Here is a 43610-nt window from a genome sequence, read left to right on the forward strand (position 1 = left end):
AGTATACTCCTAAACAGAGCAAAAAGCTCTTAGAAATGCAATTCCAAGAGCTTTGTCTTCAGTCTGAAAGGCCGTTTAACGGCCTTTTTTATTTTAAGAAGCGCTGCAGAAATTCTTTAGTTCGTGCTTCCTTTGGGCTTTCAAAGAGTTGTCGAGGGCTGCCTTGTTCGGCGATTACCCCTTGATCCATAAAGATGACACGGTCAGAAACATCACGAGCAAATTCCATTTCGTGGGTTACGATAAGCATGGTCAGTCCTGATTTGGCAAGATTTTGCATGGTACGAAGGACCTCGCCTACCATTTCAGGGTCCAGTGCTGATGTCGGTTCGTCGAAAAGAATGGCTTCGGGATTGACCGAGAGAGCACGCGCAATGGCTACTCTTTGTTTTTGTCCGCCTGAGAGTTGATTGGGCTTGGCTTTCCAGTATTGCTCCCCCATACCAACTTTTTCAAGATTGGCTTTGGCAATTTTAGCGGCTTCTTCTTTGGATCGTTTAAGGACAGTTGTCTGAGGGACGATCGCATTATCCAAGACATTGAGATTTTCAAAGAGGTTAAAGGATTGGAAGACCATTCCCAATTTTTCGCGATAGGTTGCTAGGTCATAACCCTTTTGCAGGACATCTTGACCGTGGTAGAGAATTGCGCCTTCAGTCGGCATTTCCAGAAGATTGATAGAGCGCAGAAGCGTCGATTTCCCAGAGCCTGAACTACCGATGATAGAGATGACTTCACCTTTTTGAACACTCAGTGAGATATCTTTAAGGACTTCGTTTTGTCCATAAGATTTTTTTAAATGCTTAATTTCTAAGATGGTATCCGCCATTAGTGAGCACCTCCTTGGGTGTAATTATCCTGATCAAAGCGACGCTCAACGTAGCGGAGAATACGAGTCACAGTGAAGGTCAAGATGAAGTAAATAACTGCGATAATGAGAAAAGTTTGGAAATACTTGTAAGTCTGTGTCGCAACGGTGTTACCTGAGAAATAAAGTTCGACAACGGAAATGACATTCAATACGGAAGTATCCTTGATATTGATAACAAATTCATTACCAGTGGCTGGCAGGATGTTGCGTATAACCTGAGGAAGTACAATCTTGCGCATGGTTTGACCGTGATTGAAGCCTAGAGCTGTAGCTGCTTCAAACTGTCCCTTGTCAACAGCGAAAATCCCCCCGCGGACAATCTCACTCATATATGCCCCAGTGTTTATTGATACAATGAAGATAGCGGCTAGGGTGCGATCCAATGACACACCAAATGCTTGGGCCGTTCCGTAGTAGATAACCATGGCCTGAACAATCATTGGAGTTCCACGGAAAACCTCAATATAAACATTGAGAATCCAACCAAAAGTCTTTTGTAAAAGAGCCAGAACCTTATTATCAGCAACCGGCGCTGTGCGGTAAACTCCGATTAAAAGACCAATGATGGTACCAACCAATGTACCAATGACTGAGATGAGCAGGGTAATACCTGTTCCGCGCAGGAATTGTGACCAGTTTTCTTTGAAAATGGTCCAGGCTTGACCGATGAAGCCGGTTGATTTTTGGCTACCAGGTTGTTGCTTGATCATCTTGTCCATGAGTTCAAGACGATCTTTTTTAGGAATAGTTGCTAAAATTTCATTGACCTTAGTGAGTGTTGCCGTATCATCTTTGCGTAGGCCGACTGCTAGGGCCGTGTCAGATGGATTAGTGGTGAAGCCCTTATCTAGTTCAATCATTTTGAAATCACTACTGGTATTTTCGGCCGTTAAAGCCTCGGGCCTCTCAGAAACGTAGGCATCAATAACGCCGGCTGAAAGCGCCTGACGCATTTGAGCGAAGTCTCCCATAGCAGTTTGCTTGGAAGCATCAGGGATTTGATCGATTAAATCGTAGAGGTAGACCCCTTGTTGGGCAGTGACCTTGGCCTTGCTAAAATCAGAGAGATTCTTGGCGTCAGCGTATTTACCATCAGACTTAACAACGAGTACCGGTTCGCTGGTGTAATAGCTGTTTGAGAAATTGATTTCTTTTTTACGCTCCTCAGTCGGGCTCATACCGGCGACAATCAGGTCAATCTTTTTTGAGGTCAAAGCTGGCAGGAGACCGTCCCATTTTGTCTTAACGACCAAGAGTTTTTTATTCATCCCCTTGGCAATTTTCTTGGCAATTTGAACATCGTAACCATTGGCATACTGCTTGCTCCCCTCAATAGGAACAGCACCATTAGAGTCGTTGTTTTGTGTCCAGTTAAAGGGAGCATAAGCGGCTTCCATGCCGACACGTAAGTATTCATCTGCTTTAACACTTGTCGAATTTCCGAAAAGCCAGAGAAAGGCAAGCAAGCAGGGAAGTAGTAATTTCTTCATTTAGCTTTAGGAACTCCTATAAAATTGTTTTTGTCTTCTTATTTTACAGGAAAAGTCAGGCTATTTCAATATGCTTGCCTATAAAAGCGGGTCATAAGCTAGTGTGTATTTAAGGGGAAGATTAAATCTGGCGAAATAAGTTTCATGCGGCCGCGATATGAGAAGAAAATTGTATAACTAAAACAAAGCTGAGACAAAAGCGCTCAACTTTGTTTTTATATATTTTCGCAAATGATATGTCAAATTTGCATCTGTTATCATTTTAAATTAGTCCAAGCAGTTTGGATGGCAGTGATATCATTTTTGATTTTTCTTTTGTTATTTTTTAGATAGGCGAGGTAAAAATCAATCTGGGCTGTTTCGTCAGTAATCGGCATCTCTAAACGGCGATTGCGGACTTGTTTTTCGCGTAGGGACTGTGTAATGTTGGTTGTGAAATGGGGCAAACTAGAGTAGCGCCTAATTCATCAAAATTATCAGCCTCATCTTGCTAAATGAATTTGGCTTTTGGAATATTGTCTTTGATAATTTGTTGCCAAATACCGATATCACGAAGTGAAAAGGCAACACTTTTCTGTACAAAATTGATAAAGTGTATTTGGTTAAGTAATTAATCGCCGAGCCATAGGCGTCTGGTAGTTAAGACTAGTATGGATACGGTGATGATTCCACCAGTGAATGTAGTCCTTGGTTTTAAGAACGAGTTCTTCTAGTGAGTGGAAGGTTTCTTGGTTGATAAACTCAAGTTTGAAAGCACGGTAGGTACTCTCAGCTACCGCATTGTCATAAGGACAACCAGCCTGACTCAGCGAACGAGTAATATCAAATGCTTCCAACATCTCATCAATCAAAGTATTGTCAAACTCCTTGCCCCTATCTGAGTGAAAGAGCTTGACTTTGGTCAGAGCATAAGGAATGTTTTGAATAGCTTGCTTGACGAGGTCTGCAGTTTTGTGCCAACCAACAGGATAGGCCAATGGCTTCACGGTTGAAGAGGTCAATGATCAAGCAAACATAAGCCCAGCGCTTACCTACACGGACATAGGTCAAGTCCGTTACAAGAGCTTCAAGTGGCTTTTCTTGGTTAAACTGTCTATCTAAGAGATTTGGAACGGGTGCTTCATTCTTCCCTTTAGCATGCGGTTTGAAGGCAGCCTTCTGGTAAACGGATACAAGATTCAATCGCTTCATGATACGACGAATCCGACGACGAGATAGGGTAATGCCTTCACATTCCAGACATTTCTTAATCTTCCTAGCGCCGTACCTGGACTTACTGTCAAGGAAAATACGCTTCACCATTTCTTCAAGCTCCATTTCAGATACCGGCTCTACAGCCTTGTAGTAATAGCTGGAACGAGGAATGTTCAAGTAGCGACACATAGCTGAAATACTGTATTTATCCTTATTAGCAGTGATTATTTTTCTTTTCGTGCCATAATCACTGCCGCTTGCTTTAGGATATCTAGTTGCATTTCCAGCTCTTTATTGCGTTTTCTGAGGGCAATCAGTTCACGCTGTTCATCGGTCAGATGATCAACAGACTTGAAGGAGCCAGTCGTTTTTGCCTGTTTAACCCACTTATCAAAACTTGAGGGTGTTAAATTATATTCCTTGATCAGTTCACTACGCTTTCTTCCTGCATTGTGAAGGTCAACGATTTGTTGTTTAAATTCATCTGTGAATTGGCGACGTACTTTTCTAGACATACTTTTCTCCTGTTTTCTTTAGTGTAGAACACTTTATAAGACTGTCTAGTTTAGTGTAACCTATTCAGAGTTTCCAGTGGTATTTAAGAGCCCTATAATCTCCCGAGTGGGATTACCCACTACAGAAATTATAGAGCCTTTTTATTACCTTGAGTCCTATTATTAGTCTGGGGATAAATGTGATATTACAAAATAATAACAGAAAATTACAATTATATGTTGAAAGCGTTTTCTTTTATTGTTATAATAGCCCTAGATATTAATCAATAATACTAATGAAAAGATATCTTAGTCAGAAAGGAGATTACTCCATGAAAAGAGATTTCACTTGGAATGAAAGACAGCGTTTTTCCATTCGTAAATATTCCTTTGGGGCAGCCTCGGTCCTAATCGGTGCCAGCCTATTCTTCGGCGGCCAAGTGCTGGCTGATGAACAGGCAGTGCCAGTAGGTCAGCCTCAAGATCAAACGGTTCAGACGCTTGTTGCTGATCAGTCAGTTCAAGACGGAAATAGCTTGGCGGCACAGACAGAAGCCAGCAGCCCTGAAGTCCTTGCCAATAAGACGGCTGCCTCTCAACCAGCTAATCTGGATTCAGCTCAGGCTGCGGCAGAAACTTCTGATGTGGCTTCTACAGATGCTGGGACAGAGAGTGCAGCACCGGCTATGGTTGACACTGCCAGCCAGACAGATATTGTACCCGCTCAGCCTGAGGCACCATCAGCACCTCAGGCTGTTAGTGCTACCTCTAAGCAGAGTGAAAGTCCAGCACCGGTTCAAGCCAATCCAGCTGTGACAAGAGCCTCTGTGGCGACAACGGTTCAAGCGGTTGGCAAAGCTATTCCAAGTTCGGGTTATTATACCTATCCAGAGCGTACAGAAGTCAAGAACAGTCCCTCTGCCGATGCGCCTATGGCCTTTTACGCCAATGCAGGTGACCGTGTTTACTACGACCAAGTGCTCACTCAGGATGGTTATCAATGGCTGAGTTACAGGTCTTACAGCGGCATTCGCCGTTATGCCAATATTGCTAAGCTGGATGTTAAGGAAGTTCCGGCACCTAAGACAGGCGGTCAGTCAGCAGGAGACAGCGAAACCACTTTTCCAACCCTGCAGCGCTATACCTTTGATCGGGAAGTCGCGGTTAAAAATGAAGCTAGGGCAGCTGCTAAGACAGAGTTCACCTTTAACAAAGGGGAAGGAGTCAACTATGATAAGGAAGTTAAGGCCGATGGTTACCAATGGATTTCTTATGTCTCCTACAGCGGTATCCGCCGCTATGTCATGTTGGATAAGCTGCCAATTTCACAGCCTTCAGAATCCAAACGGACCGGACAAATCAGTGTTGAAAACCAAACCAACCAAGGCTTTGATGTCAGAATTTCCAATGTTTCAGACAGTAATGGGATCCTAGCCGTTAAGGTTCCTATCTGAACAGCTAGGAACGACCAAGATGATATCATCTGGTATGACGGCCTTAAACAGGGAGATGGCACTTATAAGGTAGCGGTCAAACTGTCTGATCATAAGAATGAAACCGGCCTTTACAATATTCATCTCTATTACCTAGAGAATGATGGCCAGCTGGTTGGTATAGCAGGTCAGCAGTATCAGTCAGCAGCTAAGGAGATGGATAAACAAGTGACTGGCACTCTTGCCATTCAAAATCAGACTTCCAATGGTTTTGATGTCAGAATTTCCAATGTTTCAGACAGTAATGGGATTCTAGCTGTTAAGGTTCCCGTCTGGACAGCTAGGAACGACCAAGATGATATCATCTGGTATACAGCAGATAGACAGGCTAATGGTGATTACAAGGTAACTGTTAAATTGTCTGACCATAAGAATGAGACGGGCACTTACATAATTCATCTATACTATGTCGATAAGAATAATCAGTTGGTTGGTGTCACTGGAACAACTTATGAGGTGCCGGCTAATGAGAATAAGGAGCAGGTAACGGTAATCAGTACCTATAAAGGAACTGGAAACTATCTGATTACGGCTCACAATGTTCCTGGTGATGGCGATATTTTAGTGGCTGTTTGGTCGGATACCCATGATCAGGATGATATCATTTGGTATGAGATGAACCGTTCCAACTTAGAGGCTTCCCTGCAAGTCAATACTCAAAACCACAATGGTACCGGAACTTATCATGCTCATGTTTATCAACGGCTTGGAGATAAGATGACTGCCTTGACCGGTTATGATTTCCAAGTTAATAAGTCCAGCTATGATACACCTTATTACAACCAAAGAGATGGCTGCTGGTCTGGCCTGAAATATGGGCGCGGTTATCTTGGGCCAACAGGATGCGTGCCAACTGACTTAGCGATGGTTATCAGCTCACTCAAGGGCCAAGAGATTACCCCGAACCAAGTGGCTGACTACCTTTACAACAATACCAATGAATTCAACAAGAATTTTGACGGAACCAGTGGCCAAGGGATTCTACAAGCTGCTAGTCATTGGGGTCTGGTTGCGACACCTCTGGGAAGCTTGGGTCAGGTTCAAACAGCCTTATCGCAAGGCTATCATGTTTTGGCGGCTGTGCAGAATAGTGTTTTTGTCCGCAATGGCAGCCATGAATTAGTTCTCAAGGGCTACAACAATGGCAGCACCCATGTATCTGATCCTTATACTTCTGGACTCTCTGGCTGGTATTCAGTAAGTCAGCTTTGGAATGAACAAAGTCATGACCCGATTGATACAAGTGGTATCGGTGCTCCGTTTATCAAGATTACAGATGCCTAGATTGTCAGGCTAAACGAGACTCATTCACAGCAAACGGCCCTGTTGCCCAGTGTTTTAGGAGGCATTAAGAACAGGGTCTTTTGATTATTGTGGAATAAGAAATGCTGGCCTTGTGAATAATGGCTCTTTGTCAACTGAAGTGAAAACAGTGATGAAAACGGTTGAGTCACAATTGACAACTTATGCCAAAGACACTAGCGATACTTCCTTTGAAAATAGCAGAACTCATAGAGCGTTTGGTGGCTATTTAATGGGAGGGATTACTACATGGGATGTTTTAGTCTCGCAAAGTCAATTTTTCCATGACTATATGCCAATGGCTGGTGATAGTTGGATAGGACAAATCACAGGAGATTCTAGTGATGAGGTAGTCGCTGATACCTTGGTTTCTGGCTTAGAAGAAAATCAGTATCAAGCAGATGATTTTAAAATAATTGCTATGGTAGATGAGAATGATGGTACCAAATATAGTATGCAGCCTCAGCTTGATGCTCTTTCGACGAATCATGGTGATCTCATCACTGATGATAATCTGATTTATTGGGAGAATGCTAATGGTGAGCATAATCAAGAATCATTAGAATTAGAAGTTCAGCATGGGGTTAGTTACCTTTTTCAATAAAAATGATAGGTGTTTCTATGAAACAGGTTTAATCCTAGTTTTCACCGTTATTAGACTTTGCTTATCAAGCATTTAAAAATCAAGTTCTGGCATTAGCTAGCACAGACCCAAAACAATTTAGGTGGGAAGCTAATCTTATTTTTAGAGAACGAAAAGGCGCTAAACATGATTACACTGCCGTCTGTGATTATACTTATAATACTTTTTAAGTAGCTTTTGGAAAGGCCAAGTGTCATCAGAATGAATTTAGCATACATTAAACGCATATTAGGTTAGCACATAAGTAATATACTTTTGAAAAATTTAGATATACAATAAAGTCATAAAAAGAAATGAGGTAAACAAAATGACACAAACAATTACATTAAACGACGGAAACAAAATCCCTGTAATTGGCTTTGGTGTTTTCCAAATTCCAGCGGACGGCTCGACCTATACAGCGGTGAAAGAAGCTTTGGAAGTTGGCTACCGTCATATTGACACGGCGCAAGCTTATTTTAACGAAAAAGAAGTTGGACAAGCCATCAAAGATTCAGGCATTCCACGTGATGAAATCTTCGTTACCAGCAAACTTTGGATTCAAGATTTTGCTTACGAAACAGCCAAAGCAACCATTGATGCAACTCTAGAAAAAATGGGGCTTGATTACCTTGACCTTTACCTGCTTCACCAACCTTACGGCAAAGTCGAAGAAGCTTGGAAGGCTCTGGAGGAAGCCAAAGCAGCTGGTAAAATCAAATCAATCGGTGTGTCAAACTTTACATCAAACTTCTGGAAGCAATTTGTTCCAAATTTTACTACCATTCCAGCTGTTAATCAAGTTGAGTTCAACCCTTACTTCCAACAAAAATCCCTACGTGACTTGCTTGCAAAAGATAATGTTACCATTGAAGCTTGGGCACCGCTGGGACAAGGAAATAAAGACTTATTTGCTGAACCAATCATCACAAACTTGGCTAATAAATATGGCAAAGATGTTGGTCAAATCATCCTACGTTTTGAAAATCAAGAAGGGATCGTCGCTTTGCCAAAATCAATCAAGAAAAGCCGCATGGCCTCTAACAAAGACATTTTTGATTTTGAATTGACAGCAGACGACTTGGCTGAGCTTCGTGCCCTTGACCCAGACGCACCAGGTGTGGGTGAGCATCTCTTGTCAGCTTATGACATTCATGCTAATGATTAATCAAAAAGTGAGGTCTTGTAAATGAAGAAAATCTTGATTTTGGGAGCAGCTGGTCAGATTGCACGAATGGTCACAAATTATTTGCTTGACCAAACTAACTACGGATTGGTCCTCTATGCTAGACAAACCAATACACGGCTTGCTAATCTAGCATCAGAACGCGTTACCCTTGTTGATGGTGATTTCAATGATAAGGCACAGTTGTTGTTTGCATTAGAAGGTGTGGACTCGGTTTATCTTAACTATGTGTCTGGTCCAGATGTGCTTGGAACCCCTTTAGAAGCAATCAAATAATCAGGTGTAGAGCGTCTGATTGTGGCAAGGTAGGTCCCTGATATTTACCAAGAAATCACAGGTCTTTTCCAGAAATGGTATCGAGATAATACTGGTATCGTGTGGACTTCTCCTGTTCGAGAGTTTGCGGATATGGTAGAAGCTAGTGGTTTGGACTATGTCTTACTCCGCATTACTTGGCTCTATAACAAGGGATTGGTTCCGCTAGAAGTAACAAGAAAAGGTGAACCGTTCACCTCTGCCCAAATGTCTCGTCAATCAGTAGCACAATTTATTGTTGATTTACTAACTGGTAAAGAAGATTATCACCGTGAAAGTCTTGGACTAGGTGAAGTTGGAACTGATTTTACAAAGCCAAGTTTTTATTAGCCTTTTGTAAAAAATTGTTTTGCTGATGAATACATGTCAGACTAATACTGATGTACATATAAAAACTAAAATCGTCACAAGAAATTTATTAATTAGACAACATGTAAAAACCTTGATTTGTACTGACCCCAAAAGTTAGACAAAAAATATTAGTGAAAGGATTTGGTTCTGTATGCTACAGGACTAAGTCCTTTTAGTTTTATCTTTTCCTTCTTTTGGTATAATAAGACAAGAAAAAATAGAAAGGAATTACATGTCTAAAAAATCTATTCGCGCAAAGCGCGTGTCCAACTACGAACTCTTTTTTGACTTGTCCTTGGTCCTTGCCATCGGGCAACTGACGGGTGCTATGCACTTAGAGGAGATTACTGTAAGCTCCATTTTGGCCTTTGTCATCTCTAATATGACCCTTCTTATGGTTTGGGTTAACGAGGTCTTTTATTATGAGAAGTACGGTGATTCTAGAAGGATTGACATTTTCACGGTGATTGCCCTCATGTTTTTCCTTGGTAATATGGCCCTCAATTTCAGGATGGACTTTACCTCTTTATACGCGGGAAGTCCAATAGTCGTCTCTTTTAATTTGCTTTTAATAGCTTCTTATGGAGTGATTGCATTGCAATATTTCCTAAAAGGGCGAGTTCTTGGCTTTAACAGAGATATGAAGGTCAATATGGGTCTCATGGGTATCTATATCCTGTCTTTACTGCCAGCAGTGCTGGGATGGCTCGATATTGGCCTCTTAAGCCTAGCTATCTACCTTCTACCAATCATCTTACCTCGCTTTGCCAATCATTTTTTTTACAAAGGTGTTGAGACCAAGACTAATTTTCCACATGCGGTTGAACGGAGTCAGCTGGTGACTATTCTGACATTTGGCGAGACAGTCATCGCCATTATCAGCAACTACCCCATCACGGAAAACCTCTATCAGGGTGCGCTTTTATTTTTGGGGATGGCCTTGATGTTCATGTTTTATATGAACCAGACTTTTCTTGCTATCGACCATCATCGCCCTGTCAATGTGTCGCTGCTGTTTTATTCACATATTTTGATTTTTGTGGGAATTAACTTCTTCACGGTTGGCGTCGAATTTCTAGCTGACCACCATCATGCAGAGACAGGATTTTATATGTTTTTGATAGGAGTTCCTCTCTTTTACATCGGAACGCTCTTTACAACAATCTATAATCATGAACTTTACCGGATGCGACCAGAGTACTTTGTTGTCTTTGCTCTGGGGCTGGCGCTCTTCATCGGTGCCTCATTGCTGATTGGGGCTCACGTACTCTACCTATCGCTCTTGCTCATCGCCTTTTTCTGGACGATGAGTCGTTATTACATGAAACTGCGGCGAAAGATTCGTGAAAATCAAAATATTCCCCACCCAGATCCTACCCAGAATCACCGTGATTTTGCCTAGATTTCAAAAAACAGTCTTTATGGCTGTTTTTTTGTGAAAGCGGCATACAAAAAACGTATGCTTAGTATACTCTAAAAGTCATTTTCAAAGTTTGTGGAAAAAGTTATACTGTAATTAACGATAGCAAAGCAAGTCTTGCTTTGCTATTGTTAAGTCAGTTGACTGATGACTGATCCAAATTCAAGAAATGAGGAAAGAATAATGACGATTCAAAACGTAATATTTAAAAATAAAGCTTTAGACCTTCGTTTGGCTGGTCATCTTTATTACCGGCAGAATTTGATGGAACTAAAGATTATGCTGCTATTGTTGTCACAGGACCAATGCTTTCTGTTCAAGAACAAGCGCAAGTAACCTATGCTAATCTTTTAGCGGAAGCTGGTTATATTGCGCTAACTTCTGACGGTGCTTATTTTGGTGAAAGTGAAGGTTTCCCGCGTCAACAAGAACTTCCTGACGTAAAAGAAACAGATATTGTGGGAGCCGTTGATTTCCTTGAAAGTCTTCCTTACGTTGACAACAATCGTATCGGTGGTCTTGGTATTTGTGGTTCTGGTTCTTACAGGTCAGTTGCAGGTGTCAAAGAGCCTAGTCTAAAGGCTATTACAGCAGTAGTACCACCTATTTCTGATATTTCAACCTCTCCAATGACTAATTTCTTCATGCCGGAAGATGACGTGAGAGCAGCTAAAGAAGCTTATGAAAATGGTACTGGTGAATTGCTGCACCTCAACTTCCAACCACGTGATTTTGAAGAAGGTGCTCAATATTGTTACAGCGCTCGCGGAAATCGTCCACGTTGGAGTAATCAGGTTGTTGCTTGGAGCCAATTAGAACTCGTTAAATATAATGTCACAGAAATTATGAAAGATATGACGAAGCCTTATTTGGTCATCTTATCAGAAAATGCGTGGAGTCAGCCAGCTTCTCGTGAAATTTTCGATGCAGCTCAAAGTAAAGTAAAAGAATGGGTTGTTATACCAGAAGCAAGTCACTTCGATATGTACGATTTATACCCATTTGTTGATGAGGCAGCAAAAGCTATTTTACCATTCTTCAATGATAATTAATCGGCAATGGCATTAAAGTCAATTTCATCAACTTATTTTTTACACAGCATATAATTTTTGTCCCACTTATTCAACTACATCAATAAAGAGACTGAGCGCTGCCCCCAAAAGTAAAGCTAACTTTTTGGGGCAGTATATTTTGTCTCAGTTTGATAAGACTTATCCCCTATCATCCACTACTTTTTCTGTACAAAATTTATAAGGTATGCTTTAATTTAACTAATGAATTGCAAAGTCATTAGTTTTTAGTCATTGTTAGAGTATGGATTCGTTTATCATTCCATCAATGGACGTGGTCTTTTGGTTTGATGGCAATTTTCAGGCGGAAGGTATCCTCGTTAGCAATGTAAAAACTGTGCTTAGAGTATTTTTGAAATCACATCAGCGATTTGGGTATAAACGAACCTACAGTGACCATTCCAAATACCATACTTTGACTTTGTCAGTAGTGAATCGTCTAACGAGTAAGATAAGGAAAAATTGAGTTATGAAGGTGTTAAAAAAAATAGTTATCTTAGTCGCTTTATTTTTAGGTATCCTATCGAGTAGCGCGATGAATGTTTATGCAGATGATGTGGAGTATAGTATTCCTTCTTATATAGGTGATTTGGCAATCCATCAAGATAATTCTGCTATCTATCGTCAAAGGGTGACTTATCATTTTGATTCTAGTTACAAGGGGCAATATGTTAGTCTGGGCACGGCTGGCAAAATGCCAAAGGGATTTACCCTTTCGGGGCCCCCGACTGTCAGGGCCTATAAGAATGGTAAAGAGATTTATGTCTCATCCAATCTTGAAAACTTAGGAGACGGCTATCGTCTCAAAGTCTATAATTCTGGTCAGGAAGGTGACACGGTTGAGCTAGATGTAGAATGGCAGCTTTCTAACATGCTTTTCAAATATCAAGATATTGCAGAGTTGAATTGGTCACCCATTTCAAACTGGGATGTAAGGCTAGACAAGGTCGAAATGAATGTGTCTATTGACGGAACTTCTAAACAGAGCCAACTGGTTCCGCATAGAGGCTATCTGCAAGATACTCCCCGAGTCACAAAAGAGAACAATACTTATCATATCGCTGCTCAAAATGTTCATAATCGTTTAGAATTACATGCCTATTGGGATACCGATATTATCGAAGGGGCAAGTCTGCCCGGCCGCCATCTAGATGATTTCCGAAAGTTGGAAAATAAGATTGGCCGAGCAAATCGCAGGCGTCTGTTCTTGGTGAATGCTGCCATACCACTTATTTTAATGGTCAGTCTGGTCCTGCTCTGTGTCTGTTATTATCGCTTGAAAAAAGCATTGACTAGATACTACTTCAAACCAGTTCGTCTTTATGAAATGCCTGCTGATCTGTCCCCTCTGGCAGTGATGCAGATGGTTTACAATCAATCTGTCTTTGATTTGAGTGCTTTTGGTAAGGCCATGGGAAGAAAACCTGTTACTTTTGATAATTTACTGCAGGCCGAGTTACTGGATTTAATTGATCGTAAGGCCTTGGTTATGGAAGAAGTAGAAGGAAAATACTGGTTAACCATTGGTGATACATCACAGTTGAGCGACTATGAAGATGATTTTATCAGCTGGGCCTTTGGAGAAAATCTGAATCTGCCAGTATCTAGCTTATTTTCAGACTATCATTTTGATGAGGATGCCAAGAGGCGTCTAAAAAAGGCTTACAGCGGCTCCGAATTAGAAGGTCAGATGCGCAGTGCGGGAAATAAAATCACCAATGCCTTTAAAGTGCAGGCAAAACGCATCTCTCAAGAGGTTAAGGCTCAGGTTGACAGTTTTGCTCCAGCCAGCTACCGCAAATTAAGTAAAAAAGAACGAGGACAACTGAATGCCATCGGGGTAAGTCTAACGATTATGATTATTATTCCGATAGTTGTGACAGTTTATCTTCTCATTCATTATTATTTCCATCTGATCACTCTATTTTATATCTTGCTGAGTTTTTCTTTGATTGTCATTCTTTTTCTTTTTTTATGGAGGACAGCTTTCTATCGCTATTCTGGCGTTTTAACGCCAGAAGGTGGTCGAGTTCGTCTGCTCTGGGATAGTTTCGATAAAATGATGGCCGATATTGGTACTTTTGAAAAGGCAGAGCTGGAAAGTCTTATCATCTGGAATCGAATGCTGGTTTATGCAACCCTCTTTGGTCACGCTGATAAAGTAGAGCGCTATATGGAACTGCACAGTGTTCAGCTGTCTGATTACCCAATAACGACAATCTACCCTTATCTTGCACCCCAGTTGTATTTAGCGACCAGTCAATTCAACAATTCCATTACTGCGGCCAATAGTGCCTCTCATTTCAGTGTCTCATCTGGAAGCTCTGGCTTCGGTGGTTTCTCTGGCGGCGGAGGCGGTGGCGGCGGAGGTGCCTTCTAAATTCCATAAAATTCTGCTATAATAAGAACTAAATTTAGTCTAGGAGTTATTATGCTAATCATTGAACTGCTCAAGGCGATTTTCTTAGGAATCGTCGAAGGAATTACGGAGTGGCTCCCCATTTCCAGTACAGGTCATTTAATCCTTGTCGAGGAATTTATTAGTCTTAAGCAAGGTGCCGCTTTTTGGGAGCTCTTTAAAATTGTTATCCAGCTGGGAGCTATCTTAGCGGTTATGGTCATTTATTTTGATCGTCTCAACCCTTTTCAAAAGGGAAAGACAGCGCGTGAAGTGCGCTTGACCTGGCAGCTTTGGCTCAAGGTTGTCATCGCCTGTATTCCGTCAGCGATAGTTGGTTTGCTGTTTGATGATTGGATGGATGCACATTTTGGCAATGTTACCAGTGTTGCTACCATGTTGATTGTCTACGGGATTGCCTTCATCTGGATTGAAAGACGCAATCGAGATGTTGAACCTGAGGTGACAGATTTGACTAGGATGCACTATAAGACAGCCCTCTATATCGGTCTATTTCAGGTCTTGAGTATCATTCCAGGGACCAGTCGCTCAGGTGCCACTATTTTAGGGGCTATCCTAGTTGGAACTAGCCGTAGTGTGGCGGCTGATTTTACCTTTTTCCTAGGGATACCTACTATGTTTGGCTACAGTGGTCTTAAATTCGTCAAGTTTTTCCTTGATGGCAATAGCTTAAATATTGACCAGTGGTTAATTCTCTTAGTAGCCTCGGCTGTGGCTTTCGCTGTCAGCATGGCTGTTATCAAATTTTTAACTAATTTTGTTAAAGAGCATGATTTTACAATATTTGGCTGGTACCGTATCGCTCTAGGAATTGTTCTGCTCCTCTATGCAGTAGTTAAAGTTTTGGTGTAAATATCTAAAAAGATCGAGGCAAACCCTCGGTCTTTTTAGGTTGCTGTAAAATTGAACTTTTGCGACTTTTCTTGTATAATGTAGTAACTACTTGGTGAGGTTAAAATATTATGGAAATGAAACAGATCAATGAGTCAACACTTAAGATTACGGTTAGTCTTGAGGATTTAGACTCTTACGGTATGGAGTTGAAAGATTTTCTCATGCCTCAGGAAAAAACAGAAGAATTTTTCTACGCTATTTTGGATGAATTGGATATTCCGGATAATTTTAAGGCGACAGGAATGCTTAGTTTTCGAGTAACACCACGTCAAGATCGAGTAGATGTTTTTGTTACCAAGTCTGAGCTAAATGAAGATTTAGATTTTGAACAGTTGGCAGAGGATGTGGGAGATTTTGCTGACATGAATCCCGAAGAATTCTTCAAAAATTTGGAAAAAAATATGATAGCTCATGGGGATACAGAGGCTCATGAAAAGTTGAAGAATCTTGAGGAGATGTTGGATGATGCAATCAATAGTCTACCCGATATGGAAGAGTCAGCGACAGCTAGCTCTGAAGACGGAGAAGGTCCTAAGAGGATAAAATTTAGAGATGAGGATTTGATTCCTGTCACTAACTTCGTTCACTATGTTGCTGATTTCCCAAGTTTAAAGGCTGCTATTGTAGCAGCAAAAGCTCTTGACGTCCCAGTTGAAGCATCTGAGCTTTTCAAATTAGATGATAAGTATCATATTACAGCTCTTTTTAGTGTTGATGGCGAAGAACCTATCCGCGGTAGGCAGCTGCAGGCTCGTCTCTTAGAATACGGTCAACCAGCAACCCATACACGCGCTTATTTGTTGGAACACGGCGTTAGGTTACTGGGTCATTCTGCTGTTGAGCGCTTAAAAAGGGTTGAGTTGGTGTAAGTATAGATGATAAATCGCTTTCTTCTCTATTATATTCTGGTGCTGATAGGGACCTTTCTCATTTCCTTAATCATCACTCCTTTGGTGCGCTTTTTAGCCTTTCATATCGGAGCTGTTGATAATCCCAATGCTCGTCGTATCAATAAGGTTCCTATGCCTAGCAGTGGTGGCTTGAGCATTTTAATCGCTTTTTTGATTGGTTCCATGATTTTGATGCCGATTATCACGCAAAAGCATCACTATTTAGCCCCTTATTTTGATTATATTATGCCGGTCGCTTTTGGGGGGCTAATCATTGCAATAACCGGTTTTATCGATGACATCCATGAGCTTAAGCCTAAAGCAAAACTCTTAGGTATCATTCTGGGAGCAGTTGTTGTCTGGACTTTCACTGACTATCGTTTTGACAGTTTTAAGATTCCCTTTGGGGGTCCCATGCTGTATTTTGGTCCGGTTCTCAGTTTCTTTTTCACAGTTCTTTGGATTGTCGCGATTACCAATGCCATAAACCTGATTGATGGCCTGGATGGTCTGGTCTGCGGGGTTTCAATCATCAGCCTGACCACTATGGGGTTGATTTCTTATTTCTTTCTTTTTGATAGTAACCTTTATACGACTTTAACCATCTTCCTCTTGATTGCAGCCATTGCAGGATTTTTTCCTTACAACTACAATCCCGCCCTTATCTACCTAGGAGATACCGGTGCCCTCTTTATCGGTTTTATGATTGGGGTTCTGTCCCTGCAAGGTTTGAAAAATTCAACGGCAGTGGCAGTCATTACGCCAGTTATCATTCTAGGTGTTCCGATTTTAGATACCTTTGTGGCGATTATTCGGCGGAAGTTGTCTGGCCGTCCGGCTATGGAGGCTGACAAAATGCACCTGCATCACCGCTTGCTAGCCATGGGATTCACCCATCGAGGCGCCGTTCTAGTGGTCTATGGTATTACCATGGTTTTCTCACTAACTTCCTTGTTACTAAATGTTTCAAGCCGTTGGGGTGGGATCCTGCTGATGGTCGGCCTCCTTTTTACAGCTGAGGTTCTGATTGAAGGGCTGGAAATCTGGGGAGTCGGTCGTACCCCCTTGTTTAGTTGCCTGAAATTTATTGGGAACAGCAGCTATCGCCAATCTGTCATTGATAAATGGAAGCAGCGGTTTAAGTAGGATTTTTATAAACAAAGACAAAGCCAAGCTTGTCTTTTTTTGTTATAATGAGATAGTATAAGAGGGCTTTTAGCCTTGAAATTATTGATAAAAGGAGTCTCTAATGTCTGTACTTGAAATAAAAAATCTTCATGTTTCTATCGAAGATAAAGAAATATTAAAGGGCTTGAACCTGACACTCAGGACAGGTGAAATTGCTGCTATTATGGGACCAAATGGTACAGGGAAATCAACTCTTTCTGCTGCCATCATGGGGAATCCCAATTATGAAGTGACTGAGGGTGAGATTTTCTTTGATGGTGTTAATATTCTTGAACTTGAGGTAGACGAACGTGCGCGTTTGGGCCTTTTTCTGGCCATGCAGTACCCTTCAGAAATCCCGGGAATTACTAATGCCGAGTTTATCCGTGCTGCTATGAATGCTGGTAAGGAAGATGACGAAAAGATTTCGGTGCGTGATTTCATCGTAAAGCTCGACGAAAAAATGGAGCTGCTTGGTATGAAGGAAGAAATGGCAGAGCGCTACCTCAATGAGGGTTTTTCAGGTGGTGAGAAAAAGCGCAATGAAATTCTTCAGCTTTTGATGTTAGAACCCAAGTTTGCTCTTCTTGATGAAATTGACTCAGGTCTCGATATCGATGCCCTCAAGGTTGTTTCAAAAGGGGTTAATGCTATGCGTGGTGAGAGTTTTGGTGCTATGATCATCACCCACTATCAGCGTCTGCTCAACTATATCACTCCTGATGTAGTCCATGTTATGATGGATGGTCGAATTGTCCTGACAGGGGATGCTGAATTGGCTGCCCGCCTTGAAAAAGAAGGTTATGCTCAAGTGGCAGAGGATCTGGGACTTGAATATCACGAAGAAGTCTAAAAATGATGTCGCCTATCCCTTTGGCCTAGGCCCTATTCAACTTAGAAACTACTAGAAAAGAAGGAGTAAACATCATATTATGTCAAAAAAATCTATTATAAATTTTTCGCAGCTGCAGGCTGAACCTATCTGGCTGCAAGAGCGGCGTCTAGCTGCTTTTGATAATATTGACACGCTCAAGTTTCCCAATATCGAACGGGTGAAATTTCACCGTTGGAATCTGGGAGATGGAACCATTTCTGAAAATGAAGCAGTCGCAAATGTTCCTGATTTCACGGCTCTTGGGAACAATCCTAAATTAGTTCAGGTGGGGACGCAGACCTTACTTCAACAACTACCGGCTGATTTACTAGAGCAAGGTGTGGTTTTTACGGACCTGACCACTGCACTGGAAGAAATTCCAGATGTGATTGAGACTAATTTGGGCACGGCTCTGGCTTTTGATGAAGATAAATTAGCGGCCTACCATTATGCCTATTTCAATAGTGCAGCTGTCCTCTATGTTCCCGATAATGTTGAAGTAGACCTACCTATAGAGGGTATTTTTCTGCAAGATAGTGATAGTGCTGTGCCTTTTAACAAGCATGTACTCATCATCGTAGGTCGCAATGCTAAGGTGAGCTATTTGGAGCGGTTTGAATCTATCGGTAATGCCAGTGTCAAGACCACTGCCAATATCAGCGTTGAAGTCATTGCTAAGGCTGGCAGTCAGATTAAATTTTCTGCTATCGATCGTCTGGGTACAAACTTGACTACCTACATGAGTCGTCGTGGCCGTCTGGATAGAGATGCTTCAATCGACTGGGCTCTCGGGGTCATGAATGAAGGAAATGTCATTGCGGATTTCGACAGCGATTTGATTGGTGATGGCAGCGACGCCAACCTTAAAGTGGTAGCAGCATCGAGCGGCCGTCAAATCCAAGGAATTGATACTCGAGTGACCAATTATGGTCGTAATTCGGTCGGCCATATTTTGCAGCACGGTGTTATTCTTGAACGTGGAACATTGACCTTTAATGGTATCGGTCATATTGTCAAAGGGGCTAAGGGGGCGGATGCTCAGCAGGAAAGTCGTGTTTTAATGCTGTCGGACAAGGCACGTTCGGATGCCAATCCAATTTTGCTCATTGATGAAAATGATGTTACTGCAGGACACGCAGCTTCTATCGGTCAAATTGATCCAGAAGATATGCATTATCTGATGAGCCGTGGTTTAAAGTTTGAAGAGGCTGAGCGTCTTGTTATCCGTGGCTTCTTAGGAGCAGTCATTACAGAAATTCCAATTAAAGAAGTTCGTGAGGAAATGATTTCTGTGCTTGATACAAAATTGGATAAACGTTAAAGAGATATTGGTTTTTTTCTGTTTTTGGAAGGAGTTTTCATTGCTAGACGTCAAAAAAATACAAAAGGATTTCGCCATTTTACAACAGCTTGTTAATGATGAGCCCTTGGTCTATTTAGATAATGCGGCGACTACTCAAAAGCCGCAAGCAGTTCTTGATGTTTTAATGGACTACTATCACACAGATAACGCTAATGTACATCGTGGAGTGCATACATTGGCAGAGCGTGCGACGAAAAATTATGAGATTAGTCGTGAAAAGTTATGCCAATTTCTCAATGCGCGCAGCACCAAAGAGATTCTCTTTACACGCGGGACAACGACGGGTCTCAATTGGGTTGCCCAGTTTGCTAGGGAGATTTTAAAACCTGGCGATCAGGTTCTGGTGTCCATTATGGAACACCATTCTAATCTAATTCCCTGGCAGGAGGTCTGCCGGACGACGGGCGCTGAGTTGGTTTATGCCTATCTTAAAGACGGTCAGCTCGATATGGATGATTTCAAATCTAAATTAACTGCAAAAACAAAATTTGTCAGTCTCGCTCAAATTTCTAACGTGTTAGGTTGTATTAATCCCATTAAAGAGATTGCTCGGTTGTCCCACCAAGTAGGCGCTTATCTGGTTGTTGATGGTGCTCAATCAGCCCCTCACATGAAGGTTGATGTCCAAGATTTGGACTGTGATTTCTTTACTCTGTCCGGTCATAAAATGTTGAGTCCAACTGGTATCGGTGTCCTCTATGGTAAGGAAGAAATCCTCAATCGTATTTCTCCTATTGAATTTGGCGGTGAGATGATTGATTTTGTTTATGAGCAGGAGGCTAGTTGGAAGGAACTCCCTTGGAAGTTTGAAGCTGGGACTCCTAATATTGCTGGCAGTATCGCACTTGGAGCAGCTGTTGACTATCTCAATAATCTTGGCTTGGAGAATATCCATGCTCATGAACAGGACTTGGTCGCCTATGTCTTGCCTAAGTTACAGGCCATTGAAGGCTTGACTATTTATGGTCCACAAGATCCTGTTCAACGTGCTGGTGTGATTGCCTTTAATTTAGAGGGATTGCATCCCCATGACGTGGCAACCGCCCTTGATTATGAGGGAGTTGCTGTTAGGGCAGGTCACCACTGTGCCCAGCCTTTAATCAATCATCTAGGTATTCATTCGGCTGTGCGAGCCAGCTTTTACATTTACAACAGTAAGGAAGATTGTGATAAACTTGTTGATGCCATCTTAAAAGCAAAGGAGTTCTTCAATGGCACTTTCTAGGTTAGATAGTCTCTATAAGGCAGTGATTGCCGACCATTCTAAAAGTCCGCACCATCGCGGTGTCTTGGAAGGGGTCGAGCAGTTACAGCTCAATAATCCTACATGTGGAGATGTCATCAATCTCTCGGTCAAATTTAATGAAGATGCGATTGAAGATATAGCTTTTACTGGTGATGGTTGCACCATTTCGACAGCTTCATCCAGCATGATGACAGATGCTGTTATTGGGAAAACCAAGGAAGAAGCCCTTGAACTAGCTGAAATTTTTTCCCATATGGTCCAAGGACAGCAGGACGAAAGGCAGAAGAAACTTGGAGAATCAGAGTTGATGGCTGGGGTTTCTAAGTTTCCGCAACGGATTAAGTGTGCAACTCTAGCCTGGAATGCCCTTAAAAAAGCTATTGAGCGTAGTCAATAGATTGAGCTGACTTCGGTTAGATAGAATTAAAAATATAGTTTATTTGCGTTAATTTCCTATAAAAGGATTATAGAAAGGACGGCGCGACGATTAGGAGTAATAGGCAAGCTACCACTATTGGACTCTTGCCTTTTCTATGCCTTCTGATGGTCAGCTTAAGGTAAAATGATGGCTGAAAATGAAAAAGTAGATCCAAAGCCGATTGATCTTGGTGAATATAAATACGGCTTCCATGATGATGTTACCCCAATTTTTTCAACTGGTAAGGGCATTAATGAGGAGGTAGTTCGCAAGATGTCTGCTGAAAAAGAGGAGCCTGAGTGGATGTTAGACTTCCGCCTCAAATCTTTAGAAGTTTTTAATAAAATGCCCATGCAAGAATGGGGACCTGATCTCTCAGAAATCAACTTTAATGATCTGATTTATTATCAAAAAGCCTCTAAAAAGGCCGCTCGTGATTGGGAGGATGTTCCTGAAAAAATTAAAGAAACCTTTGAACGGATCGGTATTCCCGAGGCAGAGCGAGCTTATCTAGCCGGTGCTTCTGCTCAGTATGAATCCGAAGTGGTTTATCACAATATGAAAGAGGAGTATGATAAGTTAGGGATTGTCTTCACCGATACCGATTCCGCTTTAAAGGAATATCCGGAGCTCTTCAAAGAGTATTTCTCTAAATTGGTACCGCCGACAGATAATAAATTAGCAGCCCTAAACTCGGCCTTTTGGTCTGGTGGAACTTTCATCTATGTTCCTAAGGGTGTTACAGTTGATATTCCTCTCCAAACTTATTTCCGTATCAATAATGAGGCAACAGCTCAGTTTGAGCGGACCCTGATTATTGTGGATGAGGGAGCCAGTGTTCATTATGTCGAAGGATGCACGGCTCCAACTTATTCTACTGCTAGTCTTCACGCGGCTATTGTTGAAATTTTTGCCTTAGATGGAGCCTATATGCGCTACTCAACTATCCAGAACTGGTCTGATAATGTTTATAATTTGGTAACCAAACGTGCCCGAGCTACTAAAAACGCTACGGTTGAATGGATTGATGGGAACCTTGGAGCTAAAACGACCATGAAATATCCATCTGTCTATCTGGACGGTGAAGGGGCGCGTGGTACTATGTTATCTATTGCCTTTGCCAATGCCAATCAGCATCAGGATACAGGCGCCAAGATGATCCACAACGCACCGCATACATCATCATCTATTGTCTCAAAATCCATCGCCCGTAATGGCGGTAAGGTGGATTATCGTGGACAAGTGACCTTTAACCGCGAATCATCCAAATCTGTCAGTCATATCGAATGTGATACGATTTTGATGGATGATCTGTCTAAATCGGATACGATTCCTTTTAATGAAATTCACAACTCACAAGTTGCTTTGGAACATGAAGCCAAGGTTTCAAAAATTTCAGAGGAACAACTCTATTACCTTATGAGCCGCGGACTGAGTGAATCGGAGGCAACTGAAATGATTGTCATGGGCTTTGTTGAGCCATTTACCAAAGAGCTTCCTATGGAATACGCTGTTGAATTGAATCGTCTAATCAGCTATGAAATGGAAGGGTCTGTTGGATAGGAAGTGAGTGAAAATGGGACAAAGTGCCTGCTTTTGGAAATTGCATTCAGTCTGGAAAATGTTTAAGTCTTGAGATTAAGGAGCATCAATGTCTTACTTTGATAATTTTATGAAAGCCAATAAGGCTTACGTCGATTTGCATGGGACGGAACATTTACCCATCAAACCTAAGACCAAGGTTGCTATCATTACTTGTATGGATTCGCGTCTGCACGTGGCATCAGCTTTGGGTCTAGCCCTGGGTGATGCCCATATTCTGCGTAATGCCGGCGGCCGTGTTACAGATGATATGATTCGCTCTTTGGTTATCTCTCAGCAGCAGTTAGGCACACGGGAAATCGTAGTGCTCCACCATACGGATTGTGGCGCTCAAACCTTTAACAATGATGAGTTTGTTAGTCAATTAGAAGACCGTTTTCAAGTTGATTTAGGAGACACGGACTTTTTGCCTTTCGCCGATATAGAGGCAAGTGTCCATCAGGATGTGCAGTTGTTAAAGGATTCTCCTTTAATACCGGATGATGTAGTCATTTCGGGCGGGGTTTATGATGTAGATACAGGACGTATCTCTGAAGTTAAATAGGCTTGAGGCTAGACAAAAGTCCGGCCTTTTTGTTTTGCTCTAGCTTTACCAGATTAACGAAAGGGTTGATTGGCAGTCCTTGTCCCTAGGCCAAGGCAATTTACTGGCTAACAGTTTTGGTTCTATTAAAAGGATTGAACTGACAGATTAGTTTATGACGCAATGCACACATTGTTGCTTGGAGCCGCGAATTTCAATTATGAAATCTATTTGGGAAATGGCTTTTTACGTCTATTGGAACGGATGAAGGAATTGTTAATATTTTTGCAGGTCATGGAGAAGTTTACATTCAAAGTTTAAATCGGCAGCAATTGCTGGTGCTCTTCAGCAGTATATTACAACTGGCAGCAGCTAGTCAGCAATTATTGTAAAAATAAATGGCATTGAGCAGTCAGCTATTTTAGACGTTTTAAAATAGACTCGATATTATAACGTCCCCAGTTTGTTAATTCTTCCAGAAAGCTTTTAAGCTCATCATCTGAAAAATGGGATTTCAGTAAATAACAGGCCCGTCCAGCAACTTTATAGAACTCATCAATTTCAGGACAGCTGTTTATAAATGCCTCAAATGTCTTAAATTGATTGCTATCCATATAAACCATAATAAATTGCTGATTTGGATAGTGAATATTAACAGAAAAAGCACTTATGAGACCTTCTTCTTGTAGCTTGATAATTCTATTGCCCACGGCTTGACCAGTTAAATGGACGGCCTCCCCAATTTCCTTGTTAGTAAGACGGCTATTACTTTTTAAACTGTTTAAAATTTGTTGATCAATCTGATCCATAATAAAAGATTCCTTTCAAGATGAAAATAAACAGTCAGTTCTTTTTTCATTGGCTTATGTTTATTTAATCAGCGAAGTATTATACTCATTATATCACCAAAAAAGGAGTTCTCAAATGAAACAGGCATTGTTAGTAATAGATGTGCAAAATGATTATTTTAAAGGCGGAAAGTGCGAGTTAGTCAATCCGGATACTGCACTGGCCAATATTAACCAATTAGAATCTTGTTTTTTGGAAACAAATCAACTGATTATTTATATTCAGCATATTAAGAATGACAAGCAAGCAGATTTTTTTGCCAAAAACAGTGAAGGTGCTCGTTTGCATTCAAATTTATCCTTGGATTCTAACTCTATTATTATTTCAAAGTCCTATCCAAATAGCTTTATAGAGACAAATCTGGAGGAGATTTTGAAAGATTGGGAGATTGAACAGCTGGTTATTACTGGTATGATGACGCATATGTGTGTAGATTCAACAACAAGAGCTGCCAAGGAAAAAGGTTATCAGCCTATACTGATTCAAGATGCAACAGCAACAAAAGATCTTGACTGTCAAGGTCAGATAGTTAGTGTTGAGGTTGTACAAAAGAGCTTTATTAGCGCACTACAAAACTTTTCGCAGATTAAAACGACAGCTGAATTTTTGATCAATAAGGATTCTATCTAAATTCTGTTGATCTATATTTAACTTGTTGGCAGAAGGATTTGTGTTATAATGTTATTGTTTAACAATATCATAGGAGAAATACATGTCACAACCTATTCGTGTGCGTTATGCACCAAGCCCTACAGGATTATTGCACATTGGGAATGCGCGAACAGCACTCTTTAACTATCTTTATGCACGTCACCATGGAGGCACTTTTATTGTTCGGATTGAGGATACCGATCGCAAGCGTCATGTTGAAGATGGGGAACGTTCACAATTAGACAATCTACGCTGGCTGGGTATTGATTGGGATGAAAGTCCAGAAACTCATGAAAACTATCGGCAATCAGAGCGTTTGGGACTCTATCAAAAATATATCGACCAACTTCTAGCTAGTGGGAAAGCCTATAAATCTTATGTGACAGAAGAAGAGCTTGCAGCAGAGCGGGAGCGTCAAGAAGCAGCGGGTGAAACACCGCGTTATATCAATGAATTTCTCGGTATGAGTGAGGATGAGAAGGCTGCTTATATCGCAGAGCGTGAAGCGGCAGGTATTACTCCAACGGTTCGCTTGGCTGTCAATGAATCAGAGCTTTACAGTTGGACTGATATTGTCAAAGGTGATATTGAATTTGAAGGCAGTAATATTGGTGGTGACTGGGTTATCCAAAAGCGTGATGGCTATCCAACCTACAATTTCGCAGTTGTTATTGATGATTACGATATGCAAATTTCACATGTTATCCGCGGTGATGACCACATTGCTAATACGCCAAAACAGTTGATGGTTTATGAAGCCTTGGGCTGGGAAGCACCACAATTTGGTCACATGACCTTGATCATCAATTCAGAAACTGGAAAGAAACTGTCCAAGCGTGACACAAATACGCTGCAGTTTATTGAGGACTACCGTAAAAAAGGTTATCTACCTGAAGCAGTCTTTAACTTTATTGCCCTGCTAGGTTGGAATCCAGGCGGAGAAGATGAAATCTTCTCACGTGAGGAATTGATTGAGCTTTTCGATGAAAATCGTCTCAGCAAGTCACCGGCAGCCTTTGACCAAAAAAAATTAGACTGGATGAGTAATGCTTATATCAAGAATGCTGATTTTGACCGCATTTTTGAGCTCTGTAAACCCTTCTTGGAAGAAGTTGGACGTCTGACAGACAAGGCGGAAAAATTGGTAGAACTCTATCAACCGCAACTAACTTCAGCTGATGAAATTGTTCCTTTGACCGATCTCTTCTTTGAAGATTTTCCAGAACTGACTGTTCAGGCAAAGGAGTTTATGGCAGGGGAAACAGTGCCGACCGTCTTGAGTACTTTCAAGGCTAAACTTGAAGCGATGACTGATGCTGACTTTGTCGTGGAAAATATCTTCCCACAAATCAAGGCTGTTCAGAAAGAAACAGGTATCAAAGGTAAGAACCTCTTCATGCCAATCCGAATTGCTGTTTCAGGTGAAATGCATGGACCAGAACTACCAGATACCATCTTTCTTCTAGGACGTGAAAAATCTATCGAGCATCTAGACAATATGTTAAAACAATTATAAGTTTAAGAGAGACTGAGGCAAAAGTGCCCAGTCTCTTGATTTTTATAATTTTAGTTGCAAGATACAGAGATGGAAAAATGTTTGCTGATTTATCAACTTTAGCATTTTCTCCTACTCAATTGATTAGAAGCTGTGGTCTCAATCAACTATTGCTGGCTTTAATAGTCCATTAGACTATTAAAGATGGGAAATTAAAACTACCTACTTTCTCCTTGCTAGGCAAGTGGCAGAGATATCGAATTACAAAAGTCAAAGGCTTGAAAGAGAGTATCGGAAAGCCCAAAAAAATGAAGCTCAATACACAGTGGATGTTGTATATTAAGCAATAATTTCCTACCAGCGTACTAGTGAGAAGAATAAAGTCACTAGACTGTTTCTTTTTTCTAAAAAAAATTCATAAAAAATACCAAATATTTTACTGTGTATTATAATCTCATTATGCTATAATAGGACAGGCGGTGATAAGTTTGCGTACTGTCAAAGTTGGTAATCCAAGGAGCGATTGTTTTAGAGATAGGGGGGAGAATTTCTCTGGACAGCTGATTTGTTTCCTTGCTTAGCCAATCATAAAGGACATACTGTTCACTGAATTTTAAAGCCTCCGATAATTCGGAGGTTTTTGTTATTTTAAGTATAAAATAATATAATATTTCAAATAGTGACTAGAAATGGTAAGAAGTTATGAATATATTTATTTTAGAAGATAATCTTATCCAGCAAACGAGAATCAAGACGCTGGTTACAGAGATTTTAAGGGAGGAAGGCCTATCGGCTCGTCAGTTAGAAGTGTCTTCCAAGCCTCAGAATCTATTAGAAACTATTGTCGAAAAGGGGAATCATCAGCTTTTTCTCCTGGATATTGATATTAAAGGGGAAACGAAAAAAGGTTTGGAAACAGCTGCTGATATCCGTAGCATTGATCCAGCAGCCGTCATTGTTTTTGTAACGACCCACTCGGAATTTGCTCCAATCAGTTTTAAATACAAGGTATCTGCCTTGGATTTTATTGACAAAACTGTCTCAGATGAAGATTTTAAAGAAGAATTGCGAGAGGCAATTACTTATACGGCTAATAATATGCATCGAACTGAGGAAGTTGATGAAGTATTTACTTTTGAATCGGCTCAGGCGCGTGTTCAGCTACCTTTTAAAGATATCTATTATTTCGCAACCTCACCAACTCCCCATAAGGTGATGTTGATGACCAAAACGGAGCGTTTGGAATTCTACGGCAGCCTGTCTGAAATCGCAGCTGTTAATTCACGACTATTTTCTTGTCACCGTTCCTTCCTCATCAATCTGGATAATATCAGTCGTGTGGATAAAGTCGAGCTTCTGGTTTACTTTGATAACGGCGATGCCTGCCCAGTGTCCCGTTTGAAAATGAAGTCCTTAATGAAGGAATGGGAACAGAGACAGAAAGATATTTAACTGTAAGTAAAGACCTTATCAAAACATTTCAAGATAAAAAAACAACAATTCAAGATATTGCTATTCAAAATTTTGGGATTTCTATTATACTAGTGAATGTAGGGATGAAGTTTTCTATTAGTTTCTCTCCAAATTTTAACTGATAGAAAACAGACGCAAACTTATCCCGAACTTCTTATTTATTCGAAACCCATTTCTCATCTCTCTCCCAATATATTGTGAAATGGAAAAAGAAACCTGCTGATGCGGGTTCTTTTTTTGCATATTTTTTGAACTTTTAGCTAGAATATGAATAAAAACCAAAAAAAATATAAAAAATAAAGGAAAAATTAGAAAAAAATACAAAAGTGTGTTGACGTATGAATAAAAATACTATACAATTATTGTCATAAGGTTGAGCTAGCAGTTTCAACCAATAAATAAGAAAAGGGAAATATTATGTCGAAGGAAAAAGTTATTCTAGCTTACTCAGGAGGTCTTGATACCTCTGTTGCGATTACCTGGTTGAAAAAAGATTATGATGTCGTTGCGGTTTGTATGGATGTCGGCGAAGGTAAAGATCTTGAATTTATTCATGACAAGGCCTTGACTGTTGGTGCCATTGAATCTTACGTGCTTGATGTAAAAGATGAATTTGCGCAAGAATATGTTCTTCCAGCCTTGCAGGCACATGCTTACTATGAACAAAAATATCCTTTGGTCTCAGCCCTCAGCCGTCCAGTTATTTCTAAAAAATTAGTTGAGATCGCTCATAAGACAGCAGCAACGACAATTGCCCATGGCTGTACCGGTAAAGGGAATGACCAAGTACGTTTCGAAGTAGCTATTGCGGCTCTTGATCCAAGCTTGAAAGTTATTGCTCCAGTTCGTGAGTGGAAGTGGTCACGTGAGGAAGAAATTGAATACGCTAAGGCCAACGGTGTACCAGTGCCAGCTGACCTTGACAATCCTTACTCAGTCGACCAAAATCTTTGGGGGCGTGCCAATGAGTGCGGTGTTCTAGAAAATCCTTGGAACCAAGCACCAGAAGATGCTTATGGTATTACAGTGGCGGTAGAAGATGCACCGGATACACCAGAATATGTTGATATCGACTTTAAGGAAGGTAAACCAGTGGCTCTCAATGGTGAGTCCATGAAGTTGGCTGACTTGATTCAAAAGTTGAATATAATTGCTGGTGCTCATGGTGTTGGACGTATTGACCACGTTGAAAACAGATTGGTTGGTATTAAATCACGTGAAATTTACGAATGTCCGGCAGCTATCACGCTTTTGACAGCACATAAGGAAATTGAAGACTTGACCTTGGTACGTGAAGTTTCTCACTTCAAACCAATTCTTGAAAATGAATTGTCAAACCTCATCTATAATGCCTTGTGGTTCAGCCCAGCAACAGAAGCTATCATCGCTTATATCAAGGAAACCCAAAAGGTTGTTAACGGAACAGCCAAGGTTAAGTTATACAAGGGTTCAGCGCAAGTTGTGGCTCGTAAGTCAGATAATTCACTCTATGATGAAAACCTAGCTACCTACACTTCAGCTGATAGCTTTGATCAAGATGCTGCCGTAGGCTTTATCAAACTCTGGGGCTTGCCAACACAGGTTAATTCACAAGTCAACAATAAGTAATATTGTGAGGAAGGCTTATCAGATAAAAGTATACAGAGATATACATCTGAGACTCTTTTCTTATAACTTGTAAATTCGATAAGGTATTCAGAGAGATACTTCGAGCTTAAATAAAGATATCCAGAGAGAATCATTTAAGAAAAAGCCCGTGAGGCAGAAAGAGGCTGGGACAAAAGTCCTGCCTTTTTTGTTTTGCTCTAGCTTTATCAGATCAACTGTGCAGAAAAAAGTCAGGACGACAAAATCAAAATGCGATTTATCACAATTTAGCGATTCTCGTTCCGCTCTTTTTATATGACATTTAATGATCTCTTGCACAAGGGGATTGTGCTAGAACATGCTTTATGTTAAGCTTTTAATGGTATCGTAAAATCGTACGATGATTAAACGACAAACTAGATAGATATAAAAAGAAAGGAAGTGGAGCAGGCTAAAAGCTAGCTAGATGTTGAGAGTATCTGAACTCACAATCAGTCTTTTTGCTTGTTCTTAATATATTGGTTATGACAACAGAGAATCATAAACTATGGGGTGGCCGGTTTGAAGCTGGTTTAGAGAAATGGGTTGAGGAATTTGGGGCATCTATTTCTTTCGATCAAAAGATGGCAGAATTTGATTTGAAGGGTTCCATCGCCCATGTCACTATGTTGGGAGAGACAGGGATTATCACGCAGGAAGAGGCAAGGCAGATTAAGGCGGGCTTGGATGAGCTGCTTGATGAGTATAAGGCAGGTCAGCTTGAATTTGATATTTCCAATGAAGATATCCACATGAATTTGGAATCGCTGTTGACTGAAAAAATTGGCTCAGTGGCCGGTAAGTTACATACTGCTCGCTCTCGTAACGATCAGGTCGCAACAGACATGCACTTGTATCTCAAAACTAAATTGACAGAGGTGATCGAAAAGTTACACCATTTGCGTCAAGTTTTGGTTAACTTAGCTGATGAGCACACTTATACCATCATGCCTGGCTATACGCACTTGCAGCATGCTCAGCCGATTTCTTTTGGTCATCATCTCATGGCCTACTATAATATGTTTACTCGCGATAGTGAACGCTTTGAGTTTAATCAGATGCACACCAACTTATCGCCTCTTGGAGCGGCTGCTCTGGCTGGAACGACCTTCTCGATTGATCGTCAACGAACTGCACAGCTCATGGACTTTTCTCAGCCTTACAGTAATTCTCTAGATGCGGTGTCCGATCGTGATTTTATCTTGGAATTTTTGTCAAATGCTAGCATTTTGATGATGCACATGAGCCGGATTTGCGAAGAGATCATCAACTGGTGCTCCAATGAATATCGCTTTGTGACCCTATCAGATACCTTCTCAACAGGTTCATCAATCATGCCACAAAAGAAAAATCCTGATATGGCCGAGTTGATTCGTGGGAAGACTGGCCGTGTTTATGGTAATCTTACCGGTCTGCTAACAGTTATGAAATCTTTGCCTCTGGCCTACAATAAGGACCTTCAAGAAGATAAGGAAGGCATGTTTGATACGGCTGAGACGATTACTGTTGCAATTGATATCTTAGCTGGTATGTTGGACAGCATGACGGTTAATGACAGTCACATGGCTGAATCAACAGAAAAAGATTTCTCCAATGCGACTGAATTGGCTGACTATTTGGCCGTTAAGGGATTACCTTTCCGTCAAGCTCATGAAATTGTAGGAAAACTAGTCCTTGAATGTACCAAGGCGGGTTACTATCTTCAAGATGTACCTTTAGAGCGCTATCGAGAAATTTCTGAACTGATTGAAGAGGATATTTATAAGACTTTAGAGTCTAAAACAGCAGTTGAACGCCGAAATTCCCTTGGTGGTACGGGGTTTGACCAGGTTAAATGGCAGGTTGAGGAAGCTAGAAAAAATCTATGATTGGGGTAAAAGTCTGAAATTCATGCGATTTTGGGCTTTTTCGCCTTTTATGATATAATAGGGGGTAATTTAGATGATTTGGAGACTGTGTTGAAAAAGACCTATCGTGTAAAGAAAAACCTAGATTTTCAGGCCATTTTTAAAGAGGGGAGCAGTGTGGCTAATCGTAAATTTGTGGTTTATAGTCTGGATAAGCCTCAACAGCACTTTAGGGTCGGCTTGTCTGTTAGTAAAAAACTAGGCAATGCTGTGACCCGCAATCGAGTCAAAAGAAAATTACGGCACATCCTAATGGAATTCTCTCCCCAACTTAAAACCCATGATTTTATTGTCATTGCTCGTAAGGGAGTTGAGGATTTGACCTATCAGGAGGTCAAACAAAATCTAAAACATGTCTTATCCTTAGCTCATTTATATCAGGAAGGAACGAATTGTGAAGAAAAAAATTAAACTGACTGGTCTGCTTCTAACAGCTCTAGTCTTCTTAACTGCTTGTGCCAGTCGCAGTGAAGTAACAAGTTCATCGACCGACTTTTGGTCCCAAGTGGTCTATGGTTTTGGTCGGGCAATCCAGTGGTTGTCTTTCGGTGGTTCGGTCGGTATTGGAATTATCTTCTTTACTCTACTGATACGGATTGCCTTGATCCCACTCTATAATCGTCAGATGAAGTCTAGTCAGGAAATACAGGAGCTTCAGCCTGAACTGCGTCGGATTCAGAAGGAATACGCGGATGACCGAACGACACAGTCAATCAAGATACAGGAACTTTACAAGGAAAACGGGGTTAACCAGTGGGCAGCCTTCATACCATTAGCCATCCAGTTGCCAGTCCTGATGGCTCTTTATCAGGCCTTGACTCGTGTACCTGAATTGAGTCAGGGGACTTTCTTTATCTGGGATCTAAGTAAGAATGACTCTACCTATATTTTGCCGATTCTAGCGGCTGTCTTCACTTTTTTATCGACGTGGCTCAGCAACAAGGCAGCTAAAGAAAAGAACGGTTTTATGACAGCCACGATGTTCATCATGCCACTCTTTATCTTATGGATGGGGGCAAGTTTCACTAGTGGTATCGCCCTCTATTGGGTAGTTGGAAATGCCTTTCAAGTTATTCAAGTTCTCATTTTCAATAATCCTTTTAAAATTATTGCTGAGCGTGAGCGCAAGGAAGCTGAAGAAAAGGAAAGAGAAGCAAGAATTCGTCGTGCTAAGAAAAAGGCACGTCAGAAACGGAAATAAACGCAGCAGAAAAGATTCATTTTTGTTTGCGAAGGAGAAATAGTATTATGGTAATATTCACAGGTGATACTGTTGAAGGGGCAATTAATAAAGGATTAGCAGAGTTAGGGATTACAAAAACTAAGGCCTCTATTCGAGTGATATCGCGTGGGAAAAAAGGTTTTTTGGGATTTGGTAAAAAGCCTGCTCAGGTTGATGTTGAAGTTATCAGTCGAACAACCGTCAGTCAGGCCGATCAGGAGGTGGTGCGCAATCTGCCCAGAGCCATGAGCAAGCGCCAAGTTTCTGATGACAGTTTGAAACAAGAAGCCATTGAAGCTCGCAAGGTTACTAGTATCATCAAATATTTGGAGGAGCGCGGTCAAGTTGTCAATGATACCGTTAAGTCAGAAATTTTAGATGCTAAGCGTTCGGTAACAGCTATTCTCAGTGATTTACTACCCGATGAAATCGTCGAGGAATACCGCCGTAAAAAAGAGGAACTTGACCAAGAAGATATTGACTGGGAAGAGGAACTTAGGGAGGAGGCTGATGTCCTACCTTTAAATACTGTTACTACAGCGGAAATCTCAGATCCGAAACCTCAAAACCAAGAGAATCTTGATGTGGTAGAAGTCTCTGGTGAAGAATCAGCAACCAATGTAGGCTCAGAAGCAGTTGAGTTAGACTCTTTCGAATCCTTTGTTGCTAACGAATTTGATCAAGTAGAATCACCTCAGAGTAAGGATATTGAAGAAGCAGCAGAAGCTGTAACAGCTTATGTCGAAAAGATTATCTATGAAATGGATGTAGAAGCTAGCTTAGAAACTACACATTCTAATCGTCGGATTACCATTCAGATTGAAACGCCAGAAGCTGGACGTGTCATCGGTTATCATGGTAAGGTGCTCAAGTCCCTGCAGGTTTTGACACAGAATTTTTTGCATGACCATTACTCTCGCTCTTTCTCAGTTTCAGTTAATGTTCATGATTATGTGGAACGCCGGATTGAAACTTTGATTGATTTCACACAAAGAATCGCTGATAGGGTGTTAGATAGTGGCCAGCCTTATACCATGGATAATATGAGTAATGATGAACGTAAGATTGTCCATAAGACCATTGCTAAGATTGATGGTGTTGAAAGTTATTCAGAAGGCAGTGATCCTCATCGCTATGTAGTAGTAACTTTGAATGAGTAGAATAGACGAAATGAAAGAGGGGACGACAAAAATCGCTACTTTTGAAGAAACACGATTTTTCTTGCTCTCTTATTTTTACTCCACTTCCATCTAGCAGTTGGCTAGGCTAGTTGCTGTCACCTACCTAGTAAGGGATAAGTGAGGTAGAGGGCCTCGCTCTCAGGATTTCCCATATTTAATAGTTCACTAGACTATTAAAGCAGCCTTTGTTGATCTTAAGTGAAACTATAAAAATTTTTGATGAGTCATTGTTAAATTCTCGTGAATTAAAACAAGATATTAGCTAGAAGATGACTTTTATTATAAAAATTAAAACAAGCATGGAAAGTGAATAATCCATGTTTGTTTCGTTATTATTATCAATTACCGTAAAACGTTCTTAATGGTGTTGAGGATTTTGAAGTTCATTAAGAATAGCTTTAGCCAAGCTTCCAGTTGTTGTTTCGGATTCTTGCTTTTTAGGGTCACTGTATAACATGGTATCAGAGCCAGAAATTAGCTCTTTGCAGGTCCTTGTGACAATAAGAATCCTGGTGATATTCCCACCCAATTGACATTGTCTACAGTTGATAGAAAAGTAAATTCTTTTGCTTGTTGACGAGGGGCTTCAATCCAAGATTGGACATCTGGTATTTGTTCTAAATCATCCAATACACGGCCGCCTTTACCATTTTTTAAACTCCCTGCTCCCAAGATGAAAAAGAGGCGAGGGTTTTCAGTTTGGCGGAAGAAAGCAATGAGTTTTGCTGCTAAATCAATATGTTGATAAGCGATATCCAGTCCGGAAGGGGAGAAGGTGTTTACAATCACATCGAAATTAGTTAAGTCTTCTTTTTGAAGGTCAAAAGCGTCCTTATGGAAGTAGGAGACCGTTTGACCAAATAGGTCTTTAGCTTTTTCAAGATTACGGACAATAGCTGTTGTTTCAAAATTGGCCTCAACAGCTTGTTTGGTAATAGCTTTTTCTTCTGCTCCTGTATAATCTGTCGTAAAAGCCCAAGGTGAAAAGGCCAAACTAAGTTCTCTATCTTCCTTCCAACGATAATTGATATAAGGAAAGACTTATTCAGCCTCAGTAAGGTAGATCTTATCACCAGTAACTTGATAAAAATGAATAATGCCGGAAGAACTTGAATAAAGTGAAATTTCATCAAAATAAGGATCTGAATTAGCTGAACCTTCTAAGGAGTATTAAAACCGTGATCCGTTTAGATTGAATATAGTTATGAGCAAGTTTACCACTTGTCCATACCTATAGAAGCGGCAGCATCAAATTGACTCCTAGGGACATTGGTGATGGAAGAACGAATAATTTCTCCTGTATAGGCTGCGGTGTTTAGACTATAAGCGATATACATAAAGGTCAACTTCGTTACAGAGGCTGTGCTGGCATGAATTAATCCTAATAAACCAGGGATCTCGTAGTAGACGATAAACAGCTGTACGATGACTGGGGTTCCTTGGATAAAAGATGTATATAAACGCATCAGGGCGTTTAGTAGGGGGACTTTCTCTATTCTTATCACGGCAATCCCTAAACCAATCAATAGTCCAAATATCGTAGACACCAGAACGATAGCGAAAGTGATAGGAAAAGCTTTTAAAATTTGAGGGAATAAATCCCGTAGATAATGGTAATCAAAAAAACATAAAACCTCCTCTTGCCTCTATTCATTTTAATAAGCTGTTTCATTATTTCTCCTTTCCAGAGGAAATAAAAAGCACTGCCGTCTCCTCTACTTTTCACCACTTGATGTGCCAAATCTGATCACAACAAGAAATAGCTATTAGTATAAGGACGAAAGTGCTTGTTCCCCGGTACCACCTTATTTGAATAACGATACATTCCACCTCACGGTATCAGTTGTTTTCTCCTTTGATAGGCATCTTTAGCCTTCATTAAAAGGAATACAAATATACCGTAACTCTATAACGGGAGTTCCCGAACAAACTTTGTCAGTACTCGGTTTGTTTAACTTCAAGACCATCTTCGACTTATTTTCTGTTACTGCCTCACACCAATCAGCAGCTCTCTGAAAACAGAAAAAAAATAAATCTACTCTTCTTTTTATTGTCGTTTGCTTATTTAATTATTGGAATCCATTATAGCTGCCCTACCTGATTTGGTCAAAGCTAAATTTTTTATAGCGAGTCATGATTTTATTTTATGTGATTATAGTGAAACAAAAGACTCTTAGCCTTTCTAAATGTAGCTGCTTTGCAGGTAGGACTAATAAAAATAGTCCCTTTTTGAGATCACAAAAAAAGCTGAGTATTAGTTTTGTTCTGACTCCCAAAAATTAGATTTAGCGCTACCTTTTGAGAGACAGTCCATTGCTCAGCTTTTTTTATATGGATAAGATAATAGGTTACCTGTTTTTAAGATGTAACGACTGTCCCATCACCATTTGCATCAAAAGAGTAGGTCACTCCGTCAATGGTTTTGGTAGTGTTACGGACGCGTTCACCAGTATCAGGTGCATAGTAACGAGTTAGACCATTTTCGTTGATCAATTCTCCCTTGACTTGTCGACCATCACGGCGGAAATAAACAGCTATCCCGTCAATTGTCTGCTCTCCTGTCAAGGCATAACCTTCGGCACCGAAATAATAAGTGCTGCCATCCTTTTCAACATAGCGATTTTTCCAAGCAATACCTGTTTCTGGATCCATATAATAAAGATGGCTGCTGCCTGGGATGGGATCGTTATAAGCGTAGGCCAGATCACCTCGCACTTGGGCCCCAATATAGTGTTTTCGAGTCGGTGAGCCGAAATAATAGATATTACCATCAATAATCTGAAGGTCCGTTACCTTTTGTCCTTTCTCGTTGACATAGTAACGATTACCTTCGCGCGTTTGAATAAATCGGGGAGTCCCTGCTACATCAGTTACTTGTGCACCAGAATCAGCATCATAATACTGACCGCCATCACCATACTGGGAGAATTCTCCTTTAGCTTGCCGGCCATCTGCAAAGAAGTAGACTTTAACGCTATCAATCGTCTGTGCTCCGGTTAATTTATCTCCCTTTTCATCTACGTAGTACCAGTTTCCATCTTTCTCTACATAACGCTTAGTCAGCATAGTACCGCTGTCTTTATCATAATAGTGACCATCAGCTGCAAAATCACCCTTGACTTGCTCACCTTGATCATTAAAGTAAAGATTTACCTGATTAACCGTTTGAGCACCCGTGACACGCGCACCACTACTTCCGTAATATACCCAAACATCATTATCAATTTGGCGGAAACGATCATTCCACCTTTGACCATTATCTTCATCAAAATAGTAGATGTTACCATCGAGCTCCGCTTCTTTACCCTTAGCCTGGATTCCCTTATCATCAAAATAATAGGTATTGCCATCTATGACTTGAAGGCCAGTAAGACGATTACCTTTTTCATCTGCATAATACCAGTTTCCTTGTCCATCAGTGTGAAAACCTTGATGGACAGGTTCGCTGGTAGCTGTCAAAGAGGTTGCGGTCCCTTCAGTAGCTGCTTGAGTACTAGCATCTGCCGGCAGCCAGCTGTCGACAGAAATCGCTTCTTGCTGTTCTGTCGTTTCACTAGTGGACACAGAAGGTGTATCGCTGACAACTTCACTAGAACTAGCTTTTTCATCAGCTCTATCATCAGCCCCTTCACTGGATTCTGTTTGTCCTATAGACTGGGAGGGTTGAGCTGTTACAGGATCAGCACTGAAGTTCTCTGTTGTTTGGGATTGGGCTGCTGGTGTTTTTTCTGCGCTAGTTGTTTCTTTTAGATTGGCAACTGTTTCAGTTCCAGCAGTATCCGATGACAGTGTATCTGCAGAAGCAGTATCTGAGATAAAGCTTGCAGCGGCTACCAAGGCTGTTACACATGATAATTGGACTAAATATTTTTTGGCAAATTGCCAAGATGATGATGTCACATTTTTCATATATTATTCCCTTTCTTTAGAGATATTATAAAGAAAAATTTAACAATTACAAGCGTTTTCTGGAATATTAGAATTTTTTGTTTTTTCTCTTTTAAATGAGTAAGTGTTGATAGTCAAAATTAAGACGCAGAGATTTAGTCTCTGACTGGACAATTTTATACATTATTCTGTGGTGCTAGTAAAAATACTAGGTTATAAATAAAGATGATCTGCTTTAGCCAGAATTTCATCTCTTTGCAACTCTTGCTAAGGGGCTTATGATTCAGGTGCTTCATTTTGATGACTTTTGTTCGTTTGCTCAGCTAGAGCATAGTCCAAATGAAATTGTTTTGTGAATTGGAACTAAAAGCATGAGCTGGCACTGCAGGTTAATAAAAAATTGACCATTTATAGTAACTATACAAACTTCTTGAGTTTTCTTTCCATTGAATTAATCCCCCTTTCTCCACCACTTACCTTTTCATTTCTACCGCTCACCTTGAAAGCAGCCACAAGAGCCGCTTTTTTTGTTAGGCTTAAGGTGTTGAAAGAGGATATCTCTAAAGTAAGGTGGAACGTTTAAAAAGAAAGGAAGTAAGATGTTAATTCAAACTAAAAATTTAACCAAAAAATATGCGGATAAGGAAGTTGTCAATAAACTCAATCTAGCTATTCCTAAAGGTAGCTTGGTAGCCTACCTTGGGACCAATGGTGCCGGGAAGTCAACGACTATCAAAATGCTGACGGGGTTGTTAAAGCCGACAACAGGGGAGATTATGCTGGCACCTGATATCAAAATCGGAATTGTCTTTCAAGACAGTGTGCTGGATGAGGAGTTAACTGTCAAGGCGAATTTGAAAAACCGAGCTGGGCTTTATCAACAGATTGATAGAAAATGGCTAGACGATTTGATTAGAATGACAGGATTGACAACCTTTATTAACCAAAAATATGGGACTCTGTCTGGCGGTCAACGCAGGCGTGTGGATATTGCGCGTGCTCTCCTTAATAAACCCGATTTGCTCTTTTTGGATGAGCCAACAACAGGCTTGGACATTCAAACCCGTCAAATGATTTGGGAATTGATTCATCGTTTGAAAAGAGAACAAGAGTTGACAATTTTTTTGACCACTCACTATTTGGAAGAAGCTGAAAATGCTGAAGTAACCTACGTCATTGATCACGGGAAAATTTTAGCACAAGGCACAGCCTTTGATTTGGTCAAAGAATATGCTAAGAGCCAGCTTGCCCTGAAAACGGTAGATGACCACTTTTTGACGACTTTGCCTTATATAGTTACTGCAACTGAAGCGGGTTATTTAGTTCAGGACTTGTCTTCGCAGGAAGCTATCAGCTTGCTCGCAAATCACAAGGATGATATTGCTGATTTTGAATTTAAACGAGGGACTATCAATGATGCCTTCATTGCTATCACAGGAAAGGAAATTGACTAATGATAACGACAGTAAAACGAAATTTAGCCCTTTATTTCAGCAACAAAACCAGTGTTTTTTTCTCATTGATGGGAGCGTGGATTGCTTTTGCTCTTTATATTATTTTCCTGCAAAAGAATATGGTAGATGCTTGGTCATCAGCTAGTCATCCTGAGGAAATGCTGGATAAATGGGTTATGGGAGGAATTTTAGCTGTAACCTCTGTAACAACAACTTGGACAGGTGTGGCTCGTTTAGTTAAGGATCGGGAAAGTCAAAAATTTAACGACTTTCTGCTGACAGATACCTCTGCTTTCAAACTTACCTTGGGATATCTTGTCAGTGCCAGCCTTATCGGTTTTGTCATGCAAATCATTATGTATGGACTCATGTCACTTTATTTCTATTGGCAAGATGATGTGTTAATAGAATGGGGGGAGTTTCTTCAGATTTTTGGCATTATGTTCTTAGCAGCCATTTTAGGAGCTGGTCTTGGTATGATTATTGTTCAATTCTTTAGAGCTATTGAGGCAGCAGAGAGATTCTCAGTCATTATCGGAACGGCTTCCGGTTTCTTAGTTGGCGTTTATATGCCGCTTGGAGGACTCCCAGACGTTGCTCAAACTGTTATCAAATTGACACCAGCCGCCTATGTGGCAGCTGCTTATCGTCAAATTATGGTAGCCGATAAATTGATTAATTGGAAACAACCAGGAATAAATGTTAAAGAATATCTTGGAATCGGTCTTAAATGGGATGAATTGACAACACTCAGTCAAAATATACTGGTTGTAACTGCCATTTCTCTGCTTGCTCTAGCAGCTCTAGGTATTTTCCTTCGTTTTAAGAGCCCTAAGATCAACCATGGTTCAGAAATAAAGTGACTTGGGATTTAAATCATCTGTAGAATCTGTTAAAATAGAGTCTAAAATGAACAGGTCTTTGGTTGAATGGACGGACCAAAAAGGAGGTTGCGTGGATTATCGTTTTGAAGAAGATAAGGAGCTAGCAGATCATGCTATTGATGTTCTGGTGCGTAGTCAGGAATTGAGCTCTGACGTTCAGCAATTTTTAGATTATCTGGCCGTTTATCAGTCAGAAGCACCAGCTATTCTTCCTATAAAAACATCCGACCGAATCGAGATGATCAAAATAGATGATCTGGTTCTCATTGATGTGGACGGTCCTAGCCTGATTCTAGAGACACTCAAGGGGCGCTATATTATTACGGATCGGCTCTATAAGTTTAAAGAGCGGCTGAATAATTCTGATTTTGTACAGGTGTCAAAGCATGGCCTAATCAATATTAACCACTTAGAAGCCTTAGAAGCCAGCTTTTCGGGCAATATGTTAGCCATTTTGACGGGAAAGCGCAAGGCAGATGTCAGTCGACGCTACTTAAAAAATCTAGAACAGCGATTGGGATTGTAAGGAGGTTCGTATGACATTTAATATTGGAAAACCACTGACTTATGCTGTTATAGGTGCGGGATTCGGCAGTATTACTTATATCATTAGCTTACTAATCCAAGGTGTTGAGACACAATCTGTGGTGCAGATTGCCAATGTTCTTTGGATTAGCGCAGTCATTGGTCTAGTGACTATGATTTATGAATATGATCGGCCAGCTTTGCTCTGGCAGATATTACTGCATTTTATAAGTGTATATGCTCTGGTTACTTTCATGAACTATCTTAATGATGGCTTCCTCACCCCTTTGTCACTTCCCGTCCTCATGCATTTTTCTCTTATCTATTTTGTTATCTGGTTTGCCGTTTATGTGATGTTTTACAGAAGAGTGGAAAAAATCAACCGTAATCTGCAAGAAAGAAGGCAGGAAAATAAATCTTGACAAGCCTTATTCTTTCCTATAGAATAGTAGGGTATGTTTAGTAATGATCACATAGCCGGCTAAACGAATACGAAAATCTATGAGGAGGTATTCAGCGTGAAACGTACTTTTCAACCAAGTAAAATCCGTCGCCAACGCAAACACGGATTCCGTCATCGTATGGCAACTAAAAATGGCCGTCGAGTCTTAGCTGCACGTCGTCGTAAAGGCCGTAAAGTATTGTCAGCTTAATGGCTGCCTAGAATACAAACTAAACCCCAGCAGGAACTCGAGCTTGCTGGGATTTTTGTTGTGTATTAAATGTTTATGTTGGAACTATTGGGAGGTGATATTAGATTTCTTTCTAGGAAACAACAAACTTGAAAAAATAGCCAAAATAATGAAACCTATTGAATAGCGATAAAGTTTTGTGAAAGCTTTCGTATATCTTTCAACAGAGTAATTTTTAATATGTTTAACAGCTGCATTGATTTGTTTATTAATCTTAGTTAATTTTTGGCTGACACGGGATTTAACTTTCCCGTAAATAGCTTGTTTTTGTTCTTTAGGAAGATAGTCTGGATATTTTTGCAGTGTTTTTTGATAAGCCTCATTGATAATTTCTTTGCGTTCGGCTTTGGAGAAGTGATCAGAAGCTGTATTATTATTTGTTCCCTTCCCTAGAGATTTAATAGCAGTTTCCTGAATGGTTTTTTGTTTGGTCTTTGAAACATCAATAGTCTTAACTTCTGTTTTGATGTATCTGACAGCCTCTTTTCTAGCTGTGCTGAGATTCGTATAGAGTCCCGTGACATAGACAGCGACGGCTAGAACAATTCCCACCTGTCTGAGGACACCGGCGACACTTTGGGAGGCTGTTAGCAAATTTCCGGTAAAGTCTGAGGCAGCTAATACCGTGATAGGACCAGCGATAATACCATAACCAGTCCCTAAAATTAAACAAGTTAAGGTGGTTTGGATACTGTCTGCCATATCAATTTTTGTAAACAGGATATAGGCAGTTGCCATTAGAGTGAAACCAGTGGCAATGACAAGACGAGGTCCCAATTTATCAATAATGAAAGCAGCGAGTGGTGAAAAAATAAAAATCATGGCAGTAATCGGTGTGACAAGCAAAGCAGCTTCCAATTCGGTCTTGCTTTGCACACGGGTAAAGTAGGTTGGTAAAACAACAGTTACTGCTACTAGAAAGATATTACTGAGAATGATAGCAAGAGCAGAACCGGTAAATTCCTTATTTTTAAAGAGTTCCAAAGGTACCATGGGTGCCTGACAGCGTTTCTCCCACAGGATGAAAATGATAAGAAGGACGGCTGAACTAATCAGTAAAGTCAGAATTTCAGGACTCATCCAACCCCAATCTCGTCCTTGTACAAGACCCAGAGTCAGTGCAAATAAGGTTGCCATGCTAAGCAGAGCGCCAAGATAATCAATCTTGGCTTTTTCTGTTGCTTCATGCCAGTCTAAACATACCAGACATATTAGCAGAGAAATAATCATTAATGGAATATTTACAAGAAAAATCCAGCGCCATCCCAAAAACTGTGTCAAAACTCCCCCAATGGTCGGTCCCAAAGCTGCAGCTAACCCTTGCGTAACTCCTAAAGCTGCAATAACACTTTTACGTGCAGTCAGGCTAACCGTATTAATCCCAATTGTCATCGATAGAGGAAAGACAATGGCTGCTCCAATACTCTGCAGCCCGCGCCCAAAAATTAGTAGCTTAAGGTCAGAGCTGACTGCAGAGATGAGAGAGCCTCCCATAAAAATCAGCAGTCCCAGTAAATAAAATTTGTGCTTTCCAAACTTTTCAGCCAGTTTGCTTAAGGGAATGGTCAATGAAGCAAAAATAATAGTGTAGACATTGAGCGACCATTGAAGGTCATTCAGATTGACGCTTAAGCTGTCCTGAATAGCCGGCAATGCAATATTCATGACAGTGGTATCCAGCATACATAAGAAGATGCCAATGCACATGGCAATAATAGCAAATAAACGTTTCATAGAAAATGCCTTTCTTTTATATTAACAATGATAATATAAACTAAATTAATATAAGTGTCAAGGGTTGATTGCTGATGTTATTTATATTATGATAAATCATATAAATGAAGTGAGGTAGTCCTATGCAAGGGAAAGATATTATTCTTGGAATATTGAGCAAAAAAGAACGTTCAGGTTATGAGATTAATGATATACTGCAAAATCAGCTATCCTATTTTTATGATGGCACTTACGGTATGATCTATCCCACTTTAAGAAAGCTCGAAAAAGACGGAAAGATTTTAAAAGAAGTCATTATCCAAGAAGGCAGGCCAAATAAAAACATTTATGCCATCACTGAATCCGGTAAGGAAGAATTTGATGACTATTTACAGTCGGAAATAGATGATGAAACCTTTAAGTCTGATTTCCTGATGAGACTGTTTTTTGGAACTTCTCTGGATAAAGCAGCTTTAAAGCAGCTGCTAAAAGAGGAGATCGCAAGAAAAGAGGAAAAAATCAACAGATTAAATGATAATTTCAAATTATGGAAAAATGAAGGTGGTCTGACTTCTACCCAGGAAATTACGATTAAATACGGTTTGGCTCAATATGAATCAACTAAAAAGGTTTTGGAAGATGAACTGGCTAAGCTGGAGAGTTCTTCTATATGAGATATTGTGATGGTCAAGCATAAAGCAGATCTGTCAAAAGTCACCCCTTATCCGACACTGCATTTAACGATAAAAGGTCACGTAATAATTTACGTGACCTCAGACCGAAGACAAACTTCTTTTTGGAGGTTTGTCTTTTTTGGTGTCTCTTATCTTTAAGATGAAAAATGGA

General features: G+C 40.6%; 36 protein-coding genes, 5 pseudogenes and 1 other annotated feature. Of the genes and pseudogenes, 32 read left to right on the forward strand and 9 right to left on the reverse strand.

All coding sequences use genetic code 11. The annotated features are described in order from the left end of the window. Positions 1-88: 88 nt before the first annotated feature. The 4 genes and pseudogenes from ACFOSE_RS05220 to ACFOSE_RS05235 all read right to left on the reverse strand — a co-directional run bounded on the left by ACFOSE_RS05220 (position 89) and on the right by ACFOSE_RS05235 (position 4070). Positions 89-829, reverse strand: coding sequence for an amino acid ABC transporter ATP-binding protein (locus tag ACFOSE_RS05220; RefSeq protein WP_380431326.1), 741 nt, complete (start codon positions 827-829; stop codon positions 89-91). Further along, positions 829-2361, reverse strand: a complete 1533-nt coding sequence (locus tag ACFOSE_RS05225) for an ABC transporter permease subunit (RefSeq protein WP_380431328.1) — start codon at positions 2359-2361, stop codon at positions 829-831. The genes ACFOSE_RS05220 and ACFOSE_RS05225 overlap by 1 nt, the downstream gene beginning before the upstream one ends. A gap of 257 nt (positions 2362-2618) precedes the next feature. After that, complete coding sequence (locus ACFOSE_RS05230; RefSeq protein ID WP_380431330.1) at positions 2619-2807, reverse strand: hypothetical protein; 189 nt, start codon at positions 2805-2807, stop codon at positions 2619-2621. A 156-nt stretch (positions 2808-2963) separates the two neighbouring features. Continuing rightward, positions 2964-4070 (reverse strand): annotated as a pseudogene (locus ACFOSE_RS05235) (IS3 family transposase). 311 nt (positions 4071-4381) lie between these two features. On the opposite strand from ACFOSE_RS05235, the pseudogene ACFOSE_RS05240 reads away from it, so the two are divergent. The 18 genes and pseudogenes from ACFOSE_RS05240 to ACFOSE_RS05325 all read left to right on the forward strand — a co-directional run. Further along, positions 4382-6259 (forward strand): annotated as a pseudogene (locus tag ACFOSE_RS05240) (GBS Bsp-like repeat-containing protein); the annotation flags it as partial. 60 nt (positions 6260-6319) lie between these two features. After that, positions 6320-6826 (forward strand): annotated as a pseudogene (locus ACFOSE_RS05245) (C39 family peptidase); the annotation flags it as partial. Between the two features lie 151 nt (positions 6827-6977). Further along, on the forward strand, positions 6978-7448 hold the full coding sequence (locus ACFOSE_RS05250) for a hypothetical protein (protein WP_380431332.1): 471 nt from the start codon (positions 6978-6980) through the stop codon (positions 7446-7448). Between the two features lie 346 nt (positions 7449-7794). After that, the gene (locus ACFOSE_RS05255) at positions 7795-8634 is read left to right on the forward strand and encodes an aldo/keto reductase (protein WP_380431334.1); all 840 of its coding nucleotides are present in this window, start codon (positions 7795-7797) and stop codon (positions 8632-8634) included. Between the two features lie 21 nt (positions 8635-8655). Then, a pseudogene (locus tag ACFOSE_RS05260) lies at positions 8656-9297 on the forward strand (NAD(P)H-binding protein). Between the two features lie 253 nt (positions 9298-9550). Then, entirely contained in the window at positions 9551-10720 is a 1170-nt protein-coding gene (locus tag ACFOSE_RS05265; RefSeq protein WP_380431335.1) for a low temperature requirement protein A, read from the forward strand. 323 nt (positions 10721-11043) lie between these two features. Continuing rightward, positions 11044-11790, forward strand: a complete 747-nt coding sequence (locus tag ACFOSE_RS05270; RefSeq protein WP_380431337.1) for an alpha/beta hydrolase — start codon at positions 11044-11046, stop codon at positions 11788-11790. A 487-nt stretch (positions 11791-12277) separates the two neighbouring features. Beyond that, positions 12278-14188, forward strand: coding sequence for a DUF2207 family protein (locus ACFOSE_RS05275; protein WP_380431338.1), 1911 nt, complete (start codon positions 12278-12280; stop codon positions 14186-14188). A 51-nt stretch (positions 14189-14239) separates the two neighbouring features. Then, on the forward strand, positions 14240-15079 hold the full coding sequence (locus ACFOSE_RS05280; protein WP_380431340.1) for an undecaprenyl-diphosphate phosphatase: 840 nt from the start codon (positions 14240-14242) through the stop codon (positions 15077-15079). 110 nt (positions 15080-15189) lie between these two features. Next, a complete protein-coding gene (locus ACFOSE_RS05285) occupies positions 15190-15990 on the forward strand; it encodes an adaptor protein MecA (RefSeq protein WP_380431342.1) in 801 nt (266 codons plus the stop codon). 6 nt (positions 15991-15996) lie between these two features. Further along, a complete protein-coding gene (locus ACFOSE_RS05290) occupies positions 15997-17157 on the forward strand; it encodes a glycosyltransferase family 4 protein (protein ID WP_380431344.1) in 1161 nt (386 codons plus the stop codon). Positions 17158-17260: 103 nt separating this feature from the next. Further along, a complete protein-coding gene (gene sufC / locus ACFOSE_RS05295) occupies positions 17261-18031 on the forward strand; it encodes a Fe-S cluster assembly ATPase SufC (protein ID WP_380431345.1) in 771 nt (256 codons plus the stop codon). 79 nt (positions 18032-18110) lie between these two features. Further along, positions 18111-19373: a Fe-S cluster assembly protein SufD gene (gene sufD, locus ACFOSE_RS05300; protein WP_380431347.1), complete on the forward strand. Its 1263-nt coding sequence runs from the start codon at positions 18111-18113 to the stop codon at positions 19371-19373. A 40-nt stretch (positions 19374-19413) separates the two neighbouring features. Continuing rightward, a complete protein-coding gene (locus ACFOSE_RS05305; RefSeq protein WP_380431349.1) occupies positions 19414-20640 on the forward strand; it encodes a cysteine desulfurase in 1227 nt (408 codons plus the stop codon). Then, positions 20627-21058: a Fe-S cluster assembly sulfur transfer protein SufU gene (gene sufU / locus ACFOSE_RS05310; RefSeq protein WP_380431351.1), complete on the forward strand. Its 432-nt coding sequence runs from the start codon at positions 20627-20629 to the stop codon at positions 21056-21058. The genes ACFOSE_RS05305 and sufU overlap by 14 nt, the downstream gene beginning before the upstream one ends. A 165-nt stretch (positions 21059-21223) precedes the next feature. Next, entirely contained in the window at positions 21224-22642 is a 1419-nt protein-coding gene (gene sufB / locus ACFOSE_RS05315; RefSeq protein WP_380431353.1) for a Fe-S cluster assembly protein SufB, read from the forward strand. Between the two features lie 88 nt (positions 22643-22730). Continuing rightward, positions 22731-23225, forward strand: coding sequence for a beta-class carbonic anhydrase (locus tag ACFOSE_RS05320; RefSeq protein WP_380431355.1), 495 nt, complete (start codon positions 22731-22733; stop codon positions 23223-23225). Between the two features lie 88 nt (positions 23226-23313). Further along, positions 23314-23580, forward strand: a pseudogene (locus ACFOSE_RS05325) (AIM24 family protein); the annotation flags it as partial. A gap of 40 nt (positions 23581-23620) precedes the next feature. Here ACFOSE_RS05325 and ACFOSE_RS05330 read toward each other — a convergent pair. Next, positions 23621-24013, reverse strand: a complete 393-nt coding sequence (locus ACFOSE_RS05330; RefSeq protein WP_380431357.1) for an Lrp/AsnC family transcriptional regulator — start codon at positions 24011-24013, stop codon at positions 23621-23623. Positions 24014-24128: 115 nt separating this feature from the next. Between ACFOSE_RS05330 and ACFOSE_RS05335 the strand changes: the two genes are divergently transcribed. The 8 genes from ACFOSE_RS05335 to jag all read left to right on the forward strand — a co-directional run bounded on the left by ACFOSE_RS05335 (position 24129) and on the right by jag (position 33587). Further along, positions 24129-24683, forward strand: coding sequence for a cysteine hydrolase family protein (locus ACFOSE_RS05335; RefSeq protein WP_380431359.1), 555 nt, complete (start codon positions 24129-24131; stop codon positions 24681-24683). An 82-nt stretch (positions 24684-24765) separates the two neighbouring features. Then, on the forward strand, positions 24766-26220 hold the full coding sequence (gltX, locus tag ACFOSE_RS05340) for a glutamate--tRNA ligase (RefSeq protein ID WP_380431361.1): 1455 nt from the start codon (positions 24766-24768) through the stop codon (positions 26218-26220). Positions 26221-26901: 681 nt separating this feature from the next. Further along, positions 26902-27651 carry a response regulator transcription factor gene (locus tag ACFOSE_RS05345; RefSeq protein ID WP_380431362.1) on the forward strand — a complete coding sequence of 250 codons (750 nt, stop codon included), beginning with the start codon at positions 26902-26904 and terminating at the stop codon, positions 27649-27651. A 438-nt stretch (positions 27652-28089) separates the two neighbouring features. Beyond that, on the forward strand, positions 28090-29280 hold the full coding sequence (locus tag ACFOSE_RS05350) for an argininosuccinate synthase (RefSeq protein ID WP_380431364.1): 1191 nt from the start codon (positions 28090-28092) through the stop codon (positions 29278-29280). Between the two features lie 503 nt (positions 29281-29783). Then, on the forward strand, positions 29784-31166 hold the full coding sequence (argH, locus tag ACFOSE_RS05355; RefSeq protein ID WP_380431366.1) for an argininosuccinate lyase: 1383 nt from the start codon (positions 29784-29786) through the stop codon (positions 31164-31166). A gap of 90 nt (positions 31167-31256) precedes the next feature. Further along, complete coding sequence (gene rnpA / locus ACFOSE_RS05360) at positions 31257-31616, forward strand: ribonuclease P protein component (protein WP_380431368.1); 360 nt, start codon at positions 31257-31259, stop codon at positions 31614-31616. Beyond that, positions 31600-32406, forward strand: a complete 807-nt coding sequence (locus tag ACFOSE_RS05365; RefSeq protein WP_380431370.1) for a YidC/Oxa1 family membrane protein insertase — start codon at positions 31600-31602, stop codon at positions 32404-32406. Before rnpA ends, ACFOSE_RS05365 begins: the two co-directional genes overlap by 17 nt. Positions 32407-32453: 47 nt before the next feature. Continuing rightward, a complete protein-coding gene (gene jag / locus ACFOSE_RS05370) occupies positions 32454-33587 on the forward strand; it encodes an RNA-binding cell elongation regulator Jag/EloR (protein WP_380431372.1) in 1134 nt (377 codons plus the stop codon). 495 nt (positions 33588-34082) lie between these two features. Here jag and ACFOSE_RS05375 read toward each other — a convergent pair whose 3' ends face one another. From ACFOSE_RS05375 to ACFOSE_RS05385, 3 genes are all read right to left on the reverse strand, one after another. After that, on the reverse strand, positions 34083-34601 hold the full coding sequence (locus tag ACFOSE_RS05375) for an NAD(P)-dependent oxidoreductase (RefSeq protein ID WP_380431374.1): 519 nt from the start codon (positions 34599-34601) through the stop codon (positions 34083-34085). 221 nt (positions 34602-34822) lie between these two features. Then, positions 34823-35194, reverse strand: coding sequence for an ABC transporter permease subunit (locus tag ACFOSE_RS05380; RefSeq protein ID WP_380431389.1), 372 nt, complete (start codon positions 35192-35194; stop codon positions 34823-34825). A gap of 184 nt (positions 35195-35378) precedes the next feature. Next, positions 35379-35668 (reverse strand) — a binding site (T-box leader). Positions 35669-35966: 298 nt separating this feature from the next. Next, entirely contained in the window at positions 35967-37517 is a 1551-nt protein-coding gene (locus ACFOSE_RS05385; protein WP_380431376.1) for a hypothetical protein, read from the reverse strand. Between the two features lie 578 nt (positions 37518-38095). Here ACFOSE_RS05385 and ACFOSE_RS05390 point away from each other — a divergent pair. From ACFOSE_RS05390 to rpmH, 5 genes are all read left to right on the forward strand, one after another. Beyond that, positions 38096-38950 carry an ABC transporter ATP-binding protein gene (locus ACFOSE_RS05390; protein WP_380431377.1) on the forward strand — a complete coding sequence of 285 codons (855 nt, stop codon included), beginning with the start codon at positions 38096-38098 and terminating at the stop codon, positions 38948-38950. After that, the gene (locus ACFOSE_RS05395) at positions 38950-39813 is read left to right on the forward strand and encodes an ABC transporter permease (RefSeq protein ID WP_380431379.1); all 864 of its coding nucleotides are present in this window, start codon (positions 38950-38952) and stop codon (positions 39811-39813) included. Before ACFOSE_RS05390 ends, ACFOSE_RS05395 begins: the two co-directional genes overlap by 1 nt. A gap of 91 nt (positions 39814-39904) precedes the next feature. Continuing rightward, positions 39905-40360 carry a LytTR family DNA-binding domain-containing protein gene (locus ACFOSE_RS05400; protein WP_380431381.1) on the forward strand — a complete coding sequence of 152 codons (456 nt, stop codon included), beginning with the start codon at positions 39905-39907 and terminating at the stop codon, positions 40358-40360. Positions 40361-40370: 10 nt separating this feature from the next. Continuing rightward, positions 40371-40781, forward strand: coding sequence for a DUF3021 domain-containing protein (locus tag ACFOSE_RS05405; protein ID WP_380431383.1), 411 nt, complete (start codon positions 40371-40373; stop codon positions 40779-40781). A gap of 96 nt (positions 40782-40877) precedes the next feature. Continuing rightward, complete coding sequence (rpmH, locus tag ACFOSE_RS05410; protein WP_003082097.1) at positions 40878-41012, forward strand: 50S ribosomal protein L34; 135 nt, start codon at positions 40878-40880, stop codon at positions 41010-41012. Between the two features lie 84 nt (positions 41013-41096). Here the strand turns inward: rpmH and ACFOSE_RS05415 are convergent, their stop codons facing one another. Continuing rightward, complete coding sequence (locus ACFOSE_RS05415; protein WP_380431385.1) at positions 41097-42785, reverse strand: DHA2 family efflux MFS transporter permease subunit; 1689 nt, start codon at positions 42783-42785, stop codon at positions 41097-41099. Positions 42786-42907: 122 nt separating this feature from the next. Here ACFOSE_RS05415 and ACFOSE_RS05420 point away from each other — a divergent pair, with 122 nt between their 5' ends. Further along, positions 42908-43438, forward strand: a complete 531-nt coding sequence (locus ACFOSE_RS05420) for a PadR family transcriptional regulator (protein WP_380431387.1) — start codon at positions 42908-42910, stop codon at positions 43436-43438. Positions 43439-43610: the final 172 nt, after the last annotated feature.

The sequence above is a fragment of the Streptococcus dentapri genome, from assembly GCF_042649885.1.
Taxonomy (GTDB): Bacteria; Bacillota; Bacilli; order Lactobacillales; family Streptococcaceae; genus Streptococcus; species Streptococcus dentapri.

What these genes read in the sequence shown, in the direction of transcription:
- ACFOSE_RS05220 (WP_380431326.1), bottom strand. Translation starts at nt 829, where the DNA reads ATGGCGGATACCATCTTAGAAATTAAGCATTTAAAAAAATCTTATGGA.
- ACFOSE_RS05225 (WP_380431328.1), bottom strand. Translation starts at nt 2,361, where the DNA reads ATGAAGAAATTACTACTTCCCTGCTTGCTTGCCTTTCTCTGGCTTTTC.
- ACFOSE_RS05250 (WP_380431332.1), top strand. Translation starts at nt 6,978, where the DNA reads ATGAAAACGGTTGAGTCACAATTGACAACTTATGCCAAAGACACTAGC.
- ACFOSE_RS05255 (WP_380431334.1), top strand. Translation starts at nt 7,795, where the DNA reads ATGACACAAACAATTACATTAAACGACGGAAACAAAATCCCTGTAATT.
- ACFOSE_RS05265 (WP_380431335.1), top strand. Translation starts at nt 9,551, where the DNA reads ATGTCTAAAAAATCTATTCGCGCAAAGCGCGTGTCCAACTACGAACTC.
- ACFOSE_RS05270 (WP_380431337.1), top strand. Translation starts at nt 11,044, where the DNA reads ATGCTTTCTGTTCAAGAACAAGCGCAAGTAACCTATGCTAATCTTTTA.
- ACFOSE_RS05275 (WP_380431338.1), top strand. Translation starts at nt 12,278, where the DNA reads ATGAAGGTGTTAAAAAAAATAGTTATCTTAGTCGCTTTATTTTTAGGT.
- ACFOSE_RS05280 (WP_380431340.1), top strand. Translation starts at nt 14,240, where the DNA reads ATGCTAATCATTGAACTGCTCAAGGCGATTTTCTTAGGAATCGTCGAA.
- ACFOSE_RS05285 (WP_380431342.1), top strand. Translation starts at nt 15,190, where the DNA reads ATGGAAATGAAACAGATCAATGAGTCAACACTTAAGATTACGGTTAGT.
- ACFOSE_RS05290 (WP_380431344.1), top strand. Translation starts at nt 15,997, where the DNA reads ATGATAAATCGCTTTCTTCTCTATTATATTCTGGTGCTGATAGGGACC.
- sufC (WP_380431345.1), top strand. Translation starts at nt 17,261, where the DNA reads ATGTCTGTACTTGAAATAAAAAATCTTCATGTTTCTATCGAAGATAAA.
- sufD (WP_380431347.1), top strand. Translation starts at nt 18,111, where the DNA reads ATGTCAAAAAAATCTATTATAAATTTTTCGCAGCTGCAGGCTGAACCT.
- sufU (WP_380431351.1), top strand. Translation starts at nt 20,627, where the DNA reads ATGGCACTTTCTAGGTTAGATAGTCTCTATAAGGCAGTGATTGCCGAC.
- sufB (WP_380431353.1), top strand. Translation starts at nt 21,224, where the DNA reads ATGATGGCTGAAAATGAAAAAGTAGATCCAAAGCCGATTGATCTTGGT.
- ACFOSE_RS05320 (WP_380431355.1), top strand. Translation starts at nt 22,731, where the DNA reads ATGTCTTACTTTGATAATTTTATGAAAGCCAATAAGGCTTACGTCGAT.
- ACFOSE_RS05330 (WP_380431357.1), bottom strand. Translation starts at nt 24,013, where the DNA reads ATGGATCAGATTGATCAACAAATTTTAAACAGTTTAAAAAGTAATAGC.
- ACFOSE_RS05335 (WP_380431359.1), top strand. Translation starts at nt 24,129, where the DNA reads ATGAAACAGGCATTGTTAGTAATAGATGTGCAAAATGATTATTTTAAA.
- gltX (WP_380431361.1), top strand. Translation starts at nt 24,766, where the DNA reads ATGTCACAACCTATTCGTGTGCGTTATGCACCAAGCCCTACAGGATTA.
- ACFOSE_RS05345 (WP_380431362.1), top strand. Translation starts at nt 26,902, where the DNA reads ATGAATATATTTATTTTAGAAGATAATCTTATCCAGCAAACGAGAATC.
- ACFOSE_RS05350 (WP_380431364.1), top strand. Translation starts at nt 28,090, where the DNA reads ATGTCGAAGGAAAAAGTTATTCTAGCTTACTCAGGAGGTCTTGATACC.
- argH (WP_380431366.1), top strand. Translation starts at nt 29,784, where the DNA reads ATGACAACAGAGAATCATAAACTATGGGGTGGCCGGTTTGAAGCTGGT.
- jag (WP_380431372.1), top strand. Translation starts at nt 32,454, where the DNA reads ATGGTAATATTCACAGGTGATACTGTTGAAGGGGCAATTAATAAAGGA.
- ACFOSE_RS05385 (WP_380431376.1), bottom strand. Translation starts at nt 37,517, where the DNA reads ATGAAAAATGTGACATCATCATCTTGGCAATTTGCCAAAAAATATTTA.
- ACFOSE_RS05390 (WP_380431377.1), top strand. Translation starts at nt 38,096, where the DNA reads ATGTTAATTCAAACTAAAAATTTAACCAAAAAATATGCGGATAAGGAA.
- ACFOSE_RS05395 (WP_380431379.1), top strand. Translation starts at nt 38,950, where the DNA reads ATGATAACGACAGTAAAACGAAATTTAGCCCTTTATTTCAGCAACAAA.
- ACFOSE_RS05405 (WP_380431383.1), top strand. Translation starts at nt 40,371, where the DNA reads ATGACATTTAATATTGGAAAACCACTGACTTATGCTGTTATAGGTGCG.
- ACFOSE_RS05415 (WP_380431385.1), bottom strand. Translation starts at nt 42,785, where the DNA reads ATGAAACGTTTATTTGCTATTATTGCCATGTGCATTGGCATCTTCTTA.
- ACFOSE_RS05420 (WP_380431387.1), top strand. Translation starts at nt 42,908, where the DNA reads ATGCAAGGGAAAGATATTATTCTTGGAATATTGAGCAAAAAAGAACGT.